Below are 56,389 nucleotides of genomic sequence, written 5' to 3'. Positions count from 1 at the left end.
CTTAGAGCGTGCGTTAGAGCTAGCTGAAATGGCTTGCCAACAGTCACCTTCCTCCATTGCGTCTTGCAAGCAGCTGGTTATGCATTCACGTGAATCTAGCAGCCACGAACAAGGTTGGCGTTTAGAGCGTGAGTTGTTTGTTGATCTATTCGATACCGAAGATCAAAAAGAAGGTGTACAGGCTTTCCTAGAGAAGCGTACTGCCCAATGGAAAAACCGCTGAGGAGCAGTGTATGAGTGATCTACCCGTACTCTTTAGCGAGTTGCCGCTGAATAATGGCCAGAAAATTGGTGTAGCAACATTAAATGCGCCCCGTGCATTAAATGCCTTGTCATTAGAAATGATTGACCAGCTGTTAGCCAAGTTTGAAAGCTGGGCAAGCAATGCACAGATAGCGGCGGTTTGGCTGGAAGGCACTGGCGATAAAGCCTTTTGTGCCGGTGGCGATATCGTTGCGCTTTACCGTTCGATGACTGAATACACAGGCGGCACCGATCCTGCTAAAGAAAACCCTTACGCAGAGAACTTTTTTACTACGGAATATAAGCTCGACTATTTAATTCATACCTACCCAAAACCTTTGATTGTTTGGGGTAACGGCATAGTCATGGGCGGTGGTATGGGCTTGTTTGCCGGTGCGGCTTTTCGTGTGGTAACAGAAACTTCACGCCTAGCCATGCCAGAAATCACTATCGGTCTTTACCCAGACGTAGGCGGTAGCTGGTTCTTAAACCGTATGCCTGGGCGTTGTGGTTTGTTTTTAGGCTTAACCGGTGCGCACTTTAATGCGGCCGATGCCTTGTTTGTTGGCTTGGCAGACCGTTTTATTACCCATGAACAGCGTAATAAAGTGCTGGCTGCGTTAGAAGAAGCGCCTTGGGGCGAAGATGACTTCCGTACTGTTAGCCATGTCTTGCGTGAGTTTGAAACCGCTAGCCAAGCCGCCTTACCCGCAGCGCAGGTTGAAGCACATTTTACCGAAATTCAGCAGCTGACCGATGCCGATTCTGATTTAGAAAGGGCTAAGAAAATTGCCGCCTATGCTGGCGAAGACAAGTGGTTGCAACGTGCGGCCAGTAGTTTAGCTGCTGGTTCGCCTACGGCCATGTTGCTGATTCAAGAGCAGCTACGCCGTACTCGCCATGCCTCTTTGCGTGAAGTGTTCCAGCAGGAATTAAACCTTTCAGTGCAAGCCAGTTTAAAAGGTGAATTTGCCGAAGGTATTCGTGCCTTGCTTATTGATAAAGACAAAAACCCACGCTGGCATTACGCGACGGTTGATGCCGTTGAGCAGCAGTGGATTGACAGCTTCTTTGAACCGCTTTGGTCAGAAAGCCCGTTACAAGCGCTTTAAATAAAAGACAGCTAATTATAAAAAAGCTATTTAAAATAAAAAACAAGATGGAGTTAGTTTATGAGTAAAGTCGCATTTATAGGTTTGGGTAACATGGGCGGCCCTATGGCTCACAACCTAGTTAAAGCAGGCCATACAGTCACAGGTTTTGATTTAAGCGCTGAAGCACTAAAAGCCTTAGCAGCAGCAGGTGGTACAGCTGCAAGTTCAGCGGCAGAAGCAGTGGTTGGTGCTGAAGTGGTTGTTTCTATGCTACCAGCTAGCCAACACGTTGCCGGTTTATACCTAGGTGAAGCGGGTTTGTTCAGCCAGTTGCCTGCGGGTACTTTGGTTATTGATTCGTCCACCATTGCTGCTGAAACTTCGCGCCAAGTGAGTAAAGCGGCACTAGAAAAAGGCATTAAGTTTATTGATGCGCCAGTTTCTGGTGGTGTGGGCGGCGCAACCGCTGGCACGCTTAGCTTTATTGTAGGCGGCAGCGCTGACGATTTTGCTCAGGCTAAACCATTATTAGAAAATATGGGCAAGAATATTTTTCACGCCGGTGAAGCGGGTGCGGGTCAAGTTGCTAAAGCTTGTAATAATATGCTGCTTTCTATTTTAATGGCGGGCACGACAGAAGCATTAGCGTTAGGCGCTAAAAATGGTTTAGACCCAGCGGTATTATCAGAGATTATGAAGCAAAGCTCAGGTGCTAACTGGGTGTTGAATGTTTATAATCCTTGGCCGGGTGTAATGGAAGGTGTGCCCGCTTCCAATGGCTATCAAGGCGGTTTCCAGGTTGATTTAATGGCTAAAGACTTAGGTTTAGCTTGGGAAACAGCCCTTAGCAGCAAGTCATCCATTCCGATGGGTTCTTTGGCGCGTAACTTGTTTGCATTGCATGCTCAAAAGGGTAATGGCGGATTAGATTTTTCTAGCATTCAACAGATGTTTGCTGAATAGTCTATCGTTGATGAATTAGAATTAGAAGCAGGGTAGCGTTACTTACCCTGCTTTGCCTCACCATAAAAATAAACAGACATGAGGTCTTATTATGCAAGCACAAGAAGCGCGTGCGCGTGCCCTTCAAAACCCAAGTGAGTTTTGGGCAGAGCAGGCCGATCAGCTTGATTGGTACAAAAAACCGACCCAAATTTTGCAAGAAAATTCAGACGGCACACATACTTGGTATGCCGATGGTGAATTGAACACCTGCTTTTTAGCGCTGGATCGTCACGTTGCTGCCGGTAAAGGCGACCGCATTGCGTTAATTTATGACTCACCCGTTACCAACACCAAAAAAACCTATACCTACAAAGAACTCTTAGATGCCGTTGCTTTGTTTGCTGGCGCACTAAAAGCGCAGGGTATAGGCAAAGGTGATGGCGTGGTGATTTATATGCCAATGGTGCCAGAAGCCGGTATTGCTATGTTGGCTTGTTCGCGCATTGGTGCGATTCACTCGGTTGTTTTTGGAGGCTTTGCTGCCCATGAATTGGGTGTGCGGATTGATGATTCCAAACCAAAAATTGTTTTATCGGCTTCTTGTGGTATCGAATTCACTAAAATCATTGAATACAAACCATTGGTTGATGTAGCGATTGAGCAAGCAACGCATAAGCCTGAAAAGGTCATTATGTTGCAACGCCCTGAAGTTAAAGCAGAAATGATTGCTGGGCGTGATTTAGATTGGTACGCAATTCAAAAAGATGTACAGCCAGCAGATTGTGAACCGATGGCTGCTACTGACCCCTTGTACATTATGTATACCTCGGGCACGACAGGTAAGCCCAAGGGTGTACTGCGTGATAATGGCAGTTATGCTGTAGCATTAAACTTTGCCCTGCGTAATATTTACAATATGCAAGAAGGCGATGTTTGGTGGGGTATTTCTGATATTGGTTGGGTGGTTGGTCACTCGTTTATTATGTATGGCCCGTTAATCGGTGGTTGTACAACCGTATTTTATGAAGGTAAGCCTGTGCGTACCCCTGATGCTGGTGCATTATGGCGAGTGATTCAGGAATATGGCGTGAACGGTATCTTCTGTGCGCCTACTGCTTTTCGTGCTATTCGTAAAGAAGATCCAGAAGGTGAGTTGTTCCGTCAATACGATGTCTCTTCACTAAAACACATTTTTGTGGCAGGAGAAAAACTCGATTCACCTACCTACCATTGGTTGCGTGAAATGTCGCAAAAGCCAGTGTTTGACCACTGGTGGCAAACAGAAACAGGCTGGCCTGTAACTGCGCCCTTAACGGGTATGGGTGAGAGTGATGTACGCATGGGGTCTACTAACCAAGGCGTGCCGGGTTATAACGTGCAGGTATTGCGTGTGGATGGTTCGCAAGCTGCGCCGGATGAAATGGGTTCTATTGTTATTAAGCTGCCTTTACCACCGGGTGTGGCACAAACACTTTGGGGCGATCATCAGCGTTACCTAAGCTCTTACTTGCAAACTTTTAAGGGTTATTACCACACGGGTGATGGTGGTTATATCGACAAAGACGGTTTTGTGTACATTATGGGCCGTACCGATGATGTCATTAATGTCTCTGGACACCGTTTATCGACCGGCGAAATGGAAGAAGTGGTTGCCACTCACCCAGCGGTTGCTGAATGTGCAGTGATTGCGGTTTCTGATGATCTAAAAGGTCAGTTGCCAATAGGTCTTATTCTACTTAAAGATGGCGTTAAAATTGAGCCTGCTGAGTTAGAAAAACAGCTAATTGCTTTAGTGCGTGAGAAAATAGGGGCATTAGCCTGTTTTCAAAAAGCGTTAGTGGTTGATCGTTTGCCTAAAACACGTTCCGGTAAAATTTTACGTGCTATTTTGCGTAAAATTGCTGAAGGTGAAGATTATGCACCGCCTTCAACCATTGATGATTTATCCATTCTTCCAGAGATTAGCGCATCATTAAAAGCGGCAGGCATAACTAAAACGTAATTTAAGTTAAAAATCGCAAAAAAATCTAAAACAGAGCTTGTAGGAATGGTGTTTATGGTTTACGTTTACGTCAAGGTCATAAAAAATCAGTTCTACAAGCTCTAAAGTTAGCTGGTATAAAAATAACAGGGTTAAACCCACAGCAAGAGGATTTACAATGAGCCAGGAGTTCGTGTTAGAAACGCGAGGTCTGACTAAAGAGTTTCGCGGCTTCACTGCTGTTGACTCGGTTAACCTGCAAGTGAAAGAAGGCAGTATTCATGCGCTTATCGGCCCTAACGGTGCAGGTAAAACCACGCTTTTCAACCTGCTTACTAAATACCTGCCTGTTACGCGTGGCGATATTTTATACCGTGGTAAATCCATCGTTAAAATGAAGTCAAGTGAAATTGCGCGTTTGGGTGTGGTGCGTTCGTTCCAGATTTCGGCAGTTTTCCCGCACATGACTGTGTTAGAAAACGTGCGTGTTGCTTTACAGCGCCCAATGGGTAACTCTTTTCATTTTTGGAAAAGTGAAAAAGTTTTAAACCAATTAAATGACCGTGCAATGGAATTGTTAGAGTCGGTGGGTTTAGATGAATATGCTGATAATGTAACTATTGAGCTGCCTTATGGTCGTAAGCGTGCGCTTGAATTAGCCACGACACTGGCAATGGAACCTACCATTATGCTGCTAGATGAACCAACCCAAGGTATGGGTTTGGAAGACGTTGATCGTGTGACGGAGCTTATTCGTAAAGCAGCAGTAGGGCGTACTATTCTGATGGTTGAGCATAACTTGCGTGTTGTTAGCACCTTGTGTAATCAAGTCACTGTTTTGGCGCGTGGTGCTGTAATTGCTGAAGGTGATTACGCGACTGTGTCGGCTAACCCTCAAGTGCGGGAAGCTTACATGGGTACTGAAGCGGATCAGCATCAGGAGGAAGAAGCATGAGTAAGGCTTATGAGCAGCTGCGTATTACTGATCTTCACTCTTATTACGGCGAATCACACATTTTGCACGGTTTAGATTTGCATATAAACCGAGGTGAGTTAGTTACCTTGTTAGGTCGTAATGGTTCGGGTCGCAGCACTACATTAAAATCCATTATGAATATGGTCAGCCGCCGTACGGGTTCGATTATGATTAATGGTAACGAAACCATTAACACTGCACCGCACCATATTGCGCGTTTAGGTGTTGGTTATTGCCCAGAAGAGCGTGCTATTTTTTCAAGCCTTAACGTAGAAGAAAATTTATTGTTACCACCAACCGTCCGCAGCGGTGGTATGTCACTGGATGAAATCTATGCGATGTTCCCTAACCTTTACGAGCGTCGTAAAAGTGTGGGTACGCGTCTTTCAGGTGGTGAACAGCAAATGTTGGCTTTAGCGCGTATTTTACGCACGGGTGCTAATATGTTGTTGCTAGACGAAATAACGGAAGGCTTAGCCCCTGTTATCGTACAAAAACTAGCCGAAGTATTAATGCAGCTTAAAGAAAAAGGTTTAACTATTTTATTGGTTGAGCAGAATTTTCGTTTTGCAGCACCGATTGCCGACCGCCATTATTTAATGGAGCACGGTCAAATTGTTGAAGAAATTAAAAAGGATGAATTAGACAGCAAACAAGACATACTTAACACCTATTTGGGTGTTTGATTCAATTAAAAACAACAACAAAAGCCAATAAGGCAATGGGGTATTAAGCATGAAACTAATAAAAAAAGTATTAACCGCAGCAGTGGCAACCGCAATGACCGCAGGAGCTGCTCAGGCAGCAATCACCGATAATGAAGTGCGTATTGGTTATCTAGCAGATATGTCGGGTACCTACCGCGATCTAGCTGGCCCTAATGGTTTAGAAGCCTTGCGTATGGCCGTTGAAGACTTTGGCGGTACGGTTAAAGGTAAAAAAATCGTTGTAATGAATGCGGATGACCGTAATAGCCCAGACGTAGCTTCAAGTACTGTTCGTCAGTGGTTGGATAGCGACAAGGTTGACATGGTTGCAGGTTTAGTTGCTTCCTCCGTAACTATCGCAGCGACTAAAGTGTTGAATGGTTCAGATGCGATTGGTCTTGTTAATGGTTCTGCTGCTTCAAGTATTACCAACGAACATTGTTCTCCTAACCACATTCACTGGGCTTACGATACTTACCCATTAGCTAACTCAACAGCCTCGGCCATCGTTGCTGAAGGTGGCAAAAATTGGTTTATCGTGACTGCTGACTATGCGTTTGGTCACTCTCTTGAAAGTGACGTGCGTACCGTTGTTGAACGCGAAGGCGGCAAAATTGTAGGCACGGTTCGTCACCCACTCGCCACTAGTGACTTCTCTTCTTATATCTTACAAGCACAGGCTTCAGGCGCTCAGGTGGTTGGTTTTGCTAACGCCGGTGGCGATACCGTTAACTCGGTCATTACCGCAGGTGAATTTGGCTTAGCGCAATCGGGTCAAACTGTTGCTGCTCTACTTTTCTTCCTTACTGACGTTCACGCTTTGGGTGTAAAAACTGCGCAAGGTATTCAGCTAGTAACCGGTTGGTACTGGGATAAAGACAAAGAAGCGCGTGCTTGGTCAGATGACTTCTATAAGCGTACTAACGCTCGCCCAAGTATGGTTCATGCCGGTATTTACTCAAGCACCATGCATTACCTAAAAGCAGTAGAAACAACAGGTAGTGACAATGCCAAAATAGTTCGCGCTGAAATGGCTAAAAACAAGGTTAACGACATGTTCACTAAGGGTGGCTACATCCGTGAAGATGGCCGTATGGTGCACGATATGTACCTAGCCCAAGTTAAAACGCCTGCTGAATCTAAGAACCCTTGGGATCTATACAAGATTATTCGTACCATTCCAGCCGATAGTGCTTTCCGTCCATTATCAGAGAGCAACTGCTCTTTGGTAAAAAAATAAGTCATTAGAAATAGATTAGCGGGGTCCTTCTGACCCCGCTTTATAAATAAGAATTTTGTTAAAGGATGGTACGCAGATGACCATGATATTTGGAGTGCCTGCAGCCGCATTTTTCGGTCAGCTGTTGCTAGGTCTGATTAACGGCGCTTTTTATGCTCTTTTGAGCCTTGGGTTAGCAATTATTTTTGGCCTGCTCAAGATAATCAATTTTGCGCATGGTGCCCAGTATATGCTGGGGGCTTTTGCCGCTTATCTACTATTAAATTTACTCGGTATTAACTATTGGGCTGCTTTGTTTTTAGCACCCATTATTGTGGGTACTATTGGTGCATTAATAGAACGTTACTTATTACGTCGTATTACGCATATTGACCATATTTATGGTTTGCTACTTACTTTTGGTTTAGCACTGATTATCCAAGGTTTATTTACTAATTTGTTTGGTGTTTCTGGGAATCGCTATCCAGTACCCAGCGAGCTTAGTGGTGGTGTTAATCTAGGCTTTATGTTCCTACCCTATTACCGTGGTTGGATTGTTGCTATTGCGTTGGTTGTTTGTATTGCCGTTTGGTTTTTAATTGAAAAAACTAAGCTGGGTGGTTACTTACGAGCAGGTACTGAAAATCCTGCAATCATGCAAGCTTTTGGTATTAACGTACCCTTGTTAGTTACTTTAACTTATGGTTTTGGTGTGGCACTGGCCGCCTTTGCCGGCGTATTAGCTGCACCTATCTACTCAGTTGCTCCAGGTATGGGTGCTAACTTATTAATTGTGGTATTTGCAGTGGTGGTTATTGGTGGTATGGGCTCTATTATGGGCGCAATTATTACCGGCTTAGCAATGGGTATTGTTGAAGGACTCACCAAAGTTTATTACCCAGAGGCATCGAATACGGTAATTTTCTTAGTAATGATATTTGTACTACTGCTGCGCCCAGCAGGACTATTTGGTAAGGAGGCATAGACCATGGCTAGTACTGAAATTAAAAAAGCTAGAGTAAGTTCAGCACAAAAAACGCAACAAGCCATTAAACGCCGTCGTGTGATGATTTACGTTGTTTTGCTGGCTATTGCACTGGTTGCTCCTTTCCTTGCTTACCCAGTTTTTCTAATGAAAATTCTGTGTTTTGCGCTCTTTGCTTGTGCTTTTAATCTAGTGCTTGGTTATACAGGGCTGCTGTCTTTTGGACACGCTGCTTTCTTGGCAACCGGTGGTTACTTTACTGGTTACCTACTTAGCCAGCATGCGGTAACACCTGAAGTGGGTATTCTTGTCGGTACTTTAGCCGCCATTATTCTGGGTACTTTCTTTGGTCTCTTGTCGATTCGTCGTCAGGGTATTTATTTTGCAATGATTACCCTAGCGCTGGCGCAACTAGTGTTCTTCTTCTACCTACAGGCAGACTTTACTGGCGGTGAAGATGGAATGCAGGGCGTGCCTCGTGGTCACCTGTTTGGCTTTATAGACTTAGAAAACAACCTGTCTATGTACTATTTTGTACTAGCGGTGTTCTTAATAGGTTTTATGCTAATTCAGCGCACCATTCATTCGCCTTTTGGTCAGGTGTTAAAAGCTATACGTGAAAACGAACCTCGCGCAACTTCGCTAGGATACAACGTAGATGCTTATAAATTAGTGGCTTTTGTTATCTCAGCGGGTTTGGCGGGTTTAGCTGGCTCCACTAAAACAGTGGTCTTCCAGTTAGCCTCTTTGAACGATGCGCATTGGCACATGTCAGGTGAAGTTATCCTAATGACTCTGGTTGGCGGTGTAGGTACTTTAGTTGGCCCCATTGTTGGCGCTACCTTTGTACTAACGCTAACACACCAATTAGCACAAAGTGCCTTGGGTGATTGGGTTAACGTCATCTTAGGTTTAGTATTTGTTGCCTGTGTAATGGCATTTCGTGCAGGCATCGTGGGCGAAATTCAAAAATTTGCAAAGAAAAACTTTAAATAAGATTTAAGCTTTTATGTGGCTCTGTGGGTAACTTCTCTGTGCCCTTGTTTGACCTGCTAGGTAACTAGCAGGTCTTTTTTATTTATAATCACATCAACTGCAGCATGTAGTAACATACGCCAAATAATAAACTATATTTGCAGAGTTAAAATCAATGAAAATGCATCAGCGTTTTTTATCTATAGCTTTTTTATTATTAGTCTTTATCTATTCATCTTTAGGTTTAGCAGCCACCCAAACCTGTGACTCTTATGCTTCATTAAAGCGAATGGAAGGTCAGGTTCAGCTAGTTAAAGTTAACTCTCCTTTTCCTGTGCGTAATCCTGAATTGCCTTATGCGCTTTGCACGGGTGATCTAGTGCAAACCGTTTCTAAAGCACAAGCACTTATTGCTCATGTGGGTGGAGAAGTGGTGTTAGCAGAAAACAGCCGTTTAGAGGTGTTAGATGTTGACAGTTTATCTTTAGCTGAAGGAGCCGCTTTATTTCAAATTTCCCAGCGTGAAGGACATAGGTTTATTGCTAAAACCCCTTTAATTGTTATAGGCGTTAAAGGCACTGAGTTTTTAGTTAGCAGTCAAACTGAGCGTAATGATGTGGCTTTATTTAAGGGTTCGGTTGCAGTTGAGCGACAGGATGGTCAAGAGATGGCTTATTATCGCACCAAACCTGTTTCTGAAATGAGCTTTCAGGAATACAGTGAATATCAACAAAAGTCTTTTACTAAATATAAAAGTGATCTTAACCAAGCTTTTAATGACTATAAAGAACAGCAAATGGCTGAGTTTCAAGCTTATGTAGCGGGTGTGGACTTAAAAGCTGGTCGGCAGCTTACTTTAAGTGGTGACAGTGTAAAGCCAGAAGCAGTAGATGTGCCTATTAGCAAAACGGTTGAAAAACTACAGCAGCAGCTTACGTCATGGTTGCAATAAACTGGACAAGCCTGTTAAAAAAACAAGGCATTTATCTATTAGCACTTTGCCTACTAGGGTTGGTTTTTTTATTAACCTTAAAACCACCTGTTATGGTGCAATCTTTAGCCAGTGCACTCAGTGATAGTTATTTTGATTGGAATAAGCGTAAGCCTTCAAACAAATTGGTTTTTTTAGAAATAGAAAACACCAGTATTCAAGCTTTTGGCCGTTGGCCTTGGTCGCGAGATTTAATCGCACAAGGCTTGAAAGGTTTAGAAGCTGCAGATGTAATAGGCTTAGATATGTTGTTTTCAGAACCAACAGATCTAGAGCAAGATCAAGAGTTAGCTAAGGTACTTGAAAGTTTGTCAGTGATTGGGGGTGTCTTTTTAAATGGCCCTCAGGCTAAAGAACTCGATGAAGTAGCTTATAGTCAAATTCTACATTCCTCTTTGATGCAAATTGATAACCCCCAGCTCATTGATACTGAGCGAGCTGAATTACCTATACCTATCTTGCGTGAAGCCTTACCTTTTTTGGCAGCTCTTAATATAGCGCCCGATGCTGACCAAAAATTTCGTCATTACCCACTGGCTTTTTGGTTACAAGATGCAGTGTTACCTAACTTAGGGGTACAAATGTGGCGTTTAGGACGTTATGAAGATCTACAGCTTGTAGAGCAATTGGCAGTTTTAGGTAAACAAAAGTTGCCTATAGATAAAAAATCTCAAGCACGCCTTAACTTTTATCCAGAAGATGCTTGGCAAAGAGTTACCTTTGCTGAGCTGATGCAGCCAACTTGGGATCCACAATTACTTGCAGATCGCTGGGTGTTAGTAGGTGTAAGTGAAGCAGGGGTAACCGATTTACGTGCGACACCCATAGGTCAGCTTGCTGGGCCATTAGTGCACCTTACCTTTTTAGCTAACCTGCTGGATAACAGTTTCTTAACAGATATAACAGGCTGGGCACTGTTGGCAAGCTTGTTAGTGATCTTATTATTTTTATCGTTAATTTGGCAACTCAGCTTACCTTGGCTGCGTTTGCTGTTGTCTTTAATCTTAGGCTTGGCTGTTTATGGTGTAGGAGTAAGCGGTTATTTATTTTTTAATTTATGGTTAGAAGTTTTTTATCCGCTGTTATTTTTACTAGCAGCTGTTCTGGTGGGCGAATTGTGGCTATTTATAGTTAATCGGATAGAAACAGCTTATTTGCGTACAGCTTTTAGTAGTTATATTGCACCAGCCTTAGTGGATACTTTAGTAGCCCAAGGAGCTGAACTACAGCTAGGTGGTAAGCGTCAGCAATTAAGTGTGCTGTTTAGTGATTTAAGAGGTTTTACTCCAACTACTGAACTATTAACCACTGAAGATTTAGTCAGCCATTTAAATCGTTATTTTGGATTAATGATTGATCAGGTGCATTGTTATAACGGCACCTTAGATAAGTTAATAGGTGATGCTGTAATGGCTTTATTTAATGCGCCTTTAAAAGATGAAGACCACGCCTACCATGCTTGTTTAGCAGCTGCCGGTATGATGCAAGCCTTAGATGCTTTTAATCTACCCTATTCGGTGGATGATCCTCATTACTTAAGAATGGGTATAGGCATTAATACCGGCGAGGCTGTAGTTGGTAATATTGGTGCTGCTAACCGTTTTAACTATACCGCGATAGGTGATGCAGTAAACACGGCAGCAAGGTTAGAAAGCGTTACCAAAGAAGTAAATCTTGAATGGCAAGTTGCCAAGCAAGCAGGAGAAGTTAAGCCCTGTGAAACCGTAGATATTCTTATTGGCGAAAAAACCTTTGCGGCAGTCAAAGATAGGTTGCCTTGTTATCCTGTAACTGGCCTAGAGTTAAAAGGTAAGTCGCAAGCCCAAAATGCATGGATTTTAGATTGGCGTAAAATGATTGAACTAGGTCTCTTGCTCTAAAAAGCATTTCTCTATATTCTTAAAGGTAATTTATAATCTGTTTCTTATAACCTTTATTTGGTTGGAGCGTTTGCCATGAAGTTGCAGCAATTACGGTACATTTGGGAAGTAGCGCATAATAATTTGAATGTGTCAGCTACAGCACAAAATATGTTTACGTCTCAACCAGGGGTAAGTAAGCAGATCCGCCTGTTGGAAGATGAATTAGGCATTGAAATTTTTGTGCGAAGCGGTAAGCACTTAACGCGCATTACACCCGCTGGGCAAGCGGTGATTAATATGGCCGGTGAAATTTTAAAAACCGCAGAAAACATTAAAAAAGTGGCATTTGAATTCAGCAACGAGCGCCGTGGCAGCTTAGTTTTAGCAACCACTCATACGCAAGCCCGTTATATTTTACCCGCCGTTATTCAACAATTTATGGAAAAATACCCTGATGTTACACTCAGTTTAAAGCAAGGTACGCCACCACAAATTGCTCAAATGGTTGCTGAAGGCGAAGCAGACCTTGCGATTGCTACTGAATCCATTGCCAATACGAATGATTTAGTCACCCTGCCTTGTTACCAATGGAATCGTTGCATTCTAGTGCCAAAAAGTCACCCTTTAGCGCAGCAGAAAAAACTAACCTTAGAAACGCTTGCAGACTATCCGTTGGTGACTTATATCAATGGTTTTACGGGGCGAGCCAAGGTCGATGAAGCCTTTGCGAATGCAGGATTAGCGCCTAAAATTGTCTTTACGGCTGCTGACTCAGATGTAATTAAAACCTATGTGCGTTTAGGCGTTGGTGTGGGGATTGTTGCACACATGGCGGCTGATGTACGTGACGATGATTTGGTGGTTATTGACGCTAGCCATTTATTTGAACCCAGCATTACTCGCTTAGGCATCCGTAAAGGTACTTTTATGCGTGGCTATCTATATCATTTTATAGAAAAACTAGCCGCGCATTTAGATAAAGACACCCTTGATAAAGCTTTAGTTGCGGCGAATAAACAAGAAATTGAACAGATGTTTGTTAAGCTAGAGCTGCCTAAGCGTTGATAAACCTTTATAATTAAACGCTGATAATTAAACCTTTATTTTATCTTTCACCCTACGACTGTTTAAGGATTGTTATGGAATTAGCTTGTTTAGACCTAGAAGGGGTTTTGGTACCCGAAATTTGGATTGCTTTTGCTGAAAAGACTGGCATTGATGAACTTAAAGCAACCACGCGTGATATTCCTGATTACGATGTGTTAATGCGTCAGCGTTTGCGTATTTTAGATGAGCACAATTTAAAATTGCCGGACATTCAAGCTGTTATTGCTGAGTTAGAGCCACTACCGGGTGCAATTGATTTTGTAAATTGGTTAAGGGCACGTTTTCAAGTCATTATTTTATCTGATACTTTTTATGAGTTTTCTCAGCCATTAATGCGTCAGCTAGGCTTTCCAACCTTGTTGTGCCACAAACTAGAAGTGGATGCTAATGGCCGTGTGACTGATTACAAACTACGTCAGCGTGACCCTAAGCGCCAAAGTGTTAGAGCTTTACAGCTATTAAATTACCGTGTTATTGCTGCGGGTGATTCTTATAACGACACCACTATGCTGGCGCAAGCTGAACAGGGTATTCTTTTTCATGCACCACAAAATGTGATTGAAGAATTTCCACAGTTTCCGGCAGTACAAACCTTTGAAGACCTGAAAAAAGCCTTTATTAACGCCAGTGTTCGTGAGTTGGCTTTGTAATGACCAGCCCGTTATTAAACAAAACGTTATTAGGTAAAAAAGCTTGGATTACCGGTGCTAGCTCTGGTATCGGTGAAGCCACAGCACGCCGTTTAGCCGCTGCGGGCATGAACCTAGTTTTGTCTGCCCGCCGTGTTGATCGCTTAGAAGCCTTGGCTACTGAATTAAAAGCCACGGGTGTCGAAGTGGTTTTAGAGCCGGTCGATGTGTCGGATCGTGCGGCGATGGCGGCAGTGGGCGAACGCCTTGCTGCTCAGGGCGGTGTTGATCTACTCGTTAACAATGCTGGCACCATGCCCATTAGCCCAATACTCTCGGGTCGGGTTGATGAGTGGGAGCAGATGATAGACGTGAATATTAAAGGTGTGCTTTATGCGATTCATGCAGTTTATTCTGGCATGGTTGAACGCAAACAAGGGCATATCGTTAATATTAGCTCAGTGGCTGCTCGCATCACCTTTCAAAGCGCTGGTGTTTATGCTGGTACTAAACACGCAGTTAGGGCTATTTCCGACACGCTGCGTAAAGAAGCGATACGTTATGGCGTGCGTGTAACAGACATTCAGCCAGGTTCGGTAGCGACTGAATTGCCTGATTCCATTAAGCACGACAAAATTCGTAATGCTGTCAAAGATAACCTTTATGCTGATCCTAGTCTGTTACTACAGCCTGAAGACATTGCTGAAGCTATTTTTTATGCAGTATCGCAACCTGCTCATGTTGATGTAAGCGAACTGCTTATTCGCCCACAAAGCATGGAAGACTAAAACAATGCTGTTATTTATTCATGGTTTTGGTTCAAGCGGTCGGGGTGATAAAGCTCGGCTGTTAAAAAGCTGGTGTCACGAACAAGGCATTAGCTTTATGGCACCTTCTTTACCGAATATTCCAGAACTAGCGATAGAAACCCTGCAAGCTATTATTGAAGCAATGCAAAAATATGAGCCAGTAGGTTTGGTCGGTTCGTCTTTGGGCGGGTTTTATGCCACTTGGTTGGCTAATCACTACGACTTGCCTTATGTGTTAGTTAACCCTTCGGTCGAGCCTTACGTCACTTTAGAGCGAGCAATCGGTCAGGGCGTTAACTTCCATGATTCAAGCCGTTATGAATGGAATGCCCAGCACACCGCTAGCTTGTTAAAGTTTAAGGTTGTACAACCGCCGACAAAACGCTGTTTGTTAATGGTACAAACTGGCGATGAACTGTTAGATTACCGCCAAGCAGTGACTCACTACCCGGCGGCAAAGCAAATCCTTGAAGAAGGTGGAAATCATGGTTTTACTGGCTTTGATAAACACTTAAAAACCATTACCGATTTTCTTAAAGTTTAAATGTTTTTTTAAAACTTAAACTTACTCCAAACTGGCGCATGGTCAGAGGGTTTTTCCATGCCACGGATTTCATAATCAATGCCTGTAGCTACGCAAAAAGGCGCTAAGCCTTCACTGGCTAATAGCAAATCAATTCTTAAACCACGCTTGGGTGCATCTTCAAAACCTTTGCTGCGGTAATCAAACCAGCTAAATAATTCATTACTAGTAGGGTTTTGTTCACGGTAGCTGTCGGTAAATCCCCAAGCCATAAGGCGTTCCATCCATTCACGTTCTTCTGGCTGAAAGCTGGTTTTGCCGGTTTGCAGCCAACGTTTGCGATTTTTATCACCAATGCCAATGTCTAAATCAGTTGAAGAAATGTTCATATCACCCACTAACAACACTCGCTGTTGAGGCGTGTAGTCAGTTTCTAGCATGGCTTGTAAATCATTATAAAACTGACGTTTAGCAGGGAATTTAATTTCATGCTTAATATTTTCACCTTGTGGAAAATAACCATTAATTACGGTAATTGTTTCACCGTCTGAACATAGGTGCTGGGTGGTAATTAGGCGCTTTTGTGACGTTTCATCATCGCTAATAAAGCCTTTTTTAACGTTTAACGGTGGCTGTTTAGAAAGCGTAGCTACGCCATAGTGACCTTTTTGACCGTGGTATTCGACGTGATAGCCCCAAGACTGCACCAGCGCAAGCGGAAAGTCAGGGTCATTCACTTTGGTTTCTTGTAGGGCAATAATTTCAGGCTGGTCAGCAGCGATAAGTGCTTCCATTTGGTGAGGGCGAGCACGTAAACTATTGATATTAAAACTAATAATTTTCATTGTAGCGGTGTTTCCGTTCAAAAAATTTCAACCCTTAGTGGGCAGGCTAGGGCGATTTTAACATTTTTAATCTGTTAGAATGGCTGGGTTTTTTTCAACACCTAATTTGGCACAGCTTGGGGGCTTTTTATGAGTATTAAATCGGATCATTGGATTCGCCGTATGTCGCAAGAGCAGGGTATGATTGTACCTTTTGAAAAAGGTCAAGTGCGTGAAGCCGATGGCGAGAAAATTATTTCTTACGGCACTTCAAGCTATGGCTATGATGTGCGTTGCGCCGATGAATTTAAGATTTTTACCAACATTAACTCGACCATCGTTGATCCTAAAAAATTTGATGAAAAGAATTTTGTTGAATTTAAAGGTGATCGCTGCATTATTCCGCCTAACTCGTTTGCTTTGGCGCGTACGGTTGAACGTTTTAAAATTCCGCGTGATGTGTTGGTAGTCTGCTTGGGTAAAAGTACCTACGCCCGCTGCGGTATTATTGTTAACGTCACACCGCTAGAACCTGAATGGGAAGGTTATGTGACGTTGGAATTTTCTAATACGACTACCTTGCCAGCCGTGATTTATGCCAACGAAGGCATCGCACAAATGCTGTTTTTTGGTGGCGATCAGGTGTGTGATGTTTCGTATAAAGACCGCAACGGCAAATACCAAGGGCAAGAAGGCGTGACCTTGCCAAAAGCTTAGGTTTTGTTAATTAAACCAGTTCTCTCACCGTCAGCTCGCATTCTTTTCCTTCAGCGGCTATGTAAGCGCTGTCGCCGCTGATGCTGATGGACCAATCCATTGTGCGTTCTACAAAACTTGCTAACACTTGCATTTGGCTCCAATCAAATTGGTAAAACTGTACGTTGTTAAATGGCTGCATTTTGCTTTTATTTTGTTCCCACCAAGTATTGGATTTGCTGTTAAAACTATACACTTTAACAGCGGGAGCAAGGCGGCTGGATTTTTTTACACGGTCGGGTATTGGCTCGCCCATGTCAATCCACAGTTTAATTTGGTCATCAAGGCTTTTTACCCAAATGTCGGGTTCTTCGACTGCTGCAAGTCCTTTGGAAAAAGCCATGTTTTCTTGAGAATTTAAGCAATAGGCAATGATTCTAGCCATCATTCTTTCTACTGTTTCTGAAGGATGTAAGGCAACGGTCAGCTGAATAGAATCATAATAATTACGATTAAAATCAGAAATAGCGATATTCAATTTATAGATGGTTGGCTTAGTAGCCATAAGTGTAGTCTCAAGTAGGTCAGCCACAGATTGTAACTAAGCCTTTGATTGTAACAAAAATCAAAAAAATTAGAAAAGTTTAAGAGGGTATAATGGCTAGGCTAAAACACCCTACTATTCAAGTTAATTCGAGATTATTTTAATGACTCAAGACGTTAGTGGCATCCGCCTTAATAAATACATTAGTGAAACAGGCATTTGTTCACGCCGAGAAGCTGATATTTTTATTGAAGAAGGCCGTGTAAAAGTTAATGGCAAGGTAGCCGGTATGGGCTTGCGAGTGACTGCTGCTGATTTTATTTCTGTAGGTGGAAAACCTTTAAAAGCTAAGCCAGCGCCAGTTTATTTAGTTTATAACAAGCCGGTGGGGATTACTTGTACAACGGATCCTGAAGTACCAGACAATATTGTTGCAGCAGTGAATTATCGTAAAGGTCGAATTTTTCCGATCGGTCGTTTAGATAAACCGTCTGAAGGGTTAATTCTGCTAACCAATGATGGTGACATTGTTAATAAAATTCTACGCGCGGGTAATGCCCACGATAAAGAATACATCGTCTCGGTTGATAAGCCGTTTGATGCTGAGTTTATAAGGCGTATGGCTGCAGGTATTCCAATTTTGGGTACGGTTACCAAGCCGTGTAAGGTACGCAAAATTTCAGCTACCAGCTTTAATATTATTTTACACCAAGGCTTAAATCGTCAAATTCGCCGCATGACTGAATACCTAGGTTATAACGTAACGCGCTTAAAACGGGTGCGAATCATGAACATTGGCTTAGATGGTTTGAAAGTAGGGCAATGGCGTTTATTGAATCAAAAAGAGTTAAGTCTGGTTGCTGATATGTTGGCGAACTCTAGTTCTACCGTTGATGTTGAATTTACCCCAAAAAAGCAAATTAAACGTTTTAATACGACTAAAGTTGATAAGCTTGCGCCGTCTAAAAATAAGCCATTTAAAGGTAAAAAAACCGCTTCAGAAACGTATAAAAATAATAAAAAATCTAATGATAATAAGCGGTTAGGTAAAAAAACAACAGGCAAAAGAAAAGGTGCGGGTGGCAAAAGTATTAAGCGACCTTAAAAAGCTAGGTTTGATAAGATTGCTGATATAATGCCGCCCTTTGGCTTGCCATGAAAAAATAATAACAAGATCGCTAGTGCAAGGTTAATAATACCCTTTAAGCGAGATTGCAATATGTCTGAAACAACTAGAATTCATTGTCCAATACTGCGTCAGCGTGTAATGACAGCAGAAAAAGCTGCTGAATTGATTCCTGCTGGCGCTAACGTGGGGATGAGTGGTTTTACGGGTGCTGGTTATCCCAAAGCGGTTCCAGGTGCTTTAGCTGAACGCATTCGTAAGCACAATGCACAAGAAGGCAGTAAGCCTTTTCGCATTAACGTTTGGACAGGTGCTTCCACTGCACCTGAATTGGATGGCACGCTGGCAGAAGTTGATGGCATTGAAATGCGTCTGCCTTTCCAAAGTGACCCTATCTGCCGTGACCGCATTAACAACGGTAAGATGGACTATGTTGACTTGCACCTATCAGAAGTTTCTCAATACGCTTGGTCGGGTTTTTTAGGTAAGATGAATATTGCGCTGATTGAAGTCGCGGGTATTCGTGAAGATGGCAGTTTAATTCCTTCTTCTTCCATTGGTAATAACAAAACTTGGATCGAGCAAGCCGATCATGTGATTATTGAAGTGAATGCCAAGCAAAACGCTAAGTTAGAAGGTATGCACGATATTTATTACGGGACAGCGATGCCGCCTAACCGTAAGCCGATTATGATGACTCATCCATCGGATCGCATTGGTGAACATTACCTACGTTGCCCTGCTGAAAAAGTCATTGCGGTCGTTGAAACTAATTCAATGGATCGTAACTCAGCGTTTAAAGCCCCTGATGCTGTGTCGATTAAAATTGCTGATCACATTCTTGAATTTTTCCAAAAAGAAATTGATATTGGTCGCTTGCCAAAAAATCTGCTGCCTTTGCAATCAGGCGTGGGCAACATTGCCAACGCGGTATTAGAAGGTTTGAATGCTGGCCCTTTCAAAAACTTAACGGCTTTTACTGAAGTGATTCAGGATGGTATGTTAAAAATGCTTAAATCAGGCACGTTAGACGTTGCCTCGGCAACGGCTTTTTCTTTAAGTCCCGATGGTTTAAAAGAGTTTGATGAAAACATTGACCTTTACCGTGACAAAATTATTTTGCGCCAGCAAGACATCAGTAATCACCCAGAATTAGCACGCCGTATGGGTATTATTGCCATGAACGGTTTAATAGAAGCCGATATTTACGGTAATGTTAACTCGACTCATATTATGGGTACACGCATGATGAACGGTATTGGTGGTTCAGGTGACTTTGCGCGTAATGGTTATTTATCCATTTTTGTAACACCATCCATTGCTAAAGATGGCGCTATTTCTTCGATTGTTCCTATGGTTTCACACGTCGATCATACGGAGCATGATGTAAAAATTATTGTTACAGAACAAGGCTTAGCTGATTTACGTGGTCTATCGCCACGTAAACGTGCCATTGCAATTATTAATAATTGCGCCCACCCAGATTACCGTGCCGAGCTAATGGATTACTTTGAACGAGCCAATCAAAACAGTGGCAGCCAGCATACACCGCATATTTTGGGTGAAGCACTTAGCTGGCACCAGCGTTATGAAGAAACCGGCCACATGAAACCTAAACAGTCAGACTAGGAGTTTTTATGTCAGCTTCACCCAATAATCCTTTTGATAGTTCAGCCAAAAACTGGGACACACGCCGTATGTCGGTACAGTTAGCAGAAGTAGCAAATTTATTGCTACCTCAGTTGGTGTTAAATGACCGCCAGCACTGGTTAGATTTTGGATCAGGTACTGGGCTATTAAGTGTGCCGCTTGCGGCAAGGGTGGAGCAGGTAACGGCTTTAGATACGTCAGAAAAAATGTTGGAAGTGTTAGTCGAGAAGGGCATTAAAAACATTCAAACGCTAAACCAAAACGTTTTTTCTGGCTTACCTTGTGATTACGATGGTGTTGTCAGCTGCATGGCGCTGCACCATGTTGCTTCCACCGAAGCCCTACTTAAACAGTTCTACCAGCATTTAAAGCAAGATGGTCAGTTGGCACTAGTCGATTTATACGCTGAAGACGGTAGTTTTCATGGCGACAATGAAGCCAAGGGCGTTAAGCACTTGGGTTTTGATATTGAAGCATTAAGAGCAACAGCAGAAGCTTTAGGTTTTGTGGAGGTAAGCTTTGCAGAAATTATGCAAGTAGAACACCGTAATGGATGCGGATACCCTTTGTTTGTAATGCTGGCACGCCGCAGTTAAGTTTTTAGGATTCTGCTTTATCGCGTTTAGCGACTGCTTTTTCTATGGCGCGAATGATTTGCTGGGCATTAAAAGGTTTTAAAATATAACCGTCAGCGCCGGTACGTACCGCTTGTTGAACCGTGCTGATGTCGCTATTAGCCGTTACCATAATCACGATAATGCCTTTATTACGTGTTTTAATGCTGGCTAGCGCATCTAAGCCATTAATTTCTGGCATATTAATATCAAGAAAAACAATATCAGGTTTAAGTAATGCGGCTTTTTCAATGGCTGAAGTGCCATTGTTAGCTTGACCTATTACGTTATATTCTAAATCTACTAAAATATCGTGAAGCATTTCACAAATTAAAGGTTCGTCATCGACTAGTAAAAAATTCAGGCGAGCAGCTTCAGGCATAAGAACCTCGATTAAGCATTAAGACGCTCTTTTTACCATAATTCACACTTGAAGACCAATGTTTAGACGATGTGGGTAAGGGTTTATTTTTGCTAATCATTAGCGCAGCATTAATCCAACCGGCATGACCAATAACCAAGCGTGTTTCACTAGCCGTGCGGCTTAACCAGTTTTCTACACGACTAAACAACTGTTTTAAATTCTCTGCACCACCTGGGGCATAGTCAGCAAAATTACCACACCAGCTATCCATTTCATGGCGGTCAATTTGTTCCCAAGGCAAACCATCCCAGGCACCAAAATTAAACTCAATCAGTAAAGGGTCAACTTTTACCTGCCAACCTTGCGCTTGCAAAAACTCGCCCACGCCGCGCGAACGCTGCAAAGGACTCACGTGAATAATGGGTGCTAACTGTCTAGCTCTGGCTTCTTGTTGCACTTTATAAGCTAGGTTTCTGGTGCGGCGAGCATCCACCGCTAAATCGGTATGGCCTAAACAAATACCTGCTGCATTAATGGGTTTAGGATGCCGCCAAATTATTACGCTCATAGTTATTCCTTTTCTTATTCCTCTAGCTGTTTCTTAAAACTAAAACTGACCACCAGCCAAAGCTGCAAAAGTTAAGTAGAAAGCCAGTTCGGCAAGTTGCTGGGTCGCCCCCAAACCATCGCCAGTGTAACCGCCTAAGCGCCTGTTCAATAACCTTGCCATATAACTAGTGGTAAACAGCATAAGCAGCCAAGCTAAAAGCAAACTGCCCAGAGGAAGACTACCTAATACTAACCAAGGCAATAAAAGGCTAGGCACAAGGGTGAGCAGTGCAAAAGCCGCTTGGCGCTTGTCTAGGCTTTGTGCCATAGGTTTAGCTTTGGCGTGTTCCAAATCACCGGCATAGGGTAAAAAGCTTAATAGTAGAATACTAAAAAAGCGTGAAAAGCCATGCGCTAATACCAAAGCCACCACCGCTAAAGGCAGACTTAAACTGGCTAGAAGTGAAACTTTTAACGCCAAAGCCATCACCAAACCTAAAGTACCGTAAGTGCCTAGGCGTGAATCTTTCATAATATTTAACGCGCCTTCACGGGTGAAGCTACCACCCAAACCATCGCAGCTATCGGCCAGCCCATCTTCGTGAAAAGCGCCGGTTAAACGAATGCTAAAAGCCGTGCTACCTATGGCGGCAACCCAAGGGTTTATCAACCAGAATAAAACAGCAAATACCAAAGCGGTTAAACCGCCTATCAACAGACCTGTTAACGGAAAATACTTAGCGCTTTGTTGTAACCAAAGCGGCTGGTAATTATTAAGTGCTGGCATAGGTAAGCGGGTTAAAAACTGCACTGCCACTAAAAACAGTCTAATTTCTTGCTTTAAATTTTCAGTTTTTAAACCTTTATTTTTTAAAGCTTTAATTAATTTATACATGGGGTTTATTGCTCACGCCTGCACTGGTGAAACTGGCCATTTCATTTAAAAAGCCCAGTGCCGATTTTAATAAAGGGAAGGCAACCACTGCGCCTGTGCCTTCGCCTAAGCACATTTGTAAATCTAACAAGGGTGTAGCATCGAGCAGTTTCAATAATTGGCTATGCCCAGGTTCAGCTGAATGGTGGCTGAAAACAGCAAAGTCTTTTACGCCAGGTTGTAATTTTTCTGCCACTAGCAAAGCGCTGGAAGCAATAAAACCATCTATCAATAAAATACGGCGCTGGCTAGCCGCTTGCAGTAGTGCGCCGACCATCATGGCGACTTCTAAACCACCCATCGCCGCTAAAATTTCTAAGGGATTTTTAAGGTTACGGTGCTTATGCAAAACTTGAGTTAACACGGCTTCTTTGTGCGCTAAACCAGCAGTGCCTAAACCCGTGCCACGCCCTATACATTCAGCAATCGGTAGTTTGCCTAACTTGCTCAACAAAAGGCTGGCGGCTGAAGTATTGCCTATGCCCATTTCGCCCACAATTAACAGATTACCGGGGGCTTCTCTTACCAAGCCCATGCCACAAACAATGGCTTGAATGCATTCTTCAGCATTCATGGCGGAAGTGGTTAGGCTATTACGAGTACCGCGCATTACTTTAAGCGAAATTAAGTCGGGGTGAGGTTCAAAATCACCGTCGACACCGGCATCCACCACTTTTAAGCTAATACCGTGCTGGCGGGCAAACACATTAATTGCCGCACCACCGGCTAAAAAATTCAATACCATTTGCTGAGTCACGGCTTTAGGGAAGGCAGAAACGCCTTCATCAGTTAAACCATGATCCGCCGCAAATACCCGTATTTGTGGGTCTACAATTTGTGGCTCGGTGGAATTTAAAATTAAACCTAACTGTATAGCCAAGCTTTCTAAACGGCCTAAAGAACCGGGCGGCTTGGTTTTTTGGTTAATGCGTTCCAGTAGTTCAGCTTCTAATTGCGGATTAGCCAGCTTAGGCAAGCTGGGTAATTCAAGGCGGTGGCGGTCTGTAAACATGGCTTATCCAATAGACGAATAGGGAAAAAATAGCGTTTGGCCTGCTATCTGAGTAGTGATTAAACGCTGGCGATAGAGTTTTTCTAAGGCGGGTAGTTGCAGCATAGTATTTTTTTCACCCCAGCAGGCTTGGCCGTCTGGGTAAAGCAGTAAAATATGGCTACAAAACCTAGCAGCAAGGTTAAGGTCATGCAAGGCCATCACCGCACTTTTTCCCGCTTGCACTTGTTGGTGAAGAATTTCTAACACTGCCATTTGGTGATGTAGGTCTAAATGGTTGGTGGGTTCATCTAATAGCAACAAATCGGGGTTTTGGGTAAGCAAGACAGCCAAGGCTAAACGCTGCCTTTCACCACCAGACAAGGTTTGAATGCTGCGGCTTTCTAACTCAGTTAATTCCATTTGCGCTAAGGCGTGTTGGGCTAATTCTAAGTCGGCTTGGCTTTCTGTTTGCCAGCTGCGTAAATAAGGATGCCGCCCCATTAAAGCCGTGGCTAATACGGTGGCAGGAAAATCATCTTGTTGCTGCTGAAAAACTAAACCTAGTTTTTGTGCCCGTTGCGGCATTGTATAGCCAGTAATGGCTTGATTGGCTAATAAAACACGGCCACTGCGGGGGGCTTTTAAACCGGCTAAAGTGAGTAATAAAGTGGTTTTTCCTGCACCATTGGGGCCTAAAACGCCCCAGCTTTGCCCTGCTTCTATCTGCCAGTTTAAAGCATCCAGTTTAGGGCGGTTGGGAATGTGCATCACTAAGTTTTCAGTTTGCATCATTAGCGATTGCTCCGATAAAGCAGCAACAAAAATACCGGCACACCTAACATGGCAGTAATTACGCCAACAGGGAGTTGCTGGGGCGCTATAACAATGCGTGCCAAAGTATCGGCTAGCACCAGCAGGCTACCACCAGCTAAAGCACTGGCAGGCAATAAAATACGCTGGTCGTAACCAAACACCATGCGCATTAAATGCGGCACAATTAAGCCCACAAAACCGATACTGCCCGCCACTGTCACCGCAATAGCGGTTAACAAAGCCGCCAAACCAAAAATCATTAATTCTACTTTTTTAACTGACACACCCAAGGCCGCCGCTTGCAACGCACCTCTGGCCAGCACATTTAAGGTTCGCCCTAAAGGAATCAGCAGCACTAAGACTGCCAATAAAACCAACCAAGGAATCACTGGACTAGGCGCATGAGATAAATCACCCATGAGCCAATAAAGCATGCCTGGCAGTTGATGGGCTTGGCTGGTTGCCAATAAAAAGCTAATTAAAGCACCCCAGCCAGAAGCCACCACCACACCAGTTAACAACAAACGGGTTGCAGAACTTTGCCCGCTGCCATAAGCCAAACCAAAGACTAAAAAAGTAGAGAATAAAGCACCGCCAAAAGCGGCACTTGAAACCCAAAATACCCCTAAGCCAGCCAGCATAGCTAATAAAGCCGCAACTGCTGCACCGCCGGACAAACCCAGCACATAGGGGTCGGCCAAAGGATTTCGCAACAATACCTGCATTAACGCCCCAGCCGTTGCTAATAAACCACCCGTAGCAAAAGCGGCTAAAACTCTAGGTAAGCGTAGGTCTAAAATAAGCGTGTTGTGCAAAGGCGAACCTTGCCCAGTTAATACCGAGTAAATGGCGTTAATTGGTAGATTAACACTGCCCAAAAGCACACCTAATAAAATAACCAAGAGCGCAAAAGCCATTAAACCCAATAGGTGAGGAAGGCGGTAAAGCTGCATTAGTTAGCCCGTGCCTTTTGCAGTTTTTCGCACATAATTTTTGTACCTTGTAAAAAACGCGGTGTCGGGCGTTGTACTAGGGAAGGAGGGATAAAATATAACTTATTTTCTTGAACGGCTTGTAAGGATGGGTATTTTTTCCAGTTTTCTAACCAAGCCGGTGTGTCTTCGCCCATACCACCGCCCATAATGACTTCAGGGTTTTTAGTTAAAACTACTTCACGGCTAATTACCGGCACTAGCTGGTTTAAGTCCGAAAAAATATTAACACCACCGCACAGGCTAAGCCCTTCGCTAATTAAATGCTCGCCATTTAAAGTCATTAAGGGTTGTTCCCATACTTGATAAAACACCCTAACCGGACGCTGCTGGGCATATTCAGCTTTAAGCTGTTCCGCACCTTGTTCAAAAGCTAAAGCGGCTGCTTCTGCTTGGGCTTCTTTGCCAGTTAAACGACCTAATTGGCGTAGTTCATGACTAACAGCTGCAAAGCTGCGAGGTTCAGTAAAATAAACAGGAATCGACAAGCTGGCCAAACGCTCAATTTGTGGCAAGGGGTTACCACTGTGCCAAGCAATAATTAAATCTGGCTGCAAAGCCACAATGCCTTCAACATCTAACTGATCATAACCGCCCACTAGCGGTAGATTTTTAGCTGCTTCTGGGTAGTCGCTGTATTCCACTGCGCCCACAATTAAATTGCCAGCGCCTATTGCAAAGAGGTTTTCAGTTAGGTGTGGCGAAAGGCTAATGATGCGCTGGGCAGGCTGAGTTAACTGCAAAACCTGCCCTGTATCGTCAGTGATTGTTAGTGCAGCTGCTTTTAAAGGTGTGGCTAAAACAGCCGCTGTAAAGGCAAATGATAAAACCCAAAACTGCAACAACACCCAAAACCTTGTTAGATGCATAAAAAAAGCCTTAATAGAGTTGGCGCATTGGAAAAACGCGCATTATACGTGTATTCTTTGCGACCTTCGAGGTACTTGGGAAGTCAGTGCACTAAAGCTTGGTAAAGCCTAGTAAGTCTGACGCTGCCCCCGCAACGGTAATTCATGTGTTGCTTCAGCAAGAAGCAAAACACCTTCATATAAGTCACTGTGCTAACGCATGGGAAGGCAGAAGGGGTTGTCTAATCAGGAAAGTGCATTAGACCACAGTTAAGCCCGGAGACCGGCCTAGAAGAAAACCCTAAAAATTATTACTTAGTAGCTACTGAGTAGCATTACTAAGCCCTTTGCATGCGGGTGGCGTGCAGGACTCGAAAAACTATGAAAAAACTCACTTCTTCTAAGTGGCTAAGCACAGCCGCGCTTGGATTATTTGTACTTAGCCCAATTAGCCAAGCAATGGCAGAGACAAAAGCTAACAGCCTAGAGCCAGTGGTAGTCACAGCTAACCGTATTGAACTGTTAGATACCCAAGCACCCTACGCAACAGAAATTTATACTTGGGATCAAATACAGAAAACAGGCTCAACCAATATCTATGATTTTCTAGGTCGCCATACTTCTATGATGGTTACGCCTGGTTCTGGTAATCCTTTTGCTCAAAAAATTGATATGCGTGGCTTTGGTGTAGGTGATGGCTATCAAAATATTATTGTGACGATTGATGGTCGTCGTATGAATAACATTGATATGCAACCACAACTTCTAAGTAGCATTCCGCTAATTAATATTGAGCGCATTGAGATTGTTAAAGGTAGTGGTTCAGTGGCGCAAGGTGATGGTGCAACTGCTGGTACTTTAAATATAGTTACCCGTAAACGCAGTGGAGGTAGCGCATCAGTATTTGCTGGTAGTCAAGGAAAGCTAGCGAGCAGCGTTAACCTAGGTGTAGTTAAAGATAAGTATGCTCTTAATTTAAGTGCCGATAACGCTAGCTATGATGGTTTTCGTGATGCTAATTCTAAAGGCCAAAAAGATGCTAGTACGGCTAATAACCTAAAAGTAGACTTGCAGGTGTTTCCAGCAGAAATACTTGAAGTAAGAGCTGGAGCTGCTGTGACCAGAATTGATACGGCTTATGGTAGCCCTATGACACAAACAGAGTTTAAAGCTAAGCCAGAACAAATGACCTATCCATCTTGGGGTGATGAAGACAATGCTTTCACCTTGCAGCGTTTAGAGTCAGATGTGTTGTCTTTAGGTGCTAGTGTTAATTTAACCAGCAGTTTAGTGCTAGTAGTAGACCATTCAAGAGAAGATAAAATGTCTCAGTATAAAGGGTCAAAAGGTGCAGATTATGAGTATAACTCCACCGATTTATCATTAAAATACACAGATAATGGTTTTAGTTTAATTGCTGGTGCCCAAGCTTTTGATGGTGAGCGTGATGCCTTTGGTAGTGAAACCACCAAAGATAACTTAGGTGCTTTTTTACAAAGCCAATATAAATTTGGCTCTAGTCTTGTTAGTGCGGGTGTGCGCCATGAAAAAGTGACCTATGAATACAAGCCCACCACAGGAACTCAATTAAAAGATGATCATAAGCTAACCGCTTGGGATGTGGGTTTTAATCAGCAGTTTAACGAAACTATTAGTGGTTTTATCAACTTAAACCAAGCCTTTCAAGCACCAGATATAGATAGGTTTTTTGAGTTTGGCGGTGGTTTTAACAACTTTGTTGAACCAGCAGAAACTAAAACACTGAATCTTGGTGTCAATCATGTGCAAGATAACAACAAGCTAAAAGCAGCAGTTTTCTACACTAAGCTAGAAAATGAAATTTATTACTATGGTGTACCTTGGCCATCAACTAGCTATAACACTAATATTGATAAGTCCTACAAGTACGGTATTGAAGTTCAAGACCAGTTTAAAATTACGGATCAGTTAAGTGGTTCTGTTAACTACACTTGGTTAAAGGCTATAATTGATAAAGAAAATGAAGCTGCTGGTGCTTATAACGGTAAAGACCTACCAGGTGTTTCAGAACACAACATTTCTTTAAGCCTAGACTATGCGATTACTGACAAGTCTACTGTGATGTTAACGCAAGTTTGGCGTAGCAAGGCTTATGCTGCAGAAGACTTTGCTAATAATTTCAGTCAGAAGCAAAAAGCTTATAACCTAACCAACCTAGGTTATAGTCATAAGCTAGAGCAAGTTACTTTGTTTGCTCAAGTAGACAATGTTTTTGACAAAGCTAATGGTATCTGGGTTAAAGATGATGCTATCTACCCAGTTAATTTCACTCGTACTTGGCAGTTAGGTGCGCGTTTAGACTTCTAAGCTTAAATAAATAAGCCCTTAATTACTCAGTAGTTAAGGGCTTTTTAACAGAGGTGAGTATGACCGATTCAAACAAACCCGAGCGCCATAAAAAGCGTATGGAACGCCACAAGGAAGTAGTCGATAGTAAAATTGCTCAAGCCACCACAGAACGCGGTGTAGTAGTGGTGCATACTGGCAATGGTAAAGGTAAAAGCACCGCTGGCTTTGGTATGGCGGCTCGTGCGTTGGGCCACGGTATGCAAGTAGGTATAGTGCAATTTATTAAAGGCAGCTTTAGTACCGGTGAAGAAGCGTTTTTTCGCCGTTTCCCCGAAGTTAGCTACCATGTGATGGGGCAGGGCTACACCTGGGATACGCAAGATTTAGAGCAAGATATAGCCACTGCTGCCAAAGGCTGGGCGCAGGCTAAGGCTTTTTTAGAAGACGAGAAAGTTGATTTGGTGGTTTTAGACGAGCTAAATATCGCCTTAAAATACAACTATATAGCTATGCAAGACGTATTAGATGCGCTTGCCAACCGCCCAGCCATGCAGCATGTGGTGATTACTGGCCGTGGCGCAAGAGAAGAGCTTATTGCCGCCGCTGATACCGTTTCAGAGCATAAAGAAATTAAACACGCCTTCCACGCTGGGGTAATAGCGCAGAAGGGAGTGGAGTTGTAGTTAATTAAGAAAACATCAGGCGTTGAACCGAAGCACTGATAAAATTAAGGCGTTACTTTTGACTTAAAGATTTTTTATTAAAGGTTCGTTCTACTTCTTAAATTCCAGCCAAAAAAAAGCTCAACCATTGCGTTGAGCTTGACTGTAAGTGTTTGGTGTTACTAAATAGTTTCTTGGTAGGACTACCCGGACTCGAACCGGGGACCTCTACCATGTCAAGGTAGCGCTCTAACCAACTGAGCTATAGTCCTAAAGAAGCGCCATTATAGACAAATATTACGTAAATGCAAGAAATCTTCCAAAAAATTTTAGAGTCTTGGGTAAGGTTCAATTTCAATGTTAAACTGGCTTATATTTACAGCAGTCGCTTTTAAAGGAAAGGTCACATGAGTAATTCTGAAGCTAAAAAAAACGTTGATCTAGGTGAAATTGCTAAGTTTGAAGCCTTGGCCTCACGCTGGTGGGATCCTGAAAGTGAATTTAAGCCGCTACATGAAATTAATCCGTTGCGCGCCAACTGGATAGATAAACACGCTGCGGTTGCTGGTAAACGTGTAGCCGACATTGGCTGTGGTGGTGGTTTGTTATCGGAAGCCCTTGCCCAACGTGGTGCAAAAGTTACAGGTATTGATATGGGCGAAGCCCCGTTAACCGTGGCGCGTTTACATCAATTAGAATCCGGTTTAACCATTGATTACCGCAAAATGACAGCTGAACAGTTAGCCGAAGAAGCCCCCAATAGCTTTGATGTGGTTACTTGTTTAGAAATGCTTGAACACGTACCCGACCCAGCAGCCGTTATTAAAGCCTGTGCAGTTTTAGTAAAACCCGGTGGTCAAGTATTCTTCTCTACCCTTAATCGCAATCCTAAATCGTATTTATTTGCGATTATTGGTGCGGAATACCTAATGCGGATGCTGCCCCGTGGCACGCATGAATACAGTAAATTTATTAAGCCGTCGGAATTAGGTCAGTGGGTGCGTGAAGCAGATTTAGACCTAGCAGAACTAATGGGCATGACTTATAACCCGCTAACGAAACACTACAAGTTAACACCCCATGATGTGCAGGTTAATTACCTAGTGCGTTGTACTAAGTCCGAATAAAAGTAGCTCTGAATAATATAAGTGAGTTTATTTTGTTAAAGAAAACTATTGCCTCTGCTACGGTTATCCTTGCGATTAATGTTACTGGCTGTAGTGTTATGAATAATAAGGTCGTACCTGTAGATGCACCAATTGAAGAAAGCCGCCTTGAATTATTACTTGGTGAATGGCAAATAGAAGACATTAACGGTGAAGGCATTATCGATAGCTCTCACCTAACCATTACGTTTGATGATAAAGGTCAGGTGTATGGTAGTGCGACCTGTAATCGCTATAGCAGCAGCTATGAACTGACCGCTGAAGGTTTAAGTTTTGGACACAGCCTAGCCACTAAAATGGCCTGCCCAGAAGCCTTGATGAACCAAGAACAGAAATTTTTAGAAACATTCAATGAAATCAGCCAGTTTGATATTAACGAAAACGGTGCTTTAATTCTTAAAAGCCATAATGGCAAAACACTTAGAGGTTATTTGCTTGGACAGTGATACTCAACAGCCGTCCGCAGTGCGGGCGGTGCTTTTTGATCTTGATGGAACCTTAGTCGATTCAGCACCCGATTTAGCGGCAGCTTTAAACCGCTTATTAGTCGAAGAAGGCAAAGCAGAACTGCCTTATGCTGTTATTCGCGATCAGGTCTCTAACGGTGGCAATGCATTAGTCGAGCTAGGTTTTGGTGTGAAATTGGGCGAACCGAATCAGCCAGAGCTGCGCCAGCGTTTACTCAACCTCTATCAAGAAAATGTTGCTGAACACAGCAGTATCTTTACTGGTTTAGAAGAGCTTCTAAAAGAGTTCGATCGCCAGCCTGTACCTTGGGGCATAGTGACTAACAAGCCGCGTATTTATACCGATTTACTACTGCGTGAATTACGCATCAACGCTGCTGCAGTGGTTTGCCCAGAGGACTTAGGTGTTAGCAAACCAGACCCAGCACCACTTTTATTAGCGGCTAGGCAGTTGGCAACACCACCCGAGCAATGCCTTTATGTAGGCGACCATGTGCGTGATATAGAAGCAGGTCGCCGAGCTGGTATGCAAACGCTAGTAGCAGGCTTTGGTTACATAGGCATTCACGAGCAGCCTAATAGTTGGGGCGCAGACTTTATTGCCAATACTGTGCCCGAACTCAATGCTTGGATTAGGCAAAGAATCGCATAATCAAGGGTATTAAAAAGGCACTCAGCAACCCTGTTACGCCCATTGCTAAACCGGCAAAAGCGCCAGCAAGGTTGCTGAGACTAAAGCACTGCGCCGTACCAAACCCATGCGCCGCCAAACCCATCGCAAAGCCTTGCACAGCATGGTCTTTTATTTTTAATAGCTTAAAGATTGGCGGACCCAACAAGCAACCTATAGCACCAGTAATTAATACGATGCCAGCAGCTAAGGCTGGAAAACCACCAATTTGTTCAGCAATACCCATGGCGATAGGTGTTGTTACTGATTTTGGCACCAGCGATAACATAGTGTCTTCACGCCCACCCAACAGCCGCACCAGCACTACAGTCGAAACCACCGCAGTAACAATGCCAGCCACACAAGCCAAAATTAATGGGAAAAATTCACGCTTAATTCTTTCACGGTGATCAAACAAAGGTACCGCCAAAGATACAATCGCCGGCCCCATTAAAAAGTGGATAAACTGCGCCCCTTCAAAATAGGTAGCGTAAGGTGTATCAGTAATTAATAAAAAACCAACTAAGAGTGCTATGGCAACCAGTACCGGATGCAGCAAGGGTGAGCCACCGGCACGGCGATTAACCCACTGAGCCAAAAAAAACGCCAACAAAGTTAAAAGTAGGTGTAACAAAGGGCTAGCCGCCATATACACCCAAAGCTCAAAAATTACTTCAGGCATCATTTTCTATCCCCCACAGTTTCTTTAAACCCTGTAACACCAATACCGTTACTAGCAAAGTTAAAGCAGTACTCACCACCAAAGTAATGCTAATCACCCAAATGTCTTGCTTTAACAACAAACCATGATTAATTAGCCCTACCCCAGCCGGTACAAACAAAAGCGGCAGGTAGCGCAACAAACTTTCTGAGGCAATACGCACGCCGCCCGGTACTCTTTTTAGTAGCAAAACAGCAAAAAGTAACAGCGCCATACCCAAAACTGGGCCAGGTACAGGAATGCCAGATAGACGAGTGATTAATTCCCCTATTAGCTGAAATAATAAAAGCACTGCAAAACCTTCTAACATTCCACCTTCCTTATTTAGTTAAAACCACTTAGTTAAAACCACTTAGTTAAAAACTACCGTTTTATTACCGTAGACCAATACTCTGTCTTGCAAATGCCAAGCTAAACCACGCGCCAGTACGCTTTTTTCAACATCACGCCCTAAGCGCACCATATCTTGTGCTGTTTGGCGATGGTTCACCCTAACCGTATCTTGGTCAATAATTGGCCCTGCATCTAGCTCTTCGGTGACATAATGGCAGGTAGCACCAATTAACTTCACACCCCGTTCATAGGCTTGGTGATAAGGTTTAGCACCAGCAAAGGAAGGTAAAAAGCTATGGTGAATATTGATAATTTGATGCTGGTACTTCTGGCATAAAGCCGGTGGAATAATTTGCATATAGCGAGCCAACACCACGCAATCGGCTTTTGCTTCATCAATTAAGCGTTCAACTTCAGCATAGGCTTCTGCTTTTTTTTCTTTGTTAACCGGCACATACACAAAAGGAATACCATGCCATTCAACCAAGTCGCGTAAATCATTATGGTTAGAAATAACCAAAGGAATATCGCAAGCTAATTCACCACTTTGCCAGCGATGCAGTAAATCCACCATGCAATGGGAGTCTTTAGAACACATTAGCACCACACGTTTTTTAATCTCAGAGTCGCTAATATCCCAATCCATGTCGTATTCACGGGCAATAGGGCTAAAAGCAGTACGAAATTCATCTAAACCAAAAGGTAAGGTGGCAGCGCGTATTTCGTGGCGCATAAAAAAGCGATTAACATCTAAATCTGAGTGGTGATTAGCTTCAGTGATCCAACCGCCATACATAGCTAAAAAGTTACTCACCTTGGCAACAATGCCCACTTTATCTGGGCAGGAAATGGTCAGGGTATAGGTACGTTCCATGGATTACTTAACTACCTTATTTATCATCAAATTTAATAAAAAAATCATTCTAGGCTTAGATATTGATTAGCGCCAATGCAGCAGCAAGAATAATCACAGGCCAAGCCATTAAAGTGACCCAACCACCGTAAACAATCATATCGCGCCAACTTGCCAAGTTAAAGGTGTGCAATAACAATAACGCCAACAATGCGACAGCAGTATCATAACTTTTGCTTATACTTAAAGCTTTACCTAATGGCGCACCAAAAATCCATCAGCGGCAACATAACCATCATTAAAGGAATGCCTCTCATTAACCACTGTTCAAAGCTTAAACCAACGTGCTGCATGGCCTAATTCACCACCCGCTTGCTGCATCACCCACGTAGCCATTCAGCGATCAAGCTTTTGTTGCCTTAAACCGGCGGCCAATAAACAATGGATTAACCGCTAGATTATTTCTATTTTTATTGTGGGCCACATCTATTTATATGCTGCCTGTCTAATGTTGGGTTGTTTTGCATTATAAAGCTTGTTTATGGCTTATTCCACTATAGATGGATTGATTGTCGCAGGGTGAAGCCTATAATCGCGCAAGGATAAACTTGATGGGATAAATTGTAAAAATGACAGCTAAGAAAGTGGATGTGCTGCTAGTCGGCGCCGGAGCCATGAGCTCAACCCTCGGAACTCTCTTGAAGCAATTAGATCCATCACTCACCATTGCGATGGTTGAGCGCCTCGATCAGGTTGCTCAAGAAAGTACCGATGCCCTAAACAATGCCGGAACAGGTCATGCTGCCTATTGTGAACTTAACTACACGCCGTTAAAAGCAGACGGTAATATCGACACCACCAAAGCATTTAGTATTAACTCGGCCTTTGAGCTTAGCTTACAGTTGTGGTCATTTTTGGTTGAAGAAGGCGCTTTACCTAATCCTTGTCGCTTTATTAATACTGCACCGCACTCCAGTTTTGTTTGGGGTGAAGAAAATGTGAACTTTTTGCGTAAGCGTTACGAAACGTTAAAACAGCACCATTTGTTTACTGCTATTGAATACAGCGAAGATCCAGAAGTTATCAAGCAGTGGATGCCGTTAATTATGCAGGGTCGTGCCGCTGACGAGAAAATTGCTGCAACACGAGTTGCCTATGGTTCAGACGTTAATTTTGGCGAGCTGACGCGTTCTTTGGTTAAAAACCTGCAACAACAAGAAGGCTTTGAACTTTTGCTTAATACCAAGGTAAAAGGCCTTTCTCAGCAGCAGGATAAAACGTGGCAAGTTAGCGTTAAAAACACTAAAACTGGCGATGCTTCTACGATTAACGCTCGCTTTGTATTTGTGGGTGCAGGGGGCGCTGCGTTAACGCTGCTACAAAAGTCAGGTATTCCTGAAGGTCATGGTTATGCTGGCTTCCCTGTCAGTGGTCAGTGGTTAATTTGTAACAAGCCAAGCATTGTCGATCAGCATTACGCTAAAGTGTATGGTAAAGCACCGATTGGTGCGCCACCTATGTCGGTTCCGCACTTAGATACGCGTATTATTGACGGCAAGAAAACTTTACTATTCGGCCCTTATGCAGGTTTTACAACTAAGTTTTTAAAAACGGGTTCTATTACCGATCTACCTTTTTCCATTCGCCCCAATAACATTATTCCGTTAATGGCGGTGGGCATGAAAAATATGGATTTAACCCGCTACTTAATTGGTGAGTCTAGGCAGTCGCATTCCGCAAGGGTTGATTCATTACGCAAATACTTCCCTGATGCAAAAGATGAAGATTGGGATTTATCAATTGCGGGTCAGCGTGTGCAGATCATCAAAAAAGATGCACAAGGCAAAGGCAAACTAGAGTTTGGTACCGAGGTTATTGTCTCAGCCGATAAAAGCTTTGCAGCGCTTTTAGGTGCATCGCCAGGTGCTTCAACTGCAGTGCAAGCCATGTTAGAAGTGGTGGAGCGTAGTTTTCCACAGTTAATCGAAGGTGAAGGTAAAGCACGTATGTTGCGTATGATTCCTTCGTATAAACAGTCTTTGGTTGATAATGCTGAGCTACTAAAAACTGTTAGGGAGCGTACTTTACGCGTCTTACTGCTAGGTAGTGATATGTGCATTGCAGAACACCCTACTGCAAAAAGCTAATAAGGTAATAAAAAAATCTCCACCCAATGGTTATTGATTGGAGATTTTTATCAAAGCTAAAGGCTTAACTCAGGTTTTAAACAGCGCCTTGTTGAATCATAGCATCAGCTACTTTACGAAAGCCTGCAATGTTAGAGCCTAAAACTAGGTTGGTTGGCTCATTAAACTCTTTGGCTGCTGCTGAGCTGCGTTCAAAAATACCTTGCATAATGCCTTGTAAGCGGCGATCAACTTCTTCAAAGTCCCAATAAGTCATACTTGCATTTTGTGCCATTTCTAGTTGACTGGTTGCAACACCACCCGCGTTGGCTGCTTTGCCTGGACCATAAGCAATTTTAGCGTCAATAAATAAATCAACCGCTTTAGTTGTTGAAGGCATATTCGCACCTTCGCTAACACAAACCACGCCATTCGCTAATAAAGCTTTGGCATCGGCTTCAGTTAGCTCATTTTGAGTTGCTGAAGGGAAGGCTGCTTCGGCTTTAAAGCGCCAAACGGCATGGCCATCTTTTGGATAATCAGCAACAGGAATGTATTGCGCTTTAGGGTGGGTATTTAAGTAGTCAGCTAAAGATACGCCACGCACTTCTTTTAAGTCTTTTAGTAGTGGTAAATCAATGCCTGCTGAATGGTAAATAGTGCCTTGTGAATCTGAACAACTTACCGGCAATGCGCCTACTTGATAAAGTTTTTCAATGGTGTAAATCGCTACGTTACCTGCACCAGACACTAAGCAAGTTTTACCGCTTAGGCTATTTTCAACACTGTTAAGCATATTTTCTGCAAAATACACCGCGCCATACCCCGTTGCTTCGGTGCGTACTAATGAGCCGCCCCAGTTTAGACCTTTGCCCGTAAGTACACCTTCATAGCTGCCTGTTAAACGTTTGTATTGGCCGTACATATAACCAATTTCACGCCCACCGACACCAATATCACCGGCTGGTACGTCGGTTGTTGCGCCAATGTGACGGTAAAGTTCAGACATGAATGCTTGGCAAAAACGCATGATTTCAGCGTTAGAGCGGCCTTTAGGGTTGAAGTCTGAACCACCTTTACCACCACCAATTGATAATCCTGTTAAAGCATTTTTAAAAATTTGCTCAAAACCTAGGAACTTAATAATACTGGCGTTAACGCTAGGGTGAAAACGTAAGCCACCTTTATAAGGGCCAAGCGCGGAATTGAATTGAATGCGAAAGCCTTTGTTAACCTGTACTTTACCTTGGTCATCTAGCCAGGTTACACGAAACATAATTTGGCGCTCAGGCTCAATAATACGCTCAATAATATTAGCGTCTAAATAGCGTTTATCAGACTCTAAAAGTGGTCGTATCGATTCCAAAACTTCTTCAGCAGCTTGATAAAATTCAGTTTGGCTAGGGCTGCTTTTTTGCAGACGGTTTAAGGTCTCTTGTACGTGAGGCATGATAATTCCTTGATAGTAAGAATTTGAGTGAGAGAGTGCTTGAATGCTTAGCAGACTTAGGAGAGTCGTTTGTTTCAAGTTGTTTTTTTTAACGATTGCTGCTTTAAGGCGGAGCAATATAACGTATTTTATGTTTATGCGTCCAGAGTATGCATTATGCCAATTCGGTATGGGGCTGACCAATAAAACCCCAAGTAACGGTTAATTACTTGGGATGAAAAGCAATGATTTTAGTTAATTATGGATTTAAGTGTTTGAATTAATAGTTTATTTTGCGTTTCAGTACCCAACGTAATGCGTAAAAACTCAGTAATGCGTGGTTGGCTAAAATGCCGCACCAACAACGCTTTTTCACGCAACTGCTGCGCTAGCCAAGCACCTTCGTATTTTGAATGACGTGCAAAAATAAAGTTGGCACTAGACGGCAAAACGTCAAAACCCAACTCGGTTAGTTGTTGCGTTAAGTTTTCGCGTGAAGCAATGATCTTGTTGCAGGTTGCTTTAAAATAGTCTTGATCCTTTACCGCAGCGATAGCGCCGGCCAAGGCTAAGCGATCTAAGGGGTAAGAGTTAAAGCTATCTTTGACACGCGTTAAGGCTTCGATTAATGCAGGCTGCCCCACGGCAAACCCCACCCTTAAACCTGCCAACGCCCAAGATTTAGAGAATGTTTGAGTAACTAACACGTTAGGATAATCTTTAACCAAAGTAACGGCTGATTCTGTACCAAAGTCGACATAGGCTTCGTCAACTAACACCACTGAATCTGGGTTGTTGTCTAATAGTTGACGAATTTCACTCAGCGGTAAAGCAATGCCAGTCGGTGCATTAGGGTTAGGAAAAATAATACCACCGTTAGGGCGTTGATAATCGCTTAAACGAATATTGAATTGTTCGTCTAATGGAATTTTTTCAAATTCAACTTGGTACATTTGACAATAAACAGGGTAAAAACTGTAGCTAATGTCTGGAAAAAGTAGCGGTTTTTGTTGTTTCAGTAATGCTTGAAAAGCAATCGCCAGCACTTCATCAGACCCGTTACCTACAAAAATATGGTCGGTGGGTAAATTAATATAATTAGCTAATGCTTGTTTTAAATCGTGTGCTTGCGGATCTGGATAGAGTCTTAGGGTATCATCAGCGGCTTGGCGGATTGCCTCAAATACTTTAGGCGAAGGGCCATAAGGATTTTCATTAGTATTTAGCTTAATTAAGTTAGGGATTTTCGGTTGTTCACCAGGCACGTAAGGCGTTAACTGGTGAACAAGGGGGCTCCAAAAGCGGCTCATAGCAAACCTTTTAAAGTAGGTGAGTCAAATTAACAAAGAGAGAAGATTAAACCCTATGTCGGTAAAAACTCAACGGCTGGACAAATTTTTAACTGCAACCACGGATCTTACACGGAGTCTGGCTAAAAAGGCGCTGCATCGTAGTGAAGTGACTGTTAATGGTGAAATAGTTAAAAATTCTGCGCTACAAATACAAGCCAGTGACAAGGTGTGTTGGTTAGATGAACCTTTAACGTTAGTGGGTTTGCGCTATTTAATGCTTAATAAACCGCTAGGTTATGAGTGCAGCAGCAAAAGTAGCCATCACCCTTTAGTCACCGATTTATTAGGTGACTTGGTGAATAAGGATCAGGTTCAGTCTGTAGGCCGTTTAGATGTGAATACTTCGGGTTTACTGTTGCTAACCGATGATGGTCAGTGGCTGCACCGCATTACTTCACCCAAATACCGCAAAGCAAAAGTATACCGTGCAACTTTAGCATCGGCTTTGATTGCTGATGCAGAAGAACGCGTCATTGAAGGTTTGCAGTTGGATGGTGACGCGCTGCCAACGTTACCTGCTAAACTAGAGCGTCTTGGCCCATTATCAGCCCATTTGACTTTAAATGAAGGGCGTTACCATCAAGTTAGGCGTATGTTTGCTGCCCTAGGTAATCACGTTGAAGCCTTGCACCGTGAAGCGATTGGCCGTTTATGGTTGGACGAAGACGCTTTAGCGCCGGGGCAATGGCGTGAATTGACTGAAGCAGAAATGGCTTTAGTGGCAGCTCAATAAATTGTATAAAACGACCCTTGATGCGCTAAAGTCTAGCCTTCTTGCAAAGCTATGCTAGAATGCGCGCCGATAATAACCCGCTAAATACAGGACTAGATGACTTATGGCTTCTAACCTCGCCTTTATATTTCCCGGTCAGGGATCGCAGCAATTAGGGATGCTTTCTGAGTTAGCCGAGCGCTACGCTGTTGTCCGCGCTACTTTTGAAGAAGCATCAACCGCGCTGGGATACGACCTTTGGCATTTAGTACAAGAAGGGCCGGTTGAAGACTTAAACCGTACCGACATTACCCAACCCGCCATACTTGCTGCTAGCGTTGCTGTGTGGCGTGTTTGGAAAGAATTAGAAGGTGCGCGTCCTGCTTGGCTTGCAGGTCACAGCTTGGGTGAATACTCAGCTTTAGTGTGCAGCGGTGCGCTAGATTTTGCTGATGGTTTGCGCTTAGTGCGTACCCGTGGCGAATTTATGCAGCAAGCCGTGCCACCAGGTCAAGGCGCAATGGCAGCTATTTTGGGCTTAGAGGCTGATAAAATTGAAGCCGCTTGTGCCGCCGCTGCACAAGGCGAAATTGTTGCTGCGGTTAACTACAATGCCCCTGGTCAAATTGTGATTGCCGGTAACGTTGCAGCGGTTGAACGCGCTATTTTAGCCTGCCAAGAAGCGGGTGCGCGTAAAGCGATGCCACTGCCGGTTAGTGTGCCTTCACACTGTGAATTAATGCGCCCAGCCGCAGAAAAGCTTGCTGATGAATTAAACCTAATCCAGCTGAATAAGCCGCGTGTGCCTGTGGTGCAAAACGTCCATGCAGCACCCGAAACTGAAGTCACCGCGATTCGTGATAACTTGCTTGCACAGCTTTATCGCCCCGTACGCTGGATTGAAAGTATTGAGTTTATGACGCAGCAAGGTGTAGATTCTTACGTTGAATGCGGTCCAGGCAAAGTATTAGTCGGCTTAAACAAACGCATCGTAAAAACCGCTAAATCGTTGGCCGTGAATGATTCTGAATCTGTTCAAGTGGCTTTAGATGCATTGCGTGCTAAATAATCTTGCGTAAAGGTAAAGAGGACAAGTGATGAGTCAAGCAAATCTGGCAGGAAAAGTAGCCCTAGTTACTGGCGCTAGCCGTGGCATTGGTCGTGCTGTTGCCCTAGAGTTGGGTCGTTTAGGTGCGGTTGTAATTGGTACTGCGACCAGCGAAACGGGTGCTGCTAACATTACTGAAGGCTTAAAAATAGCTGGTGTAGCGGGTCAAGGTATGCTGCTTAATGTAACGGATGCAGCGTCTGTTGAAGCCGTTGTTAAAGCGATTACTCAAGCGTATGGTGTGCCGGTGATACTGGTTAATAATGCTGGCATTACTAAAGATAATCTAATGTTACGCATGAAAGATAATGAGTGGGATGAGGTTATCGACACCAATCTTAAATCGGTTTATCGCACCAGCAAAGCGTGCTTAAAAGGTATGACTAAAGCCCGTTGGGGGCGCATTATTAACATCAGCTCTGTTGTTGCTACTATGGGCAATATGGGTCAGGCTAACTACGCTGCGTCTAAGGCGGGTGTAGAAGGTTTTACACGTTCACTTGCACGTGAAGTGGGTTCGCGCAATATCACTGTCAATGCTGTGGCACCGGGTTTTATTGCCACTGACATGACCGATGTATTACCCGAAGCTCAAAAAGAAGTATTAGTGAAACAAATACCTTTAGCACGTTTAGGCCAGCCAGAAGAAATAGCCGCTGTGGTTGGCTTTTTAGCTAGCGAACCGGCTGCTTACATTACGGGTGAAACTTTGCATGTTAATGGTGGCATGAATATGCGCTAAATTTCATCGAAGTAGACAACTTGTAACTTAACGTTTTTTTTAGTTGCAACCGTCTGCTTCGGTTTATAAACTGTTGTGCAATTTTAGACTAATAATTTATTAGAATCATCGCACAGTAAGCTTTTTAACTTGGAGTAATTAAATATCATGAGCACTATTGAAGAACGCGTTAAAAAAATTGTTGCTGAACAACTAGGCGTTAAAGAAGAAGAGATTCAAAATTCTTCATCTTTTGTTGAAGATCTAGGCGCTGATTCTTTGGATACCGTTGAGCTAGTTATGGCGCTTGAAGAAGAGTTTGAGACTGAAATTCCAGACGAAGATGCTGAAAAAATTACCACTGTTCAAGAAGCTATGAACTACGTTATGGCTAATCAGTAAGCTTTCTTAGACACCCGTCTGATACAAGTATTTAAGGTCAACTTTGCTACTTGTTAAAAACCGCTTCGCCTTTTTTGGTGCAGCGGTTTTTTATTTTTTGGGATATAATCCCCGCCAATTTTAAGCATTAACGAATTGCAGAGGAGAAGGGTATGTTGCACAGACGCGTTGTGGTGACAGGTATGGGGTTAGTGACTCCATTGGGCATTAACCTAGATGATACTTGGCAAGGTGTTTTAGCAGGTCGCAGCGGAGTTGCGTCGATTGAAGGCTTTGATACTTCGGCTTTTACCACTCGCTTTGGTGCTCAGGTAAAAGGCTTTGATGTTGAAGCTTTTATGCCTAAAAAAGATGCCCGTAAAATGGATTTATTCATTCAATATGGCATGGCTGCTGCGATTCAAGCCATTGCGGATTCAGGTTTGGAAACCACCGAAGAAAATGCGGATCGCATTGGTTGTGCCATTGGTTCGGGTATTGGTGGTTTACCTATGATTGAAAAAAACCATGAATTATTGCAAAAAGGTGGGCCGCGTAAAATTTCACCTTTCTTTGTACCCGGCTCCATTATTAACATGATCGCTGGCAACCTTGCGATACGTTTTGGGTTTCGTGGCCCAAACATTGCCATTACAACCGCCTGCACGTCAGGTACACACAATATTGGCTATTCAGCGCGTACTATCGCTTACGGTGATGCGGATGTCATGGTGTGTGGCGGTGCAGAAGCAGCCAGTACACCGTTAGGTTTGGGTGGCTTTGCCGCAGCGCGTGCGCTTTCAACCCGCAACGATGACCCTCAAGCAGCCAGTCGCCCTTGGGATAAAGACCGCGATGGTTTTGTGTTAGGTGATGGTGCAGGTGTGCTGGTTTTAGAAGAATACGAACACGCCAAAGCGCGTGGTGCCAATATTTATGCTGAAGTCACTGGTTTTGGCATGAGTGATGATGCTTACCACATGACCTTGCCGCCTGAAGATGGCCGTGGTGCTGCTGCTGCTATGCGTAATGCCATTCGTGACTCGGGTTTAAGTGTGGACGCAATTAGCTACATTAATGCCCACGGTACTTCTACGCCAGCCGGTGATCTAGCCGAAAGTCGTGCGGTTGAAACGGTGTTGGGCGTAGCCGCTAAAAAAGTTGCTGTGAGTTCAACTAAATCCATGATTGGTCATTTGTTAGGCGCTGCGGGTGCTGTTGAAGCGGTGTTTTGCATTCTAGCAATTCGTGACCAAGTTGCACCGCCTACTATTAACTTAGAAAACCCTCAAGAAGGTTGTAACCTAGATTATGTTCCCAAAGAAGCGCGGCAGATGAAAATTGAACATACCCTGTCGAATTCTTTTGGGTTTGGTGGTACTAACGGCAGCTTAATTTTTAGCAAAGTTTAATAGGATGACTGGCTTACCACCCCCGTTGCTTGATGGTCGTAACCCTGCTGCCAGTGACCTTGATTGGTTGCTGGCAAGTCGTGCTTTGGCCTTTGGTGAAGGTGTGTTTACTACGCTAAGAGTAACGGCGGGTCAGGCTGTATTTTTAGATGACCACTTGTTGCGCCTTCAATCAGGGCTGGCTGCTTTATTGTATTCTGCTAATACGGTGGATTGGTCTTTATTGGCAGCTGAAATTCAGCAATCCAGCGCTAAGCTGCAAGAAGGCATGATAAAAGTTATGCTCTTAGCTGGGCCAGGTGGTGTGGGTTATCGACGCGCCAAACAACAACCTTGGCACCGCTTTGTTCACCCACGCCGATTAAGCATTAATAACGAGCCTTATCAAGGCATCGCCTGCTGGTGGCAAGCTTGCCCAGGCAGTAACCCTGAATCAGCCAGCAAACATTTAAATCGGCTAAGCCAAATTTTAGCCAGTGAAGGTTGTCCAACCGATTTTATAGAAGCGCTACAATACAACGCTGCTGGGGAAGTCAATGAAGCTATCGCCCGCAACGTGTTTTGGTTTGCAAAAGGTTGCTGGCATACGCCTTCGTTACAAACGGGCGCTTTAGCTGGTGTGATGCGCCGTCAATTACTAAGCCATTTAACCACCAAACAAGTGGTGCAAGGGCAAGGTGGCTTGGAACAACTTAAACAGGCTGAAGAAGTATTTGTGTGTAATAGCTTGCAAGGTATTTGGCCGGTGACTAGCCTACAAGATGCCAGTGGCTGTTTAGCTAACTGGCCTGTTGGCATTCAAACACAACAACTCATGGCAGTTTTTCACCCTCAATTGGGACTGCCAATTAACTAACAGCCATTTAACTCACTGGCAACTTTAACTAATTGGCAACCAATGATTAAAAAAATAGCCTTAGCCCTAATGCTAATCACCTTGCTGTTAGTGGCGGTTACTGCGTATTGGTTTCAGCAGCAGCTTAACCAACCCCTTAGGTTAGAAGCGCCGCGCTTATTGGATATTGCATCGGGCCGAACGTTTATCAGTTTGCTAAATCAGCTAGAACAAGAAGGTGTTATTGGTAGTAGCTTGCCCACCCGCATTTGGCTGCGCTTAACGGGTGATTCAGGCGTTATTCACACAGGTGAATACCAATTAACCGCGTCGTTAACGCTACCTCAGCTGTATAAAAAATTACAAGCCGGTGATCTGGTAACTTATCGGTTAACTTTAGTGGAAGGCTCTACATTTAAAGCCATGCGTGACAGCCTTGCTGCTGCTGAAAAATTAACCAAAACCACGAAAAGTTGGTCAGAAGCTGAAATAATGACTGCGCTAGGTATGCCTGACCAAGCGGCAGAAGGCTGGTTTTTCCCTGATACTTATACTTACAGCAAAGGTATGCAAGACCTAGATTTAATGCGCTTAGCGAATCGCACTATGCAACAATTACTTGCCGATGTTTGGGAGAATCGTGCCGCTGACTTGCCTTATAAAACGCCTTATGAAGCCTTAATTATGGCCTCTATTGTGGAACGTGAAACGGGTGTACCGCATGAGCGTGAAGCCATTGCTGGGGTTTTTGTGCGCCGTTTACAAAAAGGTATGCGCCTACAAACCGACCCCACGGTGATTTACGGTATGGATAAAAACTACCAAGGCAAAATCACCCGCAAAAATTTACGCGATCCCACACCTTGGAATACTTATGTGATTCGAGGCTTGCCAATTACCCCGATTGCTTTACCCAGTGCAGCAGCATTAAAAGCCACTGTTAATCCGGCTGCTGGCAACGCCTTGTATTTTGTTGCTAAAGGCGATGGCTCACATCAATTTTCTGCTAGCCTTGTAGAACACAATCAAGCAGTACAAAAATACCAACTACAGCGCCGTGCCGATTACCGCTCATCGCCAGCGCCGGTTGATGAAAAAAATAGCAGTGAATAGGATTGTAACCATGACTAACCAAGCTTTGACTATTAATCCTGCGTGCTTTATTACCTTAGAAGGCGGCGAAGGTGTGGGTAAAACCACCAATGTTAATTTTATTACTGCCCAACTTGATAATGCTGGTATTCCGTGGATAAAAACCCGTGAACCTGGTGGTACGCCGTTAGCGGAATCCATTCGTAACCTGCTGCTTGCCAACACGACTGAAACTACTGAAGCGCCTTGCCATTTAACCGAGCTGCTGCTGATGTTTGCCGGTCGTGCTCAACACCTAGACCAAGTGATTCGCCCAGCACTGGCTAAAGGCATTTGGGTAATTTGCGACCGTTTTACTGATGCTAGCTATGCTTATCAAGGTGGAGGGCGTGGGCAAAGTGAAGCGCTACTTGAGCAGCTTGAACAGTTGGTTCACAGCGATTTACAGCCTGATTTAACCCTATTGCTGGATATGCCGATTGAAGCGGCTTCAGCGCGTGTTGATAGCCGTGGTCAGCAGCGTGACCGTTTTGAACAAGAACAATGGGCGTTTTTTCAGCGGGTTCGAGATGCTTACCTGCAACGTGCCCATCAACACCCGTTACGCTTTCGTGTAGTCGACGCTGCACAAAGCTTGCCACAAGTGCAGCAGCAGGTGCTTGAGTATTTACAGCCTTTATTAGATAAAGCGTTAGGCGCATGAAGCCTTCCCAATCCATGCCTTGGCACGCAATTATTTGGCGACAATGGCAGCAGCAGATACAAGAGCGCCGCTTGCCCCATGCGTTGTTGCTAACCGGCTTGTCGGGTCTAGGTAAGCGCACTTTAGGCCGTGCTTTGGCGTATTTTGTGTTGTGCAGCAACCACCAAGGTTTGCAAGCGTGTGGTAAATGCCGTTCTTGTCGTTTTATTGAATCAGGCTTTCATCCTGACTTACACATCTTAGAACCCGAAGCCGAAGGCAAAGCAATTCGGGTGGATCAAGTGCGTGAAATGACCACTCAGGTGCAAAAAAGCGCCCAGTTGGGTGGTTACAAAGTGGTGATTATTTGGCCTGCTGAAGCTTTGAATATCAACGCTGCTAATGCGCTATTAAAAACGTTGGAAGAACCTGAACCTTTAACGCAATTTATTCTTGTAAGCGACCAACCTTCTAGCTTGCCTGCTACGCTGCGTAGTCGTTGCCAGATTTGGTCAGTTAAGCCGCCCAGTTTAGAACAAGGCAAAGCTTGGCTTAAACCACAATTAAGCCATGAACAAAATCCTGAAATGTTATTAAAAGCCGCTGGTGGTCGGCCGTTGCACGCGTTAAAACTGGCAACACCGGCGGCTGAAGAAAGGCGTTATTTATTAACCCAAGTGATGGAAGCTTTGGTCAGAGGTGCTGACCCCATTGAACAAGCCAGTAAGCTTAAAACTTTTCCTTTAAGTGCGTTATTAACCAGCTTACAGCGTTGGCTCGCCGACAGTCTTAGGTTTGGCGTGTTGGGTGAAATGGGTGTGCAAGATAGCCGGCAACTACCTTTGTATCGGCAGTTGTTTCAGCGTTTAGGGCAATACGGTATTTTACATTTAGAACAAGAATTACAAGGGATGCACGCCAAGCTAAATACGAATCCTAATGTTGATTTGTTTTTAGAAAACTTAATGATTAAGTTAATGCAGGAGCTAAGCCATGAGTGAATTAAGCAGCAATGCAATGCAGCCATTAACCTTAGTATTAGAAGACAAACCAGCGCTTAAAGCCCATTACCTACCTTTTTTAAAGCGTGGTGGTTTATTTGTGCCTACGCATCGCGCTCTGCGGCCTAATGAAGCGGTGCAATTTTATTTACAGCTTTTGGCTGCTGAACCCCTTTTGATTACCGGCACATTAGCTTGGCGTACACCGGTTGGCGCTCAGAATCAAAAAATCGCCGGTGTGGGTGTGCATTTTTCAGACGCTGATGCCGGTCTAAAAAATAAAATTGAAGCGCTATTAGCTGACTTACCCGATCACGATAAACCTAGTCATACGCTTTAAAATCCATAAAAAAGGCAGTAACCAATAAAATCGTTACTGCCCTAGTCATCACTGGCTTAGTGAATATTTACTTAAAGTTTTTACTAAAGCAGTATTCTTTTTTACCTTTCTCGCCTGTTCTTACGTGTAATACTGTTTTAGCGTTAGCATTACTAGAATCATTCTTTTTGTCTGAATTAGACAGCATATCCTTAATTACTGACTTCTTATATTCTTTGCCAGAATTTTTAACAATCTTGTTATCTTTCATCCAAGATTTTAGATTTTTAGCAGTAAAAACAGTGGGTAGTTCATTTTTCTTAACCGCTTTTTTAACCCTATCAATTAAAGGGCGCTTTTTATTTTTAGCCAGCTTGCTTTTTTTAGCAGCTAGTAAAGCTTTCTTTGCTTTTAACTCATTTTTTTTGGCTTTGATTAGTTTCTTTTTTTTGTCACTTGATGACATAATAAATACCTTTTTTGCAGATTTAAAAAAATTTAAACATAAAAAAAATCAGGTACACGATTAAGTGAGCCTGATTAGATAGATGCTTGATTTTTCATTGGATATCCCTTTTTTCTTTCTTGCAAGCGCTTCATACTACGCCATTAGAACCTCTAGTCTACCTAGACTTTAGTTGAATGTTTATTACTTTTTAAATAAGGAATTAGTATGTGGTTAGTTGATTCTCACTGCCATTTGGATATGTTAGAACTTGCAAAAACCAGCAGCGGTGAAGTCGCAGGTTTAGACGGTGTTTTAGCCGCAGCAAGACTGCGTGGTGTTAAGCATTTTTTGTGCATTAATGTTAACCCTTGGCACATTCAACAGCTACGCGAACTGACAGCACCTTTTGATGATGTCAGTTTAACGCTGGGTTTGCACCCGCTGCATAAGCCAGAGCAGCCGGTTAGTACCGAACAACTGATTGAATGGGGGCAAGCCGATGATATTATTGCGCTGGGCGAAACTGGCTTAGATTACCATTACGAAGGGCTAGAACCTGCGTTGCAGTTGGATTATTTTCAACGCCATTTGGATGCTGCTTTAGTGCTTAACAAGCCGGTTATTGTACATACCCGTGAAGCCAGCGAAGACACGTTAAAACTATTAAAGCCTTTTTGTGAACAAGGTGGGCAGGGCATTATTCATTGCTTTACTGAAAATTTAGACTTTGCTCGGCAGGTTGTTGGTATGGGTTTATACGTGTCTTTTTCTGGTATCGTTACTTTTCATTCCGCAGCAGCGCTGCGCGAAGTAGTAAAAGCGCTGCCTTTAGACCGGATGCTGCTTGAAACTGATGCCCCTTATTTAGCGCCAGTGCCTCACCGTGGCAAGCAAAATGAACCCGGTTATGTGCGAGATGTGTTGGAATTTATAGCTGATTTACGAGGTTTAGACCGCGAGTTTTTGGCGCAACAAACCACAGAAAACTTTTTTCGCTTATTTCCAAAAGCGCTGGCTAAAGCGGGTCAACAACAGGCTTCGCTTGCTTGAATGATAAAAGCCGTTTAATCTTGTGACCAAAACAATGATATGAGTCACTTTCTTAGGAGCAGATCATGGCTGAGTCACCGGTAGAAAAACAGGCGCGGCGCGTTAGAGAGTTTAAGCAGCGTGAAACGCGAATACTGGACATTGCACTAGAGCTGTTCTTGGAATTAGGTGAAGATAAAGTCACGGTTGAGATGATTGCTGAAAAAGTAAATATCGGCAAAGGCACTATTTATAAGCACTTTAGTACCAAAGCCGAGATTTTCTTGCGCTTAATGCTCAATTACGAACAAGAAATGGCACAATTATTTACCTTACCAGCCATCGCTGAAAATAAAGAATCGCTATCACGCGCTTATTTTGAATTTCGGATGCACCAACCCGACAAATACCTGCTGTTTAATCGTTTAGAAGAAAAATTGGTTAAAGCCAATGTTATTCCAGAAATGATTGAAGAATTACACCGTTTTCGCGCCAAAAACCTAGAAAGTTTGTCGGGTTTAATTACCGGACGTATGGACGAAGGTTTGTTAGAAGATGTACCACCATATTTTCATTATTGCGCTTCTTGGGCGTTTGTACATGGCGCAGCGGTTTTGTACCAATCAGAATTTTTTCAAGATGTGATTCAAGATAAAGACGAATTTTTTCGTTTTATGATGGATATTGGCGTGCGCTTAGGCAATCGTGGTCAGCGTGGGCGTAAATCTAGCCCAGACATTTCGTTATCAAAAGCTAAGCCTTAATATGCCCTGTTCTAATGTTTCTAATAGTGGTGTTTTATTACAATTTGCTTCACGCATTGCGGTGAATGCGGGTGAAAAAAACTTGCCACCACTGCACCTTTGGCAACCGCAAAAAATTGTGGATATTGACCTAAGCATCGACCACCAAGGTCAATGGTTTCATCAAGGCGATCCTTTTATTCGTACCGAACTGGTGCGGCTATTTTCTACGCTGCTGCGTTTAGAGGCGGATGGCAACTATTACTTGATTACGCCTAATGAGAAAGTTTTGGTGAAAGTGGCTGAAGTGCCTTTTTTAATCGTTGCAGCAGACGTAACCACGCAAGCAGATAAGCCAGTTATTCAATTAGCAACCAATGTCAGCGATACGTTTACCTTAGACACTGAGCACCCGTTGCGCGTGATTACCCAAGCCAATGGCGAGCCACGCCCTTATGTGTTGGTACGCGATGGGTTAGAAGCGCGTATTTTGCCGCAGGTATTTTATCAGCTAGTCGAGTTGGCGCAAATGCGTGAAGAGCACCAGCAAACCTGCTTGTATTTAACTTCTGCTGGCGCTGAGTTTCAGCTAGGTTGCTTTGATTAATGCCCAAACGTTTGTTTAAAAAAAATCTAACTCAAGAGCAACAGGCGGTTATTAGCCACCAGCAAGGTCATGCTAGAGTTCGTGCCGTTGCGGGTTCGGGCAAAACCACTACGCTGGTGGAAAGGGTCATTCACTTGCTGCGCCAAGGTACGCCTGCCAAACGGGTGTTGGTGGTGATGTATAACCGTGCTGCGCGTGAAGATTTCGTTAGTAAGCTACAAAACCGTGCTGCTGAAGTTCAGGTAAACGAAGGCATAGTGCTGCAACTGCCCGATGTGCGTACTTTTCATTCGTTAGGCCACCGTTTAACGCAAACTTTTTGCCGTTGGGGTGTATTAAAACCACACAAATTGCAGCAAGAAGAATGGATGATTGACCGCTTAACCCGTTTAGCTCTGACGCAACTGGCCGAACAAGCGCTTGTACCCTTGGCTGAACAAGGCGATGAATTACAAGCTTGGTTAGAAGACGATGCTTTAGATGCGTTTAAAAACTTTTGTACGTTGGTAAAAAGTGGTTTAAGCCCTGCCCATATAGTGTTTGAAGCCTTAGATGCCTCGCCTGCTCAGAAATATTTTTTGCACGCTTTCGAGCAGTTAGAAAGCATTTTGCAAGCGCAGCGCCTGATGTTTTTTGATGACCTTTTATGGCGACCCTTAAAAGTATTGGCTAAGCAGCCAGAATTATTAAACCGCTTACAAGGTTTTTTAGATTACTTGATTGTTGATGAATACCAAGACATTAACGAAGTACAACAGGCACTACTAAAAGCCTTAGCCGGTGAAGCGCAAGTAATGGTAGTGGGCGATATTGACCAATGCATTTATGAATGGCGCGGTGCTAAGCCTGAGTATATGTTGCGCCGTTTTCAGCAAGATTTTAAACAGGTTCAAGATTACCCGCTAACGCATACCTTTCGTTTTGGGCACAGCCTTGCTTTGGCGGCTAATCAAACCATTATCCATAATAAAGAGCGCCCTGAACAAATCACGTTAGCTACTAAAAATGCTTACCCAACTTTGTTGCAGCAAGGGCAGGGCAGTGCTTGGTTGCTAGAAGAATTTGCCACTTGGCAGGTAAAACACTCAACAGGCAGCGCGGCTATTTTAGTACGCAGCTGGGCGCAAAGTTTAGACGTGCAGTTAGAATTATTAAAAAACCACCAGCCGTTTCAATTAGCACGGCAAGAACACTTTATCTTTAATCGCCCACAAATTCGCGGCTTATTGGCTTATGCACGTTTGGCGTTAAACAGCCAAGCCGGAATGCAAATTAATTATCAGCACCCCGATGCTCAACAAGATTTTTACCAACTACTAAGCTTTCCAACCTTGTATTTAAAAGAAGCGGAACGCCAAAGCTTGTTGCAAGGCAGAATACAAAGCGATTCAGCATTAATGGCAGCGATGGATGCTTTGTCAAAACATAAAAGAAATCAGGTGGCTAAGCGACTTGAACTATTAGAAAAATTGGCTAAATATGCTAAGCAGCTGAACCCGCTAGGCTTTATGCAACTAACGCTACGTGAAACCGATGCCCTAGAAAAAATACGCAAAACTGCCCCCAGCAAAGAAAGCGGCGAAGAAGCGTTGCGCTTGATCGAAGGTTTAAGACGTTATGCCGAAAAAAGCACCACCAGCGATTTAGGCGAATGGATCAACCAATTAGAACAAGCGCAGCAAGAAGGCCAAACCCAAACCGCGATAAAAGAAACTGCTCAACTAATGATTTTAACCGTCCATGCTGCCAAGGGTTTGGAATGGGATTGGGTGGGTATCTATGGCTTGAACGAAGGCGACTTTCCTTACACTTCAGGCTTTAGGGGCTTAACCACCGCCGAAGAAGAAGCCGAAAGGCGTTTATTCTACGTTGCCATTACCCGTGCCAAACACAGCCTAGTGCTGGCGCGAAGTGAAAATGCTATGCAACCCAGCCGCTTTTTAGAAGAAGCTGCGTTACAAGATGCTAGCTTACTGGCAGCGCTGCTGCACGAACCACCTAACCCGCTACCAGCCAGTATGAAAGCACAGCACCCTGAATTGCTTAAACATTACTGGCAAGCGGTGAGTGATTTACCGCCACCTCTTTTTTCTGCTTATCAATGTCAAGCAATTAAAACTAAACCCAGCAAAAAAGAACCAAGTTTTCTTAGCAAGTTATTTGCTAACGGCTAATTTTTTCTTTTTTTTTATAAAGAACTTAGCCGTTTTAAATTGTCACAAATCACCGCTGCTGCAATACCAACATTTAATGATTCTGCTGCACCAAAAGCTGGAATCGTAATTTTACGCGTAACCAGCGCCGCCAATTCAGCACTAATGCCCTGTGCTTCACTGCCTAATAAAATTACACCACCTTGTGGGTTGGGCTGTAAATTGTGAATGGATTCACCGTCTAAATAAGCACCTAACACTGCTGTATTGGCTGATAAAGTTGCAAAAAAATCAGGTAGCGGCTGATAAACAACTGCAACGCGCAAAAAAGAACCTTTAGAAGCAGTAATTACTTTAGGATTATAAACCTCAGCCGTAGTCGGCGAACACATCACTTGTTGAATGCCATACCAATCAGCAATGCGTAACACACTACCTAAATTACCCGGGTCGTTAATGCCATCTAATGCAAGGATCCAAGTGTTGGAATCAAGGTGTAAATCAGGCGCTTGCCTAGGCATAGCAACCACCGCCAAAGCCGCGCTATTACTGACCAGCGTGCTAACTGAAGTCAGTTCTTCTGCCGAACATTCCACTAAAGTAACGCCTGATTGTTTAATTAAACCTTTATAAGCATTAATAAACGCAGCCGTGGCATAAAGGCTTTGCACCTGCCAATCACTAGCAGCTAACAACTCAGCCACCACCTTTTCACCTTCCACCAAAAATAAACCCTGTTCACGGCGCGTTTTTTTACGGTGTAAAGCACGAAGATTTTTAGCCTGATTTTTACTAAGCATAAGGTATCCAAAAAATACGAGAAGGGTAGGTAGTATACTGAAATATCGCTAAAAAACTCCCAAGGTATCTAAGGGACTGGCTGTGCCAGCAAAGTGCTGCCCGATAACATGCGTATAAATTTGGGTGGTTTTTACGTCTGAGTGTCCCAGTAACTCTTGTACTGTGCGAATATCACGCCCTGCTTGTAAAAGATGTGTAGCAAAAGAATGGCGAAAAGTGTGGCAAGTAACACGCTTATTAACGATACCTGCTTTATACACTGCTGTTTTTAATGCTTTTCGAGCCACTGAATCGTGTAAGTGATGGCGACACAACTTACCAGTCACTGGATGATTGCACCAAGTAGTAGAAGGAAAAACAAACATCCAAGCTGGCTGCCGGTAGGCTGATGGATACTTTCGATCTAAAGCAAAAGGCATGGATGGGCCAATAGCTTGAGCATTATCTGAAACCTGAACAGTAATGGCTTTTTTAATTAATTGCTCGATTGCAGGTTTTAAGCTGAGAGGAAGCAAAGTATTTCGGCTTTTACCACCCTTACCATCATGAATAGAAACACAACCATGATCAAAATCGAAATCTTTAACTCTTAATCTCAAGCATTCATTAATACGTAAGCCACCACCGTACAGCAGTGAAAATAGAGTACGGTTACGTTCCTCCAAAACTTGCAAGATACGCTGCACCTCATAGATAGAAAGCACCGTCGGTAAATTCCTAGGTTTACTGGCTGGAATGAAGTCAATATCCCCCATTGGCTGCTCTAAAAATTTGTTATATAAAAATGCCAGCGCATTCAAAGCAATTTTCTGCGTATTTATTGCTACGTGCTTATTATTGGCTAGGTAGGATAAGAACTGTTGTACTTCTGGACTACCTAAGTTCTGAGGATGCTGTTTTTTATGGAATAAAATAAAGTATTTAATCCAGTATAAATAAGTTTTTTCAGTTTTAAGTGCATAACCTTTTTGACGCATATCCATGCGTATGGAATTTAAAAATGGACTTTTCAGCATAAGAATTCCTTTTTTTTAAAAACTGGTTATTTGTACAGTCTATTCTAGTTGGGGTTTTGAAATATGCTTGTTTAAAACCTTGATCTTGCTCAATATTCTGCTGGTTTTTTATTTAAAACTATAAAAATCAAAAGTTTGGGGTTTTGGTTGGTAAAATAGTGTGCGTACTATTAGCAGGATAGGCGGCGTGGTTGATTGTTACCAAAGGCTAGCTTGTTTTTACTGGTAAAATCTTTAGTATTCAGAGTTATGTATTAATTTTGAGTAGATGAGCTCAAGCAGCAAAATGAGCACGCCTACTAATACGCTGTTATGCAAAATAAGGAGTTCAGAGTAAGTGGCAATTTTTGATCTGTTTTCGAAAAGGCAGAAGGCTTTAAGAGGTGACGTGCCTGACGTATATACGTATGGTGATTTGCCAAATGCTCTTAGAGTCCAGATAGTGCATATTTGGGCTGACTCTATTGGTAGTGAACAAAGCTATTATGATTATACACATGGATATAATGTTAAGTCGGCATATAAGTTTATCGTTGATACATTGTGCCGTGAGTATGGTTTGTTTCAACTGCCAACCGCTGAAAAGTACAATGATCGAATGTACCTGAAAGAACTGGCAAATTTTCTTCTTCAAGAAGATGATGCTGAACGCCAGTTGGACATCGTTGAACTGAGTTTCAGGTACATTGATCAACTAACAAGAGAGTATTACTTGGGTCGCAATAACGCATCTAAAGTTGCAGATAATGCCATAAATGAACTCAATGATCGTTTCAAGGAGCACGGTGTCGGTTTTCAGTTTGTTGAAGGTGAAATTGTCAGAGTGGACTCTGAGTTAATTCATGTTGAAGCAGTCAAGCCGGCACTAAGATTACTGAACGAAAAAAATTATCATGGTGCGCAACAGGAATTTCTAAGTGCTTATGAGCATTACCGTCACGGAAAAAACAAAGAAGCTCTAAATGACTGTTTAAAGTCTTTTGAAAGTACCATGAAGGCTATCTGTGATAAACGTAAATGGCCTTATCAACCAAACGCTACTGCTAAAGCCTTAATTCAGATCTGTTTTGATAATGATCTAGTCCCTTCTTTTTGGCAGCAACAGCTTAGCTCCTTACGCAGCATGTTGGAAAGTAGCATTCCTACTGGCAGAAATAAATTAAGCGGGCATGGTCAAGGAACAACTCCCACCATGGTGCCAGATTACCTGGTTGCATACATGCTTCATATGACAGCATCAACATTGGTTTTTTTGACCACCGCAGAGAAAGAAATTGCATAACAAGGCGCGGCAATTCGCACCCTGCGGGTGCCGGACGCTCGCAAGCTCGCGCCGTTGCGCTTCGCGTTATAATTTATCAACCAAATAGGTGCAACGAATGACAAAAAAACAAAAATTATGTTTCGTCATTATGGGGTTTGGGAAAAAAACAGACCTATCTACAGGTAAGACACTAGATCTTGATAAAACATATAAAAATATTATTAAACCCGCAGTTGAAAAAGCAGGGGTTCAGTGCGTTAGGGCTGATGAAATTCAAGACTCTGGCTTAATAGATAAAAGTATGTATGCGTTGCTAATGCATGCAGATTTAGTTGTAGCAGACATATCTACATATAACCCAAATGCAATATATGAATTAGGTATTCGACATGCCGTTAGACCCTATTCAACAATAATTATAAAAGAGCAAGAAGGCTCTATTCCATTTGATCTTAACCACAACCGTATTTTTCACTACGTTCACTTAGGTGATGATATTGGGGTCGATGAAGCTGAACGGTGCAAGGAAGCATTAGTTGAAATGATCGAATCAATACTAAAAAATAAAGTAATTGATAGTCCTCTTTATGACTACATACAAGATATTGAGCCCCCTAAATTAACACAAAAAGAATATCAAAGAATCATTGGTGATTTATCTGAAAGAGAAGAAAGTATCTTTGCTATTTCTGAACGGGCCAAGCATTTTATGGAGGGTTCTAATTTTATCGAAGCTGCTCGATTATGGGAAAAGGCTGAAAGCTTAGTTCCAAATGAAGCATATTTTACTCAGCAACATGCCTTAGCCAAGTACAAATCTAAAAATCCTACAGTAATTTCATCTTTAACCGATGCTCTTCAAATAATTGAAAAACTAGATCCAGATAATGAAACAAACGATCCAGAAACTCTTGGGCTTACTGGAGCTATATATAAGCGTATGTGGCATGCAACAAATGATGCTGAGTGTTTGAAACGCGCTATACATTATTACGGTAAGGGATTTAAAATTCGTCGCGATTATTATAATGGTGAAAATTACGCTCTTTGTTTAAATCTTGCCGCGAGTATTGAAGTAGATCTAGATGAAAAAACTTTCTATAAAATTTCAGCCAAAAAGGCGAGACAAGAGATTTTGGAGATTTTGTCCCACTTATCTGAGGAAGAAGAAAGTTCTCAATCAATAAATAAGTGGCCTTACGCAACACTCGCCAATTGTTATTTTGGCCTTGGTGATGTAAATAGTGGAATGAAATATGAAAAAATTTACCTAGCTCTGGTTACATCAGACTGGGAAAAAGAAACATATTTTGAAGGCAAAGAAATATTAACTAAATTAATCAATGGATAAATGAAAATGGCTAAAGAATACAAGATATTTATAAGTCACTCTTGGCAATATACAGATACGTTAGAATCACTAAGAAATCTAATTAATGCAAGATCGCATTTTAGCGCCACATACGAAGAATCCACGAAGGATAAGCCAATAAACTCTGAAGATGAAAGCTATGTCAAGACGAGGTTGGCACAAAAAATTGGTAACTCAGACATAGTATTGGCATTAGCGGGCGTGTATGCAAGCCATAGCTCCTGGATTGAATGGGAGCTAGATAAAGCTATTGAGTTAGATATCCCCATTGTTGGTGTAATTCCAAGTGGACAGGAAAGAATATCAACTATTGTGTCTTCACGATCAATAGTTGATGTTCGTTGGAATACTGAAAGTATAATTGCTGCAATCAGGAAACATGCCAAGTAAATTATAACAAGGCGCTGCACACGGATAAATTACTCGCTGCGCTCCTAATTTACCGGTGAGCGCGGCGTTAACTCTTTTCAGCACTTGTCTTGAGTGATCCATTGGATTATTCTATTGGATATGCTGACTACAATTACTGAACTTCCAGAATATATTAAACGGGCAGATGCTCTGCTCACTGATATTGAGCGTAAGACTCTTA

59 protein-coding genes, 1 tRNA gene and 1 riboswitch (1 of these 61 cut by a window edge) are annotated in these 56,389 nt (G+C 43.1%); of the genes, 42 read left to right on the top strand and 18 right to left on the bottom strand.

What is annotated here, in order from left to right; genetic code table 11:
• From VJY63_RS04220 to VJY63_RS04150, 15 genes are all read left to right on the top strand, one after another.
• Positions 1-223: the final stretch of an enoyl-CoA hydratase gene (locus tag VJY63_RS04220; RefSeq protein ID WP_324048505.1), read on the top strand. It extends 557 nt beyond the left edge of the window; only the last 223 of its 780 coding nucleotides appear in the window; its start codon lies beyond the left edge, outside the window; the stop codon is at positions 221-223.
• 10 nt (positions 224-233) lie between these two features.
• Positions 234-1,355 carry an enoyl-CoA hydratase/isomerase family protein gene (locus tag VJY63_RS04215; protein ID WP_324048504.1) on the top strand — a complete coding sequence of 374 codons (1,122 nt, stop codon included), beginning with the start codon at positions 234-236 and terminating at the stop codon, positions 1,353-1,355.
• A 60-nt stretch (positions 1,356-1,415) separates the two neighbouring features.
• Positions 1,416-2,300 (top strand): 3-hydroxyisobutyrate dehydrogenase, encoded by an 885-nt coding sequence (mmsB, locus tag VJY63_RS04210; RefSeq protein ID WP_324048503.1) that lies wholly within the window; start codon positions 1,416-1,418, stop codon positions 2,298-2,300.
• A 91-nt stretch (positions 2,301-2,391) separates the two neighbouring features.
• Complete coding sequence (locus VJY63_RS04205) at positions 2,392-4,284, top strand: propionyl-CoA synthetase (protein ID WP_324048502.1); 1,893 nt, start codon at positions 2,392-2,394, stop codon at positions 4,282-4,284.
• Positions 4,285-4,441: 157 nt separating this feature from the next.
• Positions 4,442-5,218 (top strand): ABC transporter ATP-binding protein, encoded by a 777-nt coding sequence (locus VJY63_RS04200; RefSeq protein WP_324048501.1) that lies wholly within the window; start codon positions 4,442-4,444, stop codon positions 5,216-5,218.
• A complete protein-coding gene (locus VJY63_RS04195) occupies positions 5,215-5,925 on the top strand; it encodes an ABC transporter ATP-binding protein (RefSeq protein WP_324048500.1) in 711 nt (236 codons plus the stop codon). Before VJY63_RS04200 ends, VJY63_RS04195 begins: the two co-directional genes overlap by 4 nt.
• Positions 5,926-5,974: 49 nt before the next feature.
• Positions 5,975-7,186 (top strand): ABC transporter substrate-binding protein, encoded by a 1,212-nt coding sequence (locus tag VJY63_RS04190; protein ID WP_324048499.1) that lies wholly within the window; start codon positions 5,975-5,977, stop codon positions 7,184-7,186.
• 76 nt (positions 7,187-7,262) lie between these two features.
• On the top strand, positions 7,263-8,150 hold the full coding sequence (locus VJY63_RS04185) for a branched-chain amino acid ABC transporter permease (protein ID WP_324048498.1): 888 nt from the start codon (positions 7,263-7,265) through the stop codon (positions 8,148-8,150).
• 3 nt (positions 8,151-8,153) lie between these two features.
• Entirely contained in the window at positions 8,154-9,146 is a 993-nt protein-coding gene (locus tag VJY63_RS04180; protein WP_324048497.1) for a branched-chain amino acid ABC transporter permease, read from the top strand.
• 154 nt (positions 9,147-9,300) lie between these two features.
• Positions 9,301-10,077, top strand: coding sequence for a FecR family protein (locus tag VJY63_RS04175; protein ID WP_324048496.1), 777 nt, complete (start codon positions 9,301-9,303; stop codon positions 10,075-10,077).
• On the top strand, positions 10,065-11,996 hold the full coding sequence (locus VJY63_RS04170; RefSeq protein WP_324048495.1) for an adenylate/guanylate cyclase domain-containing protein: 1,932 nt from the start codon (positions 10,065-10,067) through the stop codon (positions 11,994-11,996). Before VJY63_RS04175 ends, VJY63_RS04170 begins: the two co-directional genes overlap by 13 nt.
• Before the next feature lie 75 nt (positions 11,997-12,071).
• On the top strand, positions 12,072-13,043 hold the full coding sequence (gene cysB / locus VJY63_RS04165) for an HTH-type transcriptional regulator CysB (RefSeq protein WP_324048494.1): 972 nt from the start codon (positions 12,072-12,074) through the stop codon (positions 13,041-13,043).
• Between the two features lie 74 nt (positions 13,044-13,117).
• On the top strand, positions 13,118-13,735 hold the full coding sequence (gene thrH / locus VJY63_RS04160; RefSeq protein ID WP_324048493.1) for a bifunctional phosphoserine phosphatase/homoserine phosphotransferase ThrH: 618 nt from the start codon (positions 13,118-13,120) through the stop codon (positions 13,733-13,735).
• Entirely contained in the window at positions 13,735-14,502 is a 768-nt protein-coding gene (locus VJY63_RS04155) for an SDR family oxidoreductase (RefSeq protein ID WP_324048492.1), read from the top strand. Before thrH ends, VJY63_RS04155 begins: the two co-directional genes overlap by 1 nt.
• A gap of 4 nt (positions 14,503-14,506) precedes the next feature.
• On the top strand, positions 14,507-15,067 hold the full coding sequence (locus VJY63_RS04150; protein WP_324048491.1) for a YqiA/YcfP family alpha/beta fold hydrolase: 561 nt from the start codon (positions 14,507-14,509) through the stop codon (positions 15,065-15,067).
• A gap of 8 nt (positions 15,068-15,075) precedes the next feature.
• Here the strand turns inward: VJY63_RS04150 and xthA are convergent, their stop codons facing one another.
• Entirely contained in the window at positions 15,076-15,891 is an 816-nt protein-coding gene (gene xthA, locus VJY63_RS04145; protein WP_324048490.1) for an exodeoxyribonuclease III, read from the bottom strand.
• Positions 15,892-16,020: 129 nt separating this feature from the next.
• Between xthA and dcd the strand changes: the two genes are divergently transcribed.
• Positions 16,021-16,587 carry a dCTP deaminase gene (dcd, locus tag VJY63_RS04140; protein WP_324048489.1) on the top strand — a complete coding sequence of 189 codons (567 nt, stop codon included), beginning with the start codon at positions 16,021-16,023 and terminating at the stop codon, positions 16,585-16,587.
• A gap of 10 nt (positions 16,588-16,597) precedes the next feature.
• Here dcd and VJY63_RS04135 read toward each other — a convergent pair whose 3' ends face one another.
• A complete protein-coding gene (locus tag VJY63_RS04135; RefSeq protein ID WP_324048488.1) occupies positions 16,598-17,131 on the bottom strand; it encodes a YaeQ family protein in 534 nt (177 codons plus the stop codon).
• Between the two features lie 142 nt (positions 17,132-17,273).
• Between VJY63_RS04135 and rluF the strand changes: the two genes are divergently transcribed.
• From rluF to VJY63_RS04120, 3 genes are all read left to right on the top strand, one after another.
• Positions 17,274-18,215, top strand: a complete 942-nt coding sequence (gene rluF, locus VJY63_RS04130; protein WP_324048487.1) for a 23S rRNA pseudouridine(2604) synthase RluF — start codon at positions 17,274-17,276, stop codon at positions 18,213-18,215.
• A gap of 114 nt (positions 18,216-18,329) precedes the next feature.
• A complete protein-coding gene (locus tag VJY63_RS04125; protein ID WP_324048486.1) occupies positions 18,330-19,865 on the top strand; it encodes an acetyl-CoA hydrolase/transferase family protein in 1,536 nt (511 codons plus the stop codon).
• A gap of 8 nt (positions 19,866-19,873) precedes the next feature.
• Positions 19,874-20,482, top strand: a complete 609-nt coding sequence (locus VJY63_RS04120) for a class I SAM-dependent methyltransferase (protein WP_324048485.1) — start codon at positions 19,874-19,876, stop codon at positions 20,480-20,482.
• A 4-nt stretch (positions 20,483-20,486) separates the two neighbouring features.
• On the opposite strand, the gene VJY63_RS04115 is transcribed toward VJY63_RS04120, so the two are convergent.
• From VJY63_RS04115 to VJY63_RS04085, 7 genes are read right to left on the bottom strand one after another with little or no spacing between them, the layout of a single operon-like run.
• Complete coding sequence (locus VJY63_RS04115; protein WP_324048484.1) at positions 20,487-20,882, bottom strand: response regulator; 396 nt, start codon at positions 20,880-20,882, stop codon at positions 20,487-20,489.
• On the bottom strand, positions 20,875-21,432 hold the full coding sequence (locus VJY63_RS04110) for a histidine phosphatase family protein (protein WP_324048483.1): 558 nt from the start codon (positions 21,430-21,432) through the stop codon (positions 20,875-20,877). Before VJY63_RS04110 ends, VJY63_RS04115 begins: the two co-directional genes overlap by 8 nt.
• 39 nt (positions 21,433-21,471) lie before the next feature.
• A complete protein-coding gene (locus VJY63_RS04105; protein ID WP_324048482.1) occupies positions 21,472-22,308 on the bottom strand; it encodes an adenosylcobinamide-GDP ribazoletransferase in 837 nt (278 codons plus the stop codon).
• A complete protein-coding gene (cobT, locus tag VJY63_RS04100; protein ID WP_324048481.1) occupies positions 22,301-23,359 on the bottom strand; it encodes a nicotinate-nucleotide--dimethylbenzimidazole phosphoribosyltransferase in 1,059 nt (352 codons plus the stop codon). The genes VJY63_RS04105 and cobT overlap by 8 nt, the downstream gene beginning before the upstream one ends.
• Before the next feature lie 3 nt (positions 23,360-23,362).
• Complete coding sequence (locus VJY63_RS04095) at positions 23,363-24,133, bottom strand: ABC transporter ATP-binding protein (RefSeq protein WP_324048480.1); 771 nt, start codon at positions 24,131-24,133, stop codon at positions 23,363-23,365.
• Complete coding sequence (locus tag VJY63_RS04090) at positions 24,133-25,107, bottom strand: iron ABC transporter permease (protein WP_324048479.1); 975 nt, start codon at positions 25,105-25,107, stop codon at positions 24,133-24,135. The genes VJY63_RS04095 and VJY63_RS04090 overlap by 1 nt, the downstream gene beginning before the upstream one ends.
• Complete coding sequence (locus tag VJY63_RS04085) at positions 25,107-26,015, bottom strand: cobalamin-binding protein (RefSeq protein WP_324048478.1); 909 nt, start codon at positions 26,013-26,015, stop codon at positions 25,107-25,109. The genes VJY63_RS04090 and VJY63_RS04085 overlap by 1 nt, the downstream gene beginning before the upstream one ends.
• 40 nt (positions 26,016-26,055) lie before the next feature.
• Positions 26,056-26,300: riboswitch (cobalamin riboswitch) on the top strand.
• Between the two features lie 75 nt (positions 26,301-26,375).
• On the opposite strand from VJY63_RS04085, the gene VJY63_RS04080 reads away from it, so the two are divergent.
• Together VJY63_RS04080 and cobO are read left to right on the top strand one after the other, a co-directional pair.
• Positions 26,376-28,340 (top strand): TonB-dependent receptor, encoded by a 1,965-nt coding sequence (locus tag VJY63_RS04080; RefSeq protein ID WP_324048477.1) that lies wholly within the window; start codon positions 26,376-26,378, stop codon positions 28,338-28,340.
• Positions 28,341-28,399: 59 nt separating this feature from the next.
• A complete protein-coding gene (gene cobO / locus VJY63_RS04075) occupies positions 28,400-29,005 on the top strand; it encodes a cob(I)yrinic acid a,c-diamide adenosyltransferase (protein ID WP_324048476.1) in 606 nt (201 codons plus the stop codon).
• 174 nt (positions 29,006-29,179) lie between these two features.
• Here the strand turns inward: cobO and VJY63_RS04070 are convergent.
• Positions 29,180-29,256 (bottom strand) — tRNA-Val (locus tag VJY63_RS04070).
• A 135-nt stretch (positions 29,257-29,391) separates the two neighbouring features.
• On the opposite strand from VJY63_RS04070, the gene ubiG reads away from it, so the two are divergent.
• The 3 genes from ubiG (at position 29,392) to VJY63_RS04055 (ending at position 31,269) form a co-directional block, all read left to right on the top strand.
• Positions 29,392-30,111, top strand: coding sequence for a bifunctional 2-polyprenyl-6-hydroxyphenol methylase/3-demethylubiquinol 3-O-methyltransferase UbiG (ubiG, locus tag VJY63_RS04065; protein ID WP_324048475.1), 720 nt, complete (start codon positions 29,392-29,394; stop codon positions 30,109-30,111).
• Positions 30,112-30,209: 98 nt separating this feature from the next.
• A complete protein-coding gene (locus VJY63_RS04060) occupies positions 30,210-30,596 on the top strand; it encodes an META domain-containing protein (RefSeq protein WP_324048474.1) in 387 nt (128 codons plus the stop codon).
• Positions 30,586-31,269, top strand: a complete 684-nt coding sequence (locus tag VJY63_RS04055) for an HAD-IA family hydrolase (RefSeq protein ID WP_324048473.1) — start codon at positions 30,586-30,588, stop codon at positions 31,267-31,269. The genes VJY63_RS04060 and VJY63_RS04055 overlap by 11 nt, the downstream gene beginning before the upstream one ends.
• On the opposite strand, the gene VJY63_RS04050 is transcribed toward VJY63_RS04055, so the two are convergent.
• From VJY63_RS04050 to purU, 3 genes are read right to left on the bottom strand one after another with little or no spacing between them, the layout of a single operon-like run.
• The gene (locus tag VJY63_RS04050; RefSeq protein ID WP_324048472.1) at positions 31,250-31,972 is read right to left on the bottom strand and encodes an LrgB family protein; all 723 of its coding nucleotides are present in this window, start codon (positions 31,970-31,972) and stop codon (positions 31,250-31,252) included. The genes VJY63_RS04055 and VJY63_RS04050 overlap by 20 nt on opposite strands.
• Positions 31,962-32,318 carry a CidA/LrgA family protein gene (locus VJY63_RS04045; RefSeq protein WP_324048471.1) on the bottom strand — a complete coding sequence of 119 codons (357 nt, stop codon included), beginning with the start codon at positions 32,316-32,318 and terminating at the stop codon, positions 31,962-31,964. Before VJY63_RS04045 ends, VJY63_RS04050 begins: the two co-directional genes overlap by 11 nt.
• Positions 32,319-32,360: 42 nt before the next feature.
• Positions 32,361-33,215: a formyltetrahydrofolate deformylase gene (purU, locus tag VJY63_RS04040; RefSeq protein WP_324048470.1), complete on the bottom strand. Its 855-nt coding sequence runs from the start codon at positions 33,213-33,215 to the stop codon at positions 32,361-32,363.
• Positions 33,216-33,823: 608 nt separating this feature from the next.
• Between purU and mqo the strand changes: the two genes are divergently transcribed.
• Positions 33,824-35,341, top strand: coding sequence for a malate dehydrogenase (quinone) (mqo, locus tag VJY63_RS04035; RefSeq protein ID WP_324048469.1), 1,518 nt, complete (start codon positions 33,824-33,826; stop codon positions 35,339-35,341).
• Positions 35,342-35,417: 76 nt separating this feature from the next.
• Here the strand turns inward: mqo and gdhA are convergent, their stop codons facing one another.
• Together gdhA and hisC are read right to left on the bottom strand one after the other, a co-directional pair.
• Positions 35,418-36,770 carry an NADP-specific glutamate dehydrogenase gene (gdhA, locus tag VJY63_RS04030; RefSeq protein ID WP_324048468.1) on the bottom strand — a complete coding sequence of 451 codons (1,353 nt, stop codon included), beginning with the start codon at positions 36,768-36,770 and terminating at the stop codon, positions 35,418-35,420.
• 230 nt (positions 36,771-37,000) lie between these two features.
• Positions 37,001-38,059 (bottom strand): histidinol-phosphate transaminase, encoded by a 1,059-nt coding sequence (gene hisC / locus VJY63_RS04025; RefSeq protein ID WP_324048467.1) that lies wholly within the window; start codon positions 38,057-38,059, stop codon positions 37,001-37,003.
• Positions 38,060-38,114: 55 nt separating this feature from the next.
• On the opposite strand from hisC, the gene VJY63_RS04020 reads away from it, so the two are divergent.
• From VJY63_RS04020 to VJY63_RS03975, 10 genes are all read left to right on the top strand, one after another.
• Positions 38,115-38,834, top strand: coding sequence for a pseudouridine synthase (locus tag VJY63_RS04020; protein ID WP_324048466.1), 720 nt, complete (start codon positions 38,115-38,117; stop codon positions 38,832-38,834).
• Between the two features lie 103 nt (positions 38,835-38,937).
• Positions 38,938-39,882, top strand: coding sequence for an ACP S-malonyltransferase (gene fabD / locus VJY63_RS04015; protein WP_324048465.1), 945 nt, complete (start codon positions 38,938-38,940; stop codon positions 39,880-39,882).
• 28 nt (positions 39,883-39,910) lie between these two features.
• Positions 39,911-40,663, top strand: coding sequence for a 3-oxoacyl-ACP reductase FabG (fabG, locus tag VJY63_RS04010; RefSeq protein ID WP_324048464.1), 753 nt, complete (start codon positions 39,911-39,913; stop codon positions 40,661-40,663).
• 147 nt (positions 40,664-40,810) lie between these two features.
• Positions 40,811-41,044 (top strand): acyl carrier protein, encoded by a 234-nt coding sequence (acpP, locus tag VJY63_RS04005; protein ID WP_324048463.1) that lies wholly within the window; start codon positions 40,811-40,813, stop codon positions 41,042-41,044.
• A 152-nt stretch (positions 41,045-41,196) separates the two neighbouring features.
• Positions 41,197-42,435: a beta-ketoacyl-ACP synthase II gene (gene fabF / locus VJY63_RS04000; RefSeq protein ID WP_324048462.1), complete on the top strand. Its 1,239-nt coding sequence runs from the start codon at positions 41,197-41,199 to the stop codon at positions 42,433-42,435.
• Positions 42,436-42,439: 4 nt separating this feature from the next.
• Positions 42,440-43,291 carry an aminotransferase class IV gene (locus VJY63_RS03995; protein ID WP_324048461.1) on the top strand — a complete coding sequence of 284 codons (852 nt, stop codon included), beginning with the start codon at positions 42,440-42,442 and terminating at the stop codon, positions 43,289-43,291.
• 42 nt (positions 43,292-43,333) lie between these two features.
• Complete coding sequence (gene mltG, locus VJY63_RS03990) at positions 43,334-44,383, top strand: endolytic transglycosylase MltG (RefSeq protein WP_324048460.1); 1,050 nt, start codon at positions 43,334-43,336, stop codon at positions 44,381-44,383.
• A 10-nt stretch (positions 44,384-44,393) separates the two neighbouring features.
• Positions 44,394-45,065: a dTMP kinase gene (tmk, locus tag VJY63_RS03985; RefSeq protein WP_324048459.1), complete on the top strand. Its 672-nt coding sequence runs from the start codon at positions 44,394-44,396 to the stop codon at positions 45,063-45,065.
• Positions 45,062-46,045 (top strand): DNA polymerase III subunit delta', encoded by a 984-nt coding sequence (locus tag VJY63_RS03980; protein WP_324048458.1) that lies wholly within the window; start codon positions 45,062-45,064, stop codon positions 46,043-46,045. Before tmk ends, VJY63_RS03980 begins: the two co-directional genes overlap by 4 nt.
• Positions 46,038-46,385 carry a PilZ domain-containing protein gene (locus VJY63_RS03975; RefSeq protein ID WP_324048457.1) on the top strand — a complete coding sequence of 116 codons (348 nt, stop codon included), beginning with the start codon at positions 46,038-46,040 and terminating at the stop codon, positions 46,383-46,385. The genes VJY63_RS03980 and VJY63_RS03975 overlap by 8 nt, the downstream gene beginning before the upstream one ends.
• 67 nt (positions 46,386-46,452) lie before the next feature.
• Here the strand turns inward: VJY63_RS03975 and VJY63_RS03970 are convergent, their stop codons facing one another.
• Entirely contained in the window at positions 46,453-46,830 is a 378-nt protein-coding gene (locus VJY63_RS03970) for a hypothetical protein (RefSeq protein ID WP_324048456.1), read from the bottom strand.
• 207 nt (positions 46,831-47,037) lie between these two features.
• Between VJY63_RS03970 and VJY63_RS03965 the strand changes: the two genes are divergently transcribed.
• The 4 genes from VJY63_RS03965 to VJY63_RS03950 all read left to right on the top strand — a co-directional run bounded on the left by VJY63_RS03965 (position 47,038) and on the right by VJY63_RS03950 (position 51,365).
• Positions 47,038-47,862: a TatD family hydrolase gene (locus VJY63_RS03965; RefSeq protein WP_324048455.1), complete on the top strand. Its 825-nt coding sequence runs from the start codon at positions 47,038-47,040 to the stop codon at positions 47,860-47,862.
• A gap of 65 nt (positions 47,863-47,927) precedes the next feature.
• Entirely contained in the window at positions 47,928-48,605 is a 678-nt protein-coding gene (locus VJY63_RS03960; protein WP_324048454.1) for a TetR/AcrR family transcriptional regulator, read from the top strand.
• Between the two features lies 1 nt (position 48,606).
• A complete protein-coding gene (locus tag VJY63_RS03955) occupies positions 48,607-49,191 on the top strand; it encodes a DUF1285 domain-containing protein (RefSeq protein ID WP_324048453.1) in 585 nt (194 codons plus the stop codon).
• Positions 49,191-51,365 (top strand): ATP-dependent helicase, encoded by a 2,175-nt coding sequence (locus tag VJY63_RS03950; RefSeq protein WP_324048452.1) that lies wholly within the window; start codon positions 49,191-49,193, stop codon positions 51,363-51,365. Before VJY63_RS03955 ends, VJY63_RS03950 begins: the two co-directional genes overlap by 1 nt.
• Positions 51,366-51,379: 14 nt before the next feature.
• Here the strand turns inward: VJY63_RS03950 and VJY63_RS03945 are convergent, their stop codons facing one another.
• Complete coding sequence (locus tag VJY63_RS03945) at positions 51,380-52,144, bottom strand: RNA methyltransferase (protein WP_324048451.1); 765 nt, start codon at positions 52,142-52,144, stop codon at positions 51,380-51,382.
• Between the two features lie 48 nt (positions 52,145-52,192).
• On the bottom strand, positions 52,193-53,161 hold the full coding sequence (locus VJY63_RS03940; protein WP_324048450.1) for an integron integrase: 969 nt from the start codon (positions 53,159-53,161) through the stop codon (positions 52,193-52,195).
• A 337-nt stretch (positions 53,162-53,498) separates the two neighbouring features.
• Here VJY63_RS03940 and VJY63_RS03935 point away from each other — a divergent pair, with 337 nt between their 5' ends.
• The 3 genes from VJY63_RS03935 to VJY63_RS03925 all read left to right on the top strand — a co-directional run bounded on the left by VJY63_RS03935 (position 53,499) and on the right by VJY63_RS03925 (position 56,187).
• Complete coding sequence (locus VJY63_RS03935) at positions 53,499-54,443, top strand: STM4504/CBY_0614 family protein (RefSeq protein ID WP_324048449.1); 945 nt, start codon at positions 53,499-53,501, stop codon at positions 54,441-54,443.
• Between the two features lie 97 nt (positions 54,444-54,540).
• Complete coding sequence (locus VJY63_RS03930) at positions 54,541-55,776, top strand: TRAFs-binding domain-containing protein (RefSeq protein WP_151183413.1); 1,236 nt, start codon at positions 54,541-54,543, stop codon at positions 55,774-55,776.
• 6 nt (positions 55,777-55,782) lie between these two features.
• On the top strand, positions 55,783-56,187 hold the full coding sequence (locus tag VJY63_RS03925; RefSeq protein ID WP_324048448.1) for a TIR domain-containing protein: 405 nt from the start codon (positions 55,783-55,785) through the stop codon (positions 56,185-56,187).
• Positions 56,188-56,389 lie beyond the last annotated feature (202 nt).

The sequence above is a fragment of the Marinospirillum sp. genome, from assembly GCF_035271045.1.
GTDB lineage: Bacteria > Pseudomonadota > Gammaproteobacteria > Pseudomonadales > Halomonadaceae > Marinospirillum.
The sequence above is the reverse complement of the archived record's forward strand: the minus strand, read 5'-3'. Positions and strand labels throughout refer to the sequence as shown.

Bases quoted from the DNA above. Each gene is read 5' to 3' on its own strand.
- VJY63_RS04215 (WP_324048504.1), top strand. From the start codon at position 234: ATGAGTGATCTACCCGTACTCTTTAGCGAGTTGCCGCTGAATAATGGC.
- mmsB (WP_324048503.1), top strand. From the start codon at position 1,416: ATGAGTAAAGTCGCATTTATAGGTTTGGGTAACATGGGCGGCCCTATG.
- VJY63_RS04205 (WP_324048502.1), top strand. From the start codon at position 2,392: ATGCAAGCACAAGAAGCGCGTGCGCGTGCCCTTCAAAACCCAAGTGAG.
- VJY63_RS04200 (WP_324048501.1), top strand. From the start codon at position 4,442: ATGAGCCAGGAGTTCGTGTTAGAAACGCGAGGTCTGACTAAAGAGTTT.
- VJY63_RS04195 (WP_324048500.1), top strand. From the start codon at position 5,215: ATGAGTAAGGCTTATGAGCAGCTGCGTATTACTGATCTTCACTCTTAT.
- VJY63_RS04190 (WP_324048499.1), top strand. From the start codon at position 5,975: ATGAAACTAATAAAAAAAGTATTAACCGCAGCAGTGGCAACCGCAATG.
- VJY63_RS04185 (WP_324048498.1), top strand. From the start codon at position 7,263: ATGACCATGATATTTGGAGTGCCTGCAGCCGCATTTTTCGGTCAGCTG.
- VJY63_RS04180 (WP_324048497.1), top strand. From the start codon at position 8,154: ATGGCTAGTACTGAAATTAAAAAAGCTAGAGTAAGTTCAGCACAAAAA.
- VJY63_RS04175 (WP_324048496.1), top strand. From the start codon at position 9,301: ATGAAAATGCATCAGCGTTTTTTATCTATAGCTTTTTTATTATTAGTC.
- VJY63_RS04170 (WP_324048495.1), top strand. From the start codon at position 10,065: ATGGTTGCAATAAACTGGACAAGCCTGTTAAAAAAACAAGGCATTTAT.
- cysB (WP_324048494.1), top strand. From the start codon at position 12,072: ATGAAGTTGCAGCAATTACGGTACATTTGGGAAGTAGCGCATAATAAT.
- thrH (WP_324048493.1), top strand. From the start codon at position 13,118: ATGGAATTAGCTTGTTTAGACCTAGAAGGGGTTTTGGTACCCGAAATT.
- VJY63_RS04155 (WP_324048492.1), top strand. From the start codon at position 13,735: ATGACCAGCCCGTTATTAAACAAAACGTTATTAGGTAAAAAAGCTTGG.
- VJY63_RS04150 (WP_324048491.1), top strand. From the start codon at position 14,507: ATGCTGTTATTTATTCATGGTTTTGGTTCAAGCGGTCGGGGTGATAAA.
- xthA (WP_324048490.1), bottom strand. From the start codon at position 15,891: ATGAAAATTATTAGTTTTAATATCAATAGTTTACGTGCTCGCCCTCAC.
- dcd (WP_324048489.1), top strand. From the start codon at position 16,021: ATGAGTATTAAATCGGATCATTGGATTCGCCGTATGTCGCAAGAGCAG.
- VJY63_RS04135 (WP_324048488.1), bottom strand. From the start codon at position 17,131: ATGGCTACTAAGCCAACCATCTATAAATTGAATATCGCTATTTCTGAT.
- rluF (WP_324048487.1), top strand. From the start codon at position 17,274: ATGACTCAAGACGTTAGTGGCATCCGCCTTAATAAATACATTAGTGAA.
- VJY63_RS04125 (WP_324048486.1), top strand. From the start codon at position 18,330: ATGTCTGAAACAACTAGAATTCATTGTCCAATACTGCGTCAGCGTGTA.
- VJY63_RS04120 (WP_324048485.1), top strand. From the start codon at position 19,874: ATGTCAGCTTCACCCAATAATCCTTTTGATAGTTCAGCCAAAAACTGG.
- VJY63_RS04115 (WP_324048484.1), bottom strand. From the start codon at position 20,882: ATGCCTGAAGCTGCTCGCCTGAATTTTTTACTAGTCGATGACGAACCT.
- VJY63_RS04110 (WP_324048483.1), bottom strand. From the start codon at position 21,432: ATGAGCGTAATAATTTGGCGGCATCCTAAACCCATTAATGCAGCAGGT.
- VJY63_RS04105 (WP_324048482.1), bottom strand. From the start codon at position 22,308: ATGTATAAATTAATTAAAGCTTTAAAAAATAAAGGTTTAAAAACTGAA.
- cobT (WP_324048481.1), bottom strand. From the start codon at position 23,359: ATGTTTACAGACCGCCACCGCCTTGAATTACCCAGCTTGCCTAAGCTG.
- VJY63_RS04095 (WP_324048480.1), bottom strand. From the start codon at position 24,133: ATGATGCAAACTGAAAACTTAGTGATGCACATTCCCAACCGCCCTAAA.
- VJY63_RS04090 (WP_324048479.1), bottom strand. From the start codon at position 25,107: ATGCAGCTTTACCGCCTTCCTCACCTATTGGGTTTAATGGCTTTTGCG.
- VJY63_RS04085 (WP_324048478.1), bottom strand. From the start codon at position 26,015: ATGCATCTAACAAGGTTTTGGGTGTTGTTGCAGTTTTGGGTTTTATCA.
- VJY63_RS04080 (WP_324048477.1), top strand. From the start codon at position 26,376: ATGAAAAAACTCACTTCTTCTAAGTGGCTAAGCACAGCCGCGCTTGGA.
- cobO (WP_324048476.1), top strand. From the start codon at position 28,400: ATGACCGATTCAAACAAACCCGAGCGCCATAAAAAGCGTATGGAACGC.
- ubiG (WP_324048475.1), top strand. From the start codon at position 29,392: ATGAGTAATTCTGAAGCTAAAAAAAACGTTGATCTAGGTGAAATTGCT.
- VJY63_RS04060 (WP_324048474.1), top strand. From the start codon at position 30,210: ATGAATAATAAGGTCGTACCTGTAGATGCACCAATTGAAGAAAGCCGC.
- VJY63_RS04050 (WP_324048472.1), bottom strand. From the start codon at position 31,972: ATGATGCCTGAAGTAATTTTTGAGCTTTGGGTGTATATGGCGGCTAGC.
- VJY63_RS04045 (WP_324048471.1), bottom strand. From the start codon at position 32,318: ATGTTAGAAGGTTTTGCAGTGCTTTTATTATTTCAGCTAATAGGGGAA.
- purU (WP_324048470.1), bottom strand. From the start codon at position 33,215: ATGGAACGTACCTATACCCTGACCATTTCCTGCCCAGATAAAGTGGGC.
- mqo (WP_324048469.1), top strand. From the start codon at position 33,824: ATGACAGCTAAGAAAGTGGATGTGCTGCTAGTCGGCGCCGGAGCCATG.
- gdhA (WP_324048468.1), bottom strand. From the start codon at position 36,770: ATGCCTCACGTACAAGAGACCTTAAACCGTCTGCAAAAAAGCAGCCCT.
- hisC (WP_324048467.1), bottom strand. From the start codon at position 38,059: ATGAGCCGCTTTTGGAGCCCCCTTGTTCACCAGTTAACGCCTTACGTG.
- VJY63_RS04020 (WP_324048466.1), top strand. From the start codon at position 38,115: ATGTCGGTAAAAACTCAACGGCTGGACAAATTTTTAACTGCAACCACG.
- fabD (WP_324048465.1), top strand. From the start codon at position 38,938: ATGGCTTCTAACCTCGCCTTTATATTTCCCGGTCAGGGATCGCAGCAA.
- fabG (WP_324048464.1), top strand. From the start codon at position 39,911: ATGAGTCAAGCAAATCTGGCAGGAAAAGTAGCCCTAGTTACTGGCGCT.
- acpP (WP_324048463.1), top strand. From the start codon at position 40,811: ATGAGCACTATTGAAGAACGCGTTAAAAAAATTGTTGCTGAACAACTA.
- fabF (WP_324048462.1), top strand. From the start codon at position 41,197: ATGTTGCACAGACGCGTTGTGGTGACAGGTATGGGGTTAGTGACTCCA.
- VJY63_RS03995 (WP_324048461.1), top strand. From the start codon at position 42,440: ATGACTGGCTTACCACCCCCGTTGCTTGATGGTCGTAACCCTGCTGCC.
- mltG (WP_324048460.1), top strand. From the start codon at position 43,334: ATGATTAAAAAAATAGCCTTAGCCCTAATGCTAATCACCTTGCTGTTA.
- tmk (WP_324048459.1), top strand. From the start codon at position 44,394: ATGACTAACCAAGCTTTGACTATTAATCCTGCGTGCTTTATTACCTTA.
- VJY63_RS03980 (WP_324048458.1), top strand. From the start codon at position 45,062: ATGAAGCCTTCCCAATCCATGCCTTGGCACGCAATTATTTGGCGACAA.
- VJY63_RS03975 (WP_324048457.1), top strand. From the start codon at position 46,038: ATGAGTGAATTAAGCAGCAATGCAATGCAGCCATTAACCTTAGTATTA.
- VJY63_RS03970 (WP_324048456.1), bottom strand. From the start codon at position 46,830: ATGTCATCAAGTGACAAAAAAAAGAAACTAATCAAAGCCAAAAAAAAT.
- VJY63_RS03965 (WP_324048455.1), top strand. From the start codon at position 47,038: ATGTGGTTAGTTGATTCTCACTGCCATTTGGATATGTTAGAACTTGCA.
- VJY63_RS03960 (WP_324048454.1), top strand. From the start codon at position 47,928: ATGGCTGAGTCACCGGTAGAAAAACAGGCGCGGCGCGTTAGAGAGTTT.
- VJY63_RS03955 (WP_324048453.1), top strand. From the start codon at position 48,607: ATGCCCTGTTCTAATGTTTCTAATAGTGGTGTTTTATTACAATTTGCT.
- VJY63_RS03950 (WP_324048452.1), top strand. From the start codon at position 49,191: ATGCCCAAACGTTTGTTTAAAAAAAATCTAACTCAAGAGCAACAGGCG.
- VJY63_RS03945 (WP_324048451.1), bottom strand. From the start codon at position 52,144: ATGCTTAGTAAAAATCAGGCTAAAAATCTTCGTGCTTTACACCGTAAA.
- VJY63_RS03940 (WP_324048450.1), bottom strand. From the start codon at position 53,161: ATGCTGAAAAGTCCATTTTTAAATTCCATACGCATGGATATGCGTCAA.
- VJY63_RS03930 (WP_151183413.1), top strand. From the start codon at position 54,541: ATGACAAAAAAACAAAAATTATGTTTCGTCATTATGGGGTTTGGGAAA.
- VJY63_RS03925 (WP_324048448.1), top strand. From the start codon at position 55,783: ATGGCTAAAGAATACAAGATATTTATAAGTCACTCTTGGCAATATACA.